General features: G+C 71.5%; 51 protein-coding genes and 1 pseudogene (1 of these 52 running past the window's edge). 22 read left to right on the top strand and 30 right to left on the bottom strand.

From position 1 onward, the window contains the following. From FRCN3DRAFT_RS43480 to FRCN3DRAFT_RS0208875, 5 genes are all read right to left on the bottom strand, one after another. Positions 1–978 carry the 5' portion of an ABC transporter substrate-binding protein gene (locus tag FRCN3DRAFT_RS43480; RefSeq protein ID WP_007512686.1) on the bottom strand. It extends 276 nt beyond the left edge of the window, so the window shows 978 of its 1,254 coding nt (coding positions 1–978); the start codon lies at positions 976–978; the stop codon falls past the left edge of the window. 67 nt (positions 979–1,045) lie between these two features. Further along, positions 1,046–1,681, bottom strand: coding sequence for a TetR/AcrR family transcriptional regulator (locus FRCN3DRAFT_RS0208860; protein WP_007512685.1), 636 nt, complete (start codon positions 1,679–1,681; stop codon positions 1,046–1,048). 114 nt (positions 1,682–1,795) lie between these two features. Then, positions 1,796–2,368 carry a carboxymuconolactone decarboxylase family protein gene (locus tag FRCN3DRAFT_RS0208865; protein ID WP_007512684.1) on the bottom strand — a complete coding sequence of 191 codons (573 nt, stop codon included), beginning with the start codon at positions 2,366–2,368 and terminating at the stop codon, positions 1,796–1,798. 205 nt (positions 2,369–2,573) lie between these two features. After that, the gene (locus FRCN3DRAFT_RS0208870) at positions 2,574–3,050 is read right to left on the bottom strand and encodes a hypothetical protein (RefSeq protein ID WP_007512683.1); all 477 of its coding nucleotides are present in this window, start codon (positions 3,048–3,050) and stop codon (positions 2,574–2,576) included. A gap of 99 nt (positions 3,051–3,149) precedes the next feature. After that, positions 3,150–4,529: an aromatic ring-hydroxylating oxygenase subunit alpha gene (locus FRCN3DRAFT_RS0208875; protein WP_007512682.1), complete on the bottom strand. Its 1,380-nt coding sequence runs from the start codon at positions 4,527–4,529 to the stop codon at positions 3,150–3,152. Positions 4,530–4,837: 308 nt separating this feature from the next. Between FRCN3DRAFT_RS0208875 and FRCN3DRAFT_RS0208880 the strand changes: the two genes are divergently transcribed. The 4 genes from FRCN3DRAFT_RS0208880 (at position 4,838) to FRCN3DRAFT_RS0208895 (ending at position 7,459) form a co-directional block, all read left to right on the top strand. Then, positions 4,838–5,170 carry an SDR family NAD(P)-dependent oxidoreductase gene (locus tag FRCN3DRAFT_RS0208880; protein WP_007512681.1) on the top strand — a complete coding sequence of 111 codons (333 nt, stop codon included), beginning with the start codon at positions 4,838–4,840 and terminating at the stop codon, positions 5,168–5,170. Next, the gene (locus tag FRCN3DRAFT_RS0208885; RefSeq protein WP_007512680.1) at positions 5,160–5,513 is read left to right on the top strand and encodes a S1 domain-containing protein; all 354 of its coding nucleotides are present in this window, start codon (positions 5,160–5,162) and stop codon (positions 5,511–5,513) included. The genes FRCN3DRAFT_RS0208880 and FRCN3DRAFT_RS0208885 overlap by 11 nt, the downstream gene beginning before the upstream one ends. Before the next feature lie 134 nt (positions 5,514–5,647). Further along, the gene (locus FRCN3DRAFT_RS43485) at positions 5,648–6,319 is read left to right on the top strand and encodes an SMI1/KNR4 family protein (protein WP_007512679.1); all 672 of its coding nucleotides are present in this window, start codon (positions 5,648–5,650) and stop codon (positions 6,317–6,319) included. A 258-nt stretch (positions 6,320–6,577) separates the two neighbouring features. Beyond that, positions 6,578–7,459, top strand: a complete 882-nt coding sequence (locus FRCN3DRAFT_RS0208895; RefSeq protein WP_007512678.1) for a DUF4232 domain-containing protein — start codon at positions 6,578–6,580, stop codon at positions 7,457–7,459. A 174-nt stretch (positions 7,460–7,633) separates the two neighbouring features. Here FRCN3DRAFT_RS0208895 and FRCN3DRAFT_RS51205 read toward each other — a convergent pair. Further along, positions 7,634–7,888, bottom strand: a pseudogene (locus FRCN3DRAFT_RS51205) (DDE-type integrase/transposase/recombinase); the annotation flags it as partial. A gap of 212 nt (positions 7,889–8,100) precedes the next feature. Here FRCN3DRAFT_RS51205 and FRCN3DRAFT_RS0208905 point away from each other — a divergent pair. After that, the gene (locus FRCN3DRAFT_RS0208905; protein ID WP_007512676.1) at positions 8,101–8,724 is read left to right on the top strand and encodes an HD domain-containing protein; all 624 of its coding nucleotides are present in this window, start codon (positions 8,101–8,103) and stop codon (positions 8,722–8,724) included. A 280-nt stretch (positions 8,725–9,004) separates the two neighbouring features. On the opposite strand, the gene FRCN3DRAFT_RS0208910 is transcribed toward FRCN3DRAFT_RS0208905, so the two are convergent. Both FRCN3DRAFT_RS0208910 and FRCN3DRAFT_RS43490 read right to left on the bottom strand, forming a co-directional pair. Beyond that, positions 9,005–9,433 carry a hypothetical protein gene (locus tag FRCN3DRAFT_RS0208910; protein WP_007512674.1) on the bottom strand — a complete coding sequence of 143 codons (429 nt, stop codon included), beginning with the start codon at positions 9,431–9,433 and terminating at the stop codon, positions 9,005–9,007. A gap of 109 nt (positions 9,434–9,542) precedes the next feature. Further along, positions 9,543–10,472, bottom strand: a complete 930-nt coding sequence (locus tag FRCN3DRAFT_RS43490; RefSeq protein WP_131803367.1) for an alpha/beta fold hydrolase — start codon at positions 10,470–10,472, stop codon at positions 9,543–9,545. Between the two features lie 611 nt (positions 10,473–11,083). Here FRCN3DRAFT_RS43490 and FRCN3DRAFT_RS0208920 point away from each other — a divergent pair. After that, a complete protein-coding gene (locus FRCN3DRAFT_RS0208920) occupies positions 11,084–12,412 on the top strand; it encodes an FAD-dependent oxidoreductase (protein ID WP_035924535.1) in 1,329 nt (442 codons plus the stop codon). Positions 12,413–12,522: 110 nt separating this feature from the next. On the opposite strand, the gene FRCN3DRAFT_RS0208925 is transcribed toward FRCN3DRAFT_RS0208920, so the two are convergent. Next, positions 12,523–13,104, bottom strand: coding sequence for a TetR/AcrR family transcriptional regulator (locus FRCN3DRAFT_RS0208925; RefSeq protein WP_007512671.1), 582 nt, complete (start codon positions 13,102–13,104; stop codon positions 12,523–12,525). A gap of 66 nt (positions 13,105–13,170) precedes the next feature. Here FRCN3DRAFT_RS0208925 and FRCN3DRAFT_RS0208930 point away from each other — a divergent pair, with 66 nt between their 5' ends. The 3 genes from FRCN3DRAFT_RS0208930 to FRCN3DRAFT_RS0208940 all read left to right on the top strand — a co-directional run bounded on the left by FRCN3DRAFT_RS0208930 (position 13,171) and on the right by FRCN3DRAFT_RS0208940 (position 16,116). Beyond that, on the top strand, positions 13,171–14,184 hold the full coding sequence (locus FRCN3DRAFT_RS0208930; RefSeq protein WP_007512670.1) for a glycoside hydrolase family 113 protein: 1,014 nt from the start codon (positions 13,171–13,173) through the stop codon (positions 14,182–14,184). 353 nt (positions 14,185–14,537) lie between these two features. Continuing rightward, positions 14,538–14,945 carry a YciI family protein gene (locus tag FRCN3DRAFT_RS0208935; protein WP_007512669.1) on the top strand — a complete coding sequence of 136 codons (408 nt, stop codon included), beginning with the start codon at positions 14,538–14,540 and terminating at the stop codon, positions 14,943–14,945. Positions 14,946–14,958: 13 nt separating this feature from the next. After that, a complete protein-coding gene (locus tag FRCN3DRAFT_RS0208940; protein ID WP_007512668.1) occupies positions 14,959–16,116 on the top strand; it encodes an RNA polymerase sigma factor in 1,158 nt (385 codons plus the stop codon). An 8-nt stretch (positions 16,117–16,124) separates the two neighbouring features. On the opposite strand, the gene FRCN3DRAFT_RS0208945 is transcribed toward FRCN3DRAFT_RS0208940, so the two are convergent. Beyond that, positions 16,125–17,147: a hypothetical protein gene (locus FRCN3DRAFT_RS0208945; RefSeq protein ID WP_007512667.1), complete on the bottom strand. Its 1,023-nt coding sequence runs from the start codon at positions 17,145–17,147 to the stop codon at positions 16,125–16,127. 1,104 nt (positions 17,148–18,251) lie between these two features. On the opposite strand from FRCN3DRAFT_RS0208945, the gene FRCN3DRAFT_RS0208950 reads away from it, so the two are divergent. From FRCN3DRAFT_RS0208950 to FRCN3DRAFT_RS0208960, 3 genes are all read left to right on the top strand, one after another. Continuing rightward, complete coding sequence (locus FRCN3DRAFT_RS0208950; RefSeq protein ID WP_007512666.1) at positions 18,252–19,196, top strand: oxidoreductase; 945 nt, start codon at positions 18,252–18,254, stop codon at positions 19,194–19,196. Positions 19,197–19,467: 271 nt separating this feature from the next. Next, a complete protein-coding gene (locus FRCN3DRAFT_RS0208955; protein ID WP_007512665.1) occupies positions 19,468–19,743 on the top strand; it encodes a GlsB/YeaQ/YmgE family stress response membrane protein in 276 nt (91 codons plus the stop codon). A gap of 355 nt (positions 19,744–20,098) precedes the next feature. Continuing rightward, complete coding sequence (locus tag FRCN3DRAFT_RS0208960; RefSeq protein WP_007512664.1) at positions 20,099–20,635, top strand: flavin reductase family protein; 537 nt, start codon at positions 20,099–20,101, stop codon at positions 20,633–20,635. A 79-nt stretch (positions 20,636–20,714) separates the two neighbouring features. Here the strand turns inward: FRCN3DRAFT_RS0208960 and FRCN3DRAFT_RS0208965 are convergent, their stop codons facing one another. From FRCN3DRAFT_RS0208965 to FRCN3DRAFT_RS0208980, 4 genes are all read right to left on the bottom strand, one after another. Continuing rightward, entirely contained in the window at positions 20,715–21,167 is a 453-nt protein-coding gene (locus tag FRCN3DRAFT_RS0208965; protein ID WP_007512663.1) for a response regulator, read from the bottom strand. Beyond that, positions 21,164–22,864 carry a sensor histidine kinase gene (locus FRCN3DRAFT_RS0208970; RefSeq protein ID WP_007512662.1) on the bottom strand — a complete coding sequence of 567 codons (1,701 nt, stop codon included), beginning with the start codon at positions 22,862–22,864 and terminating at the stop codon, positions 21,164–21,166. The genes FRCN3DRAFT_RS0208965 and FRCN3DRAFT_RS0208970 overlap by 4 nt, the downstream gene beginning before the upstream one ends. Then, a complete protein-coding gene (locus FRCN3DRAFT_RS0208975) occupies positions 22,861–24,054 on the bottom strand; it encodes a PP2C family protein-serine/threonine phosphatase (RefSeq protein WP_007512661.1) in 1,194 nt (397 codons plus the stop codon). The genes FRCN3DRAFT_RS0208970 and FRCN3DRAFT_RS0208975 overlap by 4 nt, the downstream gene beginning before the upstream one ends. A gap of 189 nt (positions 24,055–24,243) precedes the next feature. Then, complete coding sequence (locus FRCN3DRAFT_RS0208980) at positions 24,244–24,918, bottom strand: TetR/AcrR family transcriptional regulator (protein WP_007512660.1); 675 nt, start codon at positions 24,916–24,918, stop codon at positions 24,244–24,246. Between the two features lie 256 nt (positions 24,919–25,174). On the opposite strand from FRCN3DRAFT_RS0208980, the gene FRCN3DRAFT_RS0208985 reads away from it, so the two are divergent. Continuing rightward, complete coding sequence (locus FRCN3DRAFT_RS0208985; protein ID WP_007512658.1) at positions 25,175–26,365, top strand: cytochrome P450; 1,191 nt, start codon at positions 25,175–25,177, stop codon at positions 26,363–26,365. 121 nt (positions 26,366–26,486) lie between these two features. Here FRCN3DRAFT_RS0208985 and FRCN3DRAFT_RS0208990 read toward each other — a convergent pair whose 3' ends face one another. The 3 genes from FRCN3DRAFT_RS0208990 to FRCN3DRAFT_RS0209000 all read right to left on the bottom strand — a co-directional run bounded on the left by FRCN3DRAFT_RS0208990 (position 26,487) and on the right by FRCN3DRAFT_RS0209000 (position 30,391). Further along, positions 26,487–27,074, bottom strand: a complete 588-nt coding sequence (locus FRCN3DRAFT_RS0208990) for a ClpP family protease (RefSeq protein ID WP_007512657.1) — start codon at positions 27,072–27,074, stop codon at positions 26,487–26,489. Then, entirely contained in the window at positions 27,071–27,724 is a 654-nt protein-coding gene (locus tag FRCN3DRAFT_RS0208995; RefSeq protein ID WP_007512656.1) for a ClpP family protease, read from the bottom strand. Before FRCN3DRAFT_RS0208995 ends, FRCN3DRAFT_RS0208990 begins: the two co-directional genes overlap by 4 nt. A gap of 111 nt (positions 27,725–27,835) precedes the next feature. Continuing rightward, complete coding sequence (locus FRCN3DRAFT_RS0209000) at positions 27,836–30,391, bottom strand: WD40 repeat domain-containing serine/threonine protein kinase (RefSeq protein WP_232793978.1); 2,556 nt, start codon at positions 30,389–30,391, stop codon at positions 27,836–27,838. On the opposite strand from FRCN3DRAFT_RS0209000, the gene FRCN3DRAFT_RS43495 reads away from it, so the two are divergent. Next, entirely contained in the window at positions 30,381–30,752 is a 372-nt protein-coding gene (locus FRCN3DRAFT_RS43495; protein ID WP_232793979.1) for a PNPOx family protein, read from the top strand. The two genes, FRCN3DRAFT_RS0209000 and FRCN3DRAFT_RS43495, sit on opposite strands and share 11 nt — an antisense overlap. 159 nt (positions 30,753–30,911) lie before the next feature. Next, complete coding sequence (locus FRCN3DRAFT_RS0209010) at positions 30,912–32,159, top strand: NAD(P)/FAD-dependent oxidoreductase (RefSeq protein WP_007512653.1); 1,248 nt, start codon at positions 30,912–30,914, stop codon at positions 32,157–32,159. 45 nt (positions 32,160–32,204) lie between these two features. On the opposite strand, the gene sigJ is transcribed toward FRCN3DRAFT_RS0209010, so the two are convergent. The 3 genes from sigJ to FRCN3DRAFT_RS0209025 all read right to left on the bottom strand — a co-directional run bounded on the left by sigJ (position 32,205) and on the right by FRCN3DRAFT_RS0209025 (position 35,343). Next, positions 32,205–33,146: an RNA polymerase sigma factor SigJ gene (gene sigJ / locus FRCN3DRAFT_RS0209015; RefSeq protein WP_007512652.1), complete on the bottom strand. Its 942-nt coding sequence runs from the start codon at positions 33,144–33,146 to the stop codon at positions 32,205–32,207. Between the two features lie 194 nt (positions 33,147–33,340). Beyond that, a complete protein-coding gene (locus FRCN3DRAFT_RS56035; protein WP_232793980.1) occupies positions 33,341–34,177 on the bottom strand; it encodes a serine/threonine protein kinase in 837 nt (278 codons plus the stop codon). A gap of 464 nt (positions 34,178–34,641) precedes the next feature. Further along, on the bottom strand, positions 34,642–35,343 hold the full coding sequence (locus tag FRCN3DRAFT_RS0209025) for an SDR family oxidoreductase (RefSeq protein ID WP_007512650.1): 702 nt from the start codon (positions 35,341–35,343) through the stop codon (positions 34,642–34,644). A gap of 244 nt (positions 35,344–35,587) precedes the next feature. On the opposite strand from FRCN3DRAFT_RS0209025, the gene FRCN3DRAFT_RS0209030 reads away from it, so the two are divergent. Then, on the top strand, positions 35,588–36,142 hold the full coding sequence (locus tag FRCN3DRAFT_RS0209030) for a TetR/AcrR family transcriptional regulator (protein WP_007512649.1): 555 nt from the start codon (positions 35,588–35,590) through the stop codon (positions 36,140–36,142). 134 nt (positions 36,143–36,276) lie between these two features. On the opposite strand, the gene FRCN3DRAFT_RS43505 is transcribed toward FRCN3DRAFT_RS0209030, so the two are convergent. Then, a complete protein-coding gene (locus FRCN3DRAFT_RS43505) occupies positions 36,277–37,164 on the bottom strand; it encodes a TIGR03557 family F420-dependent LLM class oxidoreductase (protein ID WP_232793981.1) in 888 nt (295 codons plus the stop codon). Positions 37,165–37,326: 162 nt separating this feature from the next. On the opposite strand from FRCN3DRAFT_RS43505, the gene FRCN3DRAFT_RS0209040 reads away from it, so the two are divergent. Further along, the gene (locus FRCN3DRAFT_RS0209040; protein ID WP_007512647.1) at positions 37,327–37,947 is read left to right on the top strand and encodes a hemerythrin domain-containing protein; all 621 of its coding nucleotides are present in this window, start codon (positions 37,327–37,329) and stop codon (positions 37,945–37,947) included. A 131-nt stretch (positions 37,948–38,078) separates the two neighbouring features. Here FRCN3DRAFT_RS0209040 and FRCN3DRAFT_RS0209045 read toward each other — a convergent pair whose 3' ends face one another. From FRCN3DRAFT_RS0209045 to FRCN3DRAFT_RS50615, 5 genes are all read right to left on the bottom strand, one after another. After that, the gene (locus FRCN3DRAFT_RS0209045; protein ID WP_007512646.1) at positions 38,079–39,053 is read right to left on the bottom strand and encodes an SIS domain-containing protein; all 975 of its coding nucleotides are present in this window, start codon (positions 39,051–39,053) and stop codon (positions 38,079–38,081) included. After that, the gene (locus FRCN3DRAFT_RS0209050; protein WP_007512643.1) at positions 39,050–40,165 is read right to left on the bottom strand and encodes a phosphotransferase; all 1,116 of its coding nucleotides are present in this window, start codon (positions 40,163–40,165) and stop codon (positions 39,050–39,052) included. The genes FRCN3DRAFT_RS0209045 and FRCN3DRAFT_RS0209050 overlap by 4 nt, the downstream gene beginning before the upstream one ends. Further along, the gene (locus FRCN3DRAFT_RS0209055) at positions 40,158–41,459 is read right to left on the bottom strand and encodes a nucleotide disphospho-sugar-binding domain-containing protein (RefSeq protein ID WP_007512641.1); all 1,302 of its coding nucleotides are present in this window, start codon (positions 41,457–41,459) and stop codon (positions 40,158–40,160) included. The genes FRCN3DRAFT_RS0209050 and FRCN3DRAFT_RS0209055 overlap by 8 nt, the downstream gene beginning before the upstream one ends. Positions 41,460–41,761: 302 nt before the next feature. Then, complete coding sequence (locus tag FRCN3DRAFT_RS0209060) at positions 41,762–42,604, bottom strand: Fpg/Nei family DNA glycosylase (RefSeq protein WP_035924541.1); 843 nt, start codon at positions 42,602–42,604, stop codon at positions 41,762–41,764. Between the two features lie 84 nt (positions 42,605–42,688). Beyond that, positions 42,689–44,068, bottom strand: a complete 1,380-nt coding sequence (locus FRCN3DRAFT_RS50615; RefSeq protein WP_007512637.1) for a bifunctional DedA family/phosphatase PAP2 family protein — start codon at positions 44,066–44,068, stop codon at positions 42,689–42,691. Positions 44,069–44,262: 194 nt separating this feature from the next. Here FRCN3DRAFT_RS50615 and FRCN3DRAFT_RS0209070 point away from each other — a divergent pair, with 194 nt between their 5' ends. After that, entirely contained in the window at positions 44,263–45,798 is a 1,536-nt protein-coding gene (locus FRCN3DRAFT_RS0209070; RefSeq protein WP_007512635.1) for an MFS transporter, read from the top strand. A 102-nt stretch (positions 45,799–45,900) separates the two neighbouring features. Continuing rightward, positions 45,901–46,614 (top strand): HAD family hydrolase, encoded by a 714-nt coding sequence (locus FRCN3DRAFT_RS0209075; RefSeq protein ID WP_007512632.1) that lies wholly within the window; start codon positions 45,901–45,903, stop codon positions 46,612–46,614. 6 nt (positions 46,615–46,620) lie between these two features. Here FRCN3DRAFT_RS0209075 and FRCN3DRAFT_RS0209080 read toward each other — a convergent pair whose 3' ends face one another. Both FRCN3DRAFT_RS0209080 and FRCN3DRAFT_RS0209085 read right to left on the bottom strand, forming a co-directional pair. Continuing rightward, positions 46,621–46,986, bottom strand: a complete 366-nt coding sequence (locus tag FRCN3DRAFT_RS0209080; protein ID WP_007512631.1) for a roadblock/LC7 domain-containing protein — start codon at positions 46,984–46,986, stop codon at positions 46,621–46,623. Positions 46,987–47,229: 243 nt separating this feature from the next. Continuing rightward, positions 47,230–47,595, bottom strand: a complete 366-nt coding sequence (locus tag FRCN3DRAFT_RS0209085; RefSeq protein ID WP_007512629.1) for a hypothetical protein — start codon at positions 47,593–47,595, stop codon at positions 47,230–47,232. 190 nt (positions 47,596–47,785) lie between these two features. On the opposite strand from FRCN3DRAFT_RS0209085, the gene FRCN3DRAFT_RS0209090 reads away from it, so the two are divergent. The 3 genes from FRCN3DRAFT_RS0209090 to FRCN3DRAFT_RS57390 all read left to right on the top strand — a co-directional run bounded on the left by FRCN3DRAFT_RS0209090 (position 47,786) and on the right by FRCN3DRAFT_RS57390 (position 50,482). Then, positions 47,786–48,673, top strand: coding sequence for a hypothetical protein (locus FRCN3DRAFT_RS0209090; RefSeq protein ID WP_007512627.1), 888 nt, complete (start codon positions 47,786–47,788; stop codon positions 48,671–48,673). Positions 48,674–48,935: 262 nt separating this feature from the next. Beyond that, positions 48,936–49,619: a hemerythrin domain-containing protein gene (locus FRCN3DRAFT_RS0209095; RefSeq protein WP_007512625.1), complete on the top strand. Its 684-nt coding sequence runs from the start codon at positions 48,936–48,938 to the stop codon at positions 49,617–49,619. Positions 49,620–49,906: 287 nt separating this feature from the next. Further along, positions 49,907–50,482: a helix-turn-helix domain-containing protein gene (locus tag FRCN3DRAFT_RS57390; protein ID WP_007512623.1), complete on the top strand. Its 576-nt coding sequence runs from the start codon at positions 49,907–49,909 to the stop codon at positions 50,480–50,482. A gap of 16 nt (positions 50,483–50,498) precedes the next feature. Here FRCN3DRAFT_RS57390 and FRCN3DRAFT_RS0209105 read toward each other — a convergent pair whose 3' ends face one another. Beyond that, positions 50,499–54,410, bottom strand: a complete 3,912-nt coding sequence (locus FRCN3DRAFT_RS0209105) for a hypothetical protein (protein WP_007512621.1) — start codon at positions 54,408–54,410, stop codon at positions 50,499–50,501. Next, positions 54,403–55,398, bottom strand: a complete 996-nt coding sequence (locus FRCN3DRAFT_RS0209110; RefSeq protein ID WP_007512619.1) for a DUF3293 domain-containing protein — start codon at positions 55,396–55,398, stop codon at positions 54,403–54,405. The genes FRCN3DRAFT_RS0209105 and FRCN3DRAFT_RS0209110 overlap by 8 nt, the downstream gene beginning before the upstream one ends. Between the last annotated feature and the right edge of the window lies 1 nt (position 55,399).

The following is a 55,399-nucleotide window of genomic DNA, read 5'->3' on the forward strand; positions in this document are numbered from 1 at the left end:
GCCGATGGCGAGCTCCTCGGTCGGGTCGACCGCCTCCGGTGCGTAGGTGCTCATCGCCTCCACGTAGGCGGCCCTGGCCGGGGAGTCCGGGGCGGCGATCGTGGACAGCACAGTCATGCCGGCCATGTCACCGCCGCGCTGGGCGAGCAGGTCGGGGCTGATGCCACTGGACGCCAGCGCCACGCGCAGCCGGACGCCGGCTGCCTTGGCCGCCGCGTAGACGTCGATGAACGACTCGGTCTGGGCGGCGCCGATCAGTGTGTCCGCGCCCGAGTTCTTGATGCGCGCGACGAGGCTCGCCGGGTTCGTGATGCCTTGCGTGTAGGAAAGCGTGTCGACGACGGTGACTCCACGGCTCTGCAGACTCGGCGCAAACTTCGCCGCGAGATTCTGCGTGGCCGAGAGGTCTCGGTCGGTGACGAGGATCGCCTTGGTGCCGCCCCTCGCCTTGACGAAGTCGCCGATCACCGAGGTGTCGCCCGGGTTGTACCGGTTCCCGAAGTGGAAAAGGTTGGGGTACTCGCTCCAGACCACGCTGCTGGCGGTGCCGGTGACCGGAACGTCTTCCTGCGCGAGCCAGCCGACCGCCTTGTCCACGACCACGGAGTTCAGGACCAGGCCGAAGACCTTCTCGGAGTCGACCAGGCGGTGCGCGGTCAGCAGGAACGCGTCCGGGTTGGACTGGTCGTCACCCCAGACCAGATCGATACGACGACCGTTGACGCCGCCCTGGTCGTTCTGCTGGTCGATGCGGGCGGAGGCGCCGGCACGAGCGCCTCTGAAGACGGTCGTGAGCGCCGCGGGCCCGGTGTCGGGATAGATGTATCCGATCTTGACCGATGTGGCGGTTACGCCGGGAATATTTGTCGAACAGGTTTGGCCTGGCCCCGAGTTCGTATCCGGCGACGCCGCGCACCCAGCGATGGCGGCAGGTAACGCCAGGAGCACGGCCATCACCGACCGGATCCAGGCAGCCACGACGCCTGTCCACGCTCGGCACGCCGACATACCGGTCGGCTGCCGAAGGCCCCGTGCGCCGCTCCGGCTATGCCAGGCGGGTGCGGTCGAAGAACATCCCCTGGATGAGCAGTTTCAGGGCGCGGACGGTGTCGTGGTACTCGTCGGCTGGCGTGGTCAGCGCATGCTCGTAGAGGCCCATGAGCAGGACGTGGATCGCGTTCGTGGCGGCGTGGACGTCGATGTTGTCCGTGAGGGCGCCCTGGTCGCTGGCCTGGTGCAGGACGTCAGCGACCACGCCGTGGATGGAGGCGACGATGGTGTCGCTGTCTTCGGCCAGGTGCAGGTCCGAGGCGCTCTGCACCCGGATCGCGCGGTCGAAGGGGACCGCGTAGGGGTTGTCGCGCACCATCCGGTCGGCCTCGTCCAGGATGGCCATGAGCTTGTTGAGGACACCGTCGGTGGCCGCAACGGCGACGGTGAACCGGGGGACCGTGTGCTGGGCGAGGTCGCGGAAGGTCTCCTTGACCAGTTCGGCCTTGTTCGGGAAGTAGTGGTAGAGGCTGCCGCTGGTCATGCCCGCTGCCCGGGCGATCTCGCGGATGGTGGCGCGCGCGTAGCCGACGTCGGCGACACAGCGCAGGGTCGCCTCGAGAATGCGCTGCCTTGACTGGTCGCCGTGGGAGCCGACCGGCCGGCCCAGCAGCGACGGGGTGCCCGCCACGGTTTCTCCTGGTTGTCGTCGTCCCCGAGTTTCGCACGCACCCGTCCGGCGAACGGCGTGGTGCCTCGCCGGGCGGCGTGGGCCGTACCGGCGCGGCAGGGTGCTGGCCGGGGGTCACGACGGGTCCATGGAGTCGTCGGGCTCGATCCCGAACGAGCGCAGCATGGCCGACACCGTCTCGTAGGCGCCGATGGTGAAGATGACGTCGAGCATCTGCTGGGTGTCTAGCGCGGAGGCGAGTGCCGACCAGGTGCCGTCGGTCAACACCCCGTCGGTGACGATTTCGTCGACGGCGCGTAACAGCGCCGTGTCTATCGGGTTGAAGAACGGCGCTCCCGGGTCCGACGTGATCCGGGCTACCTCCTCGGCGGTGAGCCCTGCCTCCTTGGCAAGGTGGGCGTGCTCGGCCCACAAATAGCCACAGGCGCGTCGCGCGGCGACCCGCAGAACAAGGATCTCGCGCTGTCGGGGTGACAGGGTCGTCGCGAGCAGCACCTGACCGTTGAAGGTGAAGAACGCTCGCGCGAGCTGGGGGTGGTGCGCGAAGGTTCCGAGCATGCCCAGCGCCTTGGGTCGCCCTTCGGCATTCGGCATGGGATAACGCGGCTCCGGTGGGACCATGGCCGCCAGCGCCGCGCGCATCCGCGGCGGGAACTGGTGGGGTCGCAGCGGTTCGACTCGCGCCATGCAGGCGTTCCCTTCTCGCGGTTTGGCTTCCGAGCTGCGCACCCGCGCCAGTCCGCAGGGCGCGGGTGGCGAGAAGGTGCGGTCCGCGCACGTGGCCGGCTGGCCGGACCGGCCGCCGACGATCCGGTCGCACCGACGGCCGGCCCAGGACCCGGACCCGGACATCCTTGCGGTCCGCGCCGAGCCTGCTGACCGGTCCGGCGGCTCACTCGGTGATCTGGATGCCGTCGTAGCTCGTGAGCAGGTCGGGGTCCGGTAACGGCATCTGCAGGTAGACAGCCAGGTGCACGACCTTGCCGGCGGCGTCGAACTCGTAGGTGGTCGCCGAGTTCACCGCGTTGCTGTAGCCGGCAACCGTGCTGCGCTCCTCCAGCTCGAGTAGCACCAGGGTGTCCACCTCGGTGACCCGCTTGAACGAGCACTCCCACTCGGAGGTCTGCGCCCACTGGGTGAGGAACGCCGCGTACTCCGGCCAGTTCATGACCTCCTTGAACGGGCCGACCCGCTCGAAGGAGTCGACGGCGACCAGCTCGGCTACCGGCGCCCAGCTTTCCGCCGAGAAACCGGGCTGTTTGCCCGCGCTGACCAGCTTCTTCATCAGCTGGGTGTACTCCAGTGCGACCCGTGAGAGGCCCGTGTAATCGCCGATGACCTCGTCGAGGTCGCGCAGCGCGAGCGCCATAAGCCTGCTCCCATAGGTGAGATGGTGGATTCGAAGACACGCTCGCCCAGGCCGCGGCAGATCCCGCGTGGCGGACCGGTCACGGGCCGCGGGAAAGCGTCAGGACCGGGCGCCGGCCAGGTAGCGGTCGAGGACGCGGTGGAAGTTCGCGACGACGATCTCCTCACGGGTGATCGTCTCGTGCTCCAGGCGGCTGTTGCGAAGCCCGGCCTGCTGGCGCTGCATCTGCTCCCAGTCCTGCTGGAGCGCCTCGAAGTAGGTGTGGCTGCCCGGCTCGTCGACGACGGTCAGGTCCACCTTTGCCGCCGCTGCCAGTTCGTCCGGCAGGTACATGTAGCTGGCGACGTGCCAGACGCACTTGTTCGGGTCACCAGACGGGTGCGGAGTGGGCATGGTGATGTGGCATTCGCCCGCGCGGACCGTCATGAAGAAGTTCGGGAAGAGCACCCAGCCCTGGTTGTCCGTCATCTGATCGTCCGTCAGCCTGCTCACGTCCAGGCCCATGCCGGTGAGCGTGTCGCGGGTGGCCTGCTGTAGCAGCGTGCGGGCGGTGACGCCTTCCGGGAATTCCAGCATCCCGTTCTCGTCGCGGTAGGTCGCGACGAGCTCCTCGAAACGGGGCAGCATCAGCGGGACCGCGGGGAAGGTTTCCGGGAGCTTGCGGATCCCGGCGACCTGCTCCTCCGGGCCGAAGTGCTCACCCCTGGGCACGTCGAACGGCGTGGTCGCGACGCTGTGGTCGCCGAGGAACCAGTAGCGGCCCTTCTCCGGGTCCGGGTAGATCACGTTCAGCAGCTGCGGATGCACACCCCAAAGGTGGTAACCCTCCTGGAAAGCGTCCATGACGACCTTCCAGTTGCACTCGAGGGCCTCCTGGACGTCCATGACGGTAACGAACCGGTCCATCTCGTACGGCCTGAGCAGCTCGATCACCTCGGATCCGAGGTACTCGGCCAGCGGTTTCGCGTCCGGGTCCGGGTTGAGGAAGATGAACCCGCCGGACGTCTCCACGGGCACGGACAGCAGCGAGACGTCGCTCTTGTCGATACCCGAGAGGTTCTCGCGCAGGATGCCGCGGCAGTTGCCCTCCAGGTCGTAGGACCACAGGTGGTATTGGCAGAGGAACTGCCGTGAGGTGCCCGTGCGCTCGGCGCACAGCAGGTTGCCACGGTGACGGCACGCGTTGACGAAGCCGCGGATGACGCCGTCCCGGCCGCGCACCACGATGAAGGACTGGTCGAACAGCTGGTAGGTCTTCCAGTCGCCAGTCTTCGCCAGCTCGCTGACCCGGCCGACGACCTGCCAGGTCCTCTTCCAGATCAGCTCGCGTTCCTGCGCGGCGGTCTGGGGGGAGGTATACCGCGCTGTTGGGATCTTCCATCGGAACCCGTCCGGGTCGCAGTCCAGGCCCGACAAGCCGATCTTGGCGTCGTCGAGCCATTCTCCGGGCAGTGCGGCCCGTGTCGCTTCGATCGTCATCAGTCCAGTTCTCCTTGAGCAGGGCGAAACAGTGGGTCGGAGGCCTCCGCGCGCACGGGACGCGCAGGGGGCCGGTGGCATGCCGTCGGAGGCACTGAGGAGGGTCTGTCCACCGTGACGCGAACGCGCCGAGGTGGCGGGCGTCCGACGGTGGGCGATCGCGGGAGCCCCGTCCGTGCCACGCCAGCACCGGACGCCAGGCGGTCAGCACCCTCACTCGAGTAAATCAATCGATTGATTAATAGCATGATGCGCGCCACACTCGGGCACTGTCAAGGCACCCTCCACCGACGGAAGGACGGACACGCATGCCCTTCGAGGGGACCACCGCGATCGTGACCGGCGGGGCGTCAGGCCTGGGACTCGCGATCACCGAGGCACTCGCGGCCCGGGGAACCAAGGTCGCGGTCTTCGACGTCCAGGCCGAGCTGCTCGACACCGAAGTCGCGCGCATGCAGAAGCATGGCGACGCCGTCCACGGCTACGTCGTCGACGTCTCCAACCGTGCCCAGGTCACCGCGGCCCGTCGCGCAGGTCCGCGCGGACTTGGGGCCCGCCACTCCCTTGAGCGCTATCCCCGAGCCTGGGTTCCAGAACTCGGCCGCCTGCGTCAAGCCAGGCGGCACGACGGTGCTTGTTGACGGACTGGCCCGACGTGGAGGCACGAGCGACGCCACATCTCGCGGCACTGTTCGGGAGTGGTCGAACGAGGACGGCTGGGGAGTCATCGACTCGCTGGAGACTCCCGGTGGTTGCTGGATCCACTTCAGCCACCTGTTGATCGCTGGCTACCGCGGCCTGCGGGCCGGAGAGCAGGTCGAGCTGGACTGGGAGACGCCTGGCCAGGACGGGTATCCCTACCGCGCCGTGCGTACCTGGCCGGCGGGACAGCAACCCGTCGAACCACTGATCACCAGCCGGGGTGAGGGCGGCTTCAGGAGCACCCTCACAATCAGCTGGGATGACGACTCGGGTTCGACCTGACATCACAGCGCTCCGGCGAGACCGATCGCATGCCGGGAAAGCCGGCAAACTAGCCGCCGCCTACCAGGCGCGCTGAGCCTGTCGAGCCGACGGCCGCCGCGTTTGCGGCTCGGCGAACGATCGACAATGTCGTCGTGGATGACGCTTCCCTGGTAGCCCGCTCCTGGTCACGGATCGAGCGCTGGCTCGCCGAGCACGCGCCCGTCAGCCACGGGCAGCTGAACCCGCCGGCGGAGAGGTCGGCGATCGCTGAGGCGGAGCGTGCGCTTGGTGTGGCGTTTCCTCCGAGCCTTGTCACGCTGCTCGGCCTGCACGACGGCGTCGACGACTGGAAGAAGGACGGCGCATACGTGCTGCGGGCGAAGTTCCTGCCCGGCAACTATCGGCTGCTACCCCTTGCCGACATCGTGCGCCACGGCCAGATGCTGACCGAGATTGTCCTGAGCAGCGAGGAGAAGACGGGCACCGACCAGGTCGGCTGGTGGTGGCACCCGTCCTGGGTGCCGTTCGCGGACGCGGTCTGGGCCGGCTGTCTGTTCACCGACCAGCGGGACGGCGGCGAAGGGCCGGTCGGCGTACATGACAAGGAGGGTGCGTCCAGCATGGCCCGGTGGCCGTCGCTGGCCGCGATGCTGACCCAGTTCGCGGACGCGGTAGAGGCCGGCGGTGACGTGGGCGACTACCGCCCTCGGGTCGTCGACGGCGGGCTGGAGTGGGAAAACACGTTCACATGGCCTGACTCGCCGCCGCATAACGCCCGGTTGGACGCGTTCGGGGCACCGAGGTCGGATCCGTATCGAGAATGACGGAGGGGTCGCAGACCTCCATGGATCGCGGGTCGCAGGCGTCGTCAGCCGGCGGCACTGGCAGGTTCCTCGGCGTTGTCGCCGCGGCGGCCGTCGCACTCGGGAGGCTGGCGGAGTCGTGTATTCAACTGTCGTGTATTCGTGGGTGGAACCCGATTGATCGTCTCTGTGTATGGTCGCTGCCGTCGAAACCTGGCGCGGACCTGCGTACCGGGCGTCGGTGGTAGCTGGCGCTCCTACCCCTGATGGGATGATCGGATGCGCAGAGCTGCCGCCCTTCTTCCGGCCCTCTCCGTACTTCTGCTGCTCACGGCATGCGGATCCGTGTTCGGGGGCCCGACCGTGGCCCGGACCTCCGTCACCGTCCCGCCCGTGGATGGCGTCCGGATCACCTCGAAGACCGTCTTCTCGGGCAGGCTCCCCCCGTGCCCCGACGCCTACCCCGCCCCCCTTCCCACCAACGGCCCCCCGATCTCGGCCACCTACGAGGTCACCAACGACGGCGCCGAGGCGTTCACATACACGATCCTGTTCGACTTCCTCACGAAGACCGGCGAGGGCGGGGGCAGCAGATACGTGACCGTGCGATCGGTCGGTCCCGGCGCGACCGTGCGCGGCACGGTCCAACTGGGGGCGCTGGACCCCAGAGCGTGCCCGGTGACCCGCGTCAGGGTCGGCGAGGTGACCAAGGTGCCTGCCGCCGAGGCGCCGCCCGAGCCCGGCGAGTGCCCGCCCTCCGGCCTCCGCCTCACTCTCGAGGGCGGCACATCCGCGACCGGGCTGCACATACGGGGTCTACGCCTGGAGAACTGCGGGACGCGCGACTACTCACTCGACGGCTACCCGCTCCTGGAACCGCTGGACACCGACCGGTCACTCGTCGAAGGTGTCCAGATCCTGCACGGGAGCGGCGGCATCATCCTCCCGGGCGGGGAATTCGACGAGCCAGCCCATCCGCTAGTCCTGAAACCCGGCGAGAGCGCCTTCTCGAGCCTCCTGTGGCGCAGCGCCGCCGGCAGAGTCACCTACGTCAGGGTGCGAGCCCAGCCCGGTGCCGATCCGGTGACCCTGACGCTCCACCTCGACATCGGCACCACCGGGAAACTCGCCGTCCGCGCCTGGACGCGCACGCCGACGTAGGGCCCCGGCTTCGGCATTGCCACCTGGATTTCCTCCTCGGCTACAAACCCGTTTCCAATCGACGAGCTGTGGTCGTTCGTGATGAACGGCAGCCGCGCGGTGACCAGGGTCCTGGGAATGGCGCTGTTGCGTTCGGCCGAGGTGAAGCATGGCGAATGCTGGTTGCTGCCCTGGTCAGAGGGTCCGAGCGAGCTCGGTGAACGCTTGCGCGAGCCGGCGATGGGGTTCGGCGTCGGTGGCACGTTCGTAGTGGCCGCGGCGGACGTTTTGGACGAAGGTGTGCCCGGATCCGATGACCTGGGCGCAGCGGAGGCGTTTGAGCCCGCGCATCGGCCGCAGCCGGGCTTTCAGCCGGCCGTGATCAGCTTCGACCTTGTTGTTCGCATACCGGACGTCGACATGGGGCGCGGCGGGCAGCTGCTCCAATTCGGCGGCCGGTAGCCTGCGGGATCTCGTGTGAGCCGCGAGTTCCGGTCGCAGCAGTCGGACCCCAGCCGTACGCCGCCGTCCGGCTTGCCCTGATCAGACCCAGCTTTCAAAAGGCACGGGCATGTCGTGAATCACTAGTAGTGTCCTGATGTGATCGTGTGCGAGGGCGCCCTGCTTGTCGGTCGCTGTGGCACGTGAAGGGAGATCGGGGCATGTTGCAGGTGTTCGAGGCGGCGGCCGGTTGGCCGTCCGTGCGTGGGCGATTGGCCAGGCGCGTCGCGGAACAGGATCTAGCCTCGCTGGATGATGCGGTCGCCTTCGCTGTTCGGTGGCACGCGGACCAGACTCGGCCGGCGGGTGAGCCTTATGTCGAGCATCTGCTTGAGGTCGTGTGTGTGTTGGTGGAGGCGATCGGAACGACTGACATCGACGTGTTGCGCGCGGCCGTGCTCCACGACGTGGTCGAGGACACGGAGTGCTCGCTGGAGGCTGTGCGCGCGGGCTTCGGTGACCGCGTCGCGGGCTTGGTCGACTGGGTGACCAAGCCCGCACCGTCGGAGGGCCAGACACGTGAGGAGGTGCGGGCGGCATATCTGACGCGGTTGCTTAGCGCTCCGGATGATGCACTGTTGGTGAAGCTGGCGGACCGGCTGAGCAACGTGCAGCGGCTGGACACACATCCTCGGCCGGAGAAACGTCGTTCGTACTACCAGGAGACGGTGCGCTCTGTCGTCCCGCTCGCGCAGTCCCATCCGTGGTTCCGCCAGTGGTATGCGGCCTGGAGCGACGCTTTCGGTCATTTGGCTGTCGACGGCCTGGACGCGGGTACCCAGTGACACGCGCGGTGGGAGTTTCTGGACACGGCTCTTGCCTCATGACCTGACCTCCTGGGCTTCACCACAGAGCTGGCGAACGGTCGAGTCTTGGCGAACCGGACCGCAGACGGGTGATCATGGATGGCGCCCGCGTAGGGCTGGCCCGCGAACGACGGCGGACGTTCATGGACCCCGGCGGGCGTCAGCCGGCCCGTGACCTACACCAGTGGACGTGAGCAGACGTCGGCGGACAATGTGCCGCACAGCCGTCCATGGATGTCGATGGAAGATCCAAATTAAACTACGGATTGAGTGCTTGCTTGTCGCGTTGTATAGCGCGCCGTACGAGCGGCACGTCGATGGTCGGTACGCCTAGGTCGACGCGACCTGGCCCGGTGTAGCAGACGATGATGCGGAATAGTTCTTCCTTGATGTGGAGCCGTTCGGTGCCGGTGACGGCGCGCACCTGCTCGACGTCCAGCCCCGACGGAAGTCGTGTCCTGTCTCGTCGTACTGCGAAGTAGCGGGTCCAGCTGAGCGTGTGGCCGTCGAGCGTCAGAATGCCCTGTTGCCAACGTCGCGGGAGGGAGCCGACCGTGCCGCGCAGGAAACAAACGACCGCGATGGGCCGCGTGACGAGCCCGCCCGCCTCCATTTCGTCGATGAGCTTGTTCACGGCGTCTGGGGCGGGCGGGCGGAGCAGGTGGCGAAGGACGTCCAGGAAGGTCACCGTTCCCGGTGACCGTCGTACGCGCGGCATAGCGGCCATGATGTCCGACACGGTGAAGGCACGTGCCAACGGTCGCCCTTGCGCGACCGTGCCGCGAGGCAAGATCCTTTCACCTGGCGGCGCTGCCGGGCCAGTTGGCGTTGCCGACGAGTTCGGGACGGGTGCCGTCGAACGCGGCGACTGCCACCGGGTCGCCGCGCAGCTCGGCGCACAGCCACGCGGTGACATAACCGAGGAAGCCACGGGACCCGTCGCGGTCCTGGACCGAGTTGTGGTCGGCCACCTTCCCGCCGGAGCTCTCGATGAGGCCGAGTACGGCGCGGCCCGGCACCTGGTTGTAGAAGGTCCGCTCGGTCGCGGCGCTGGCGATGACCGAGTCGAAGGCCCCGTGCGTTCCGACGAGGAATGCCGGCTGGCGGAGCTGGGTCAGGTCGAACATGCAGTCGCTCTTCGTCGGGCAGTCCGCGTTGGCCGCGGCCCAGGTCTTGCTGGGCAGTGAGAAGGTCACGACTGTGTCGATCAACGTCGGGTTGTTGATGGCCGCCCGGACCGCGCCGCCGGCGCCCTGAGAATGGCCGGCCGCGGCCACCCTGCCCACGTCCAGGCGGTCATGGAAGACGCTTCCGGCGGTCCCGGCCTGGGCGATCAGGTAACGCACCGCCGCCGCCATCTCGTCGCCGCTGCCGGTGTTGCGCTGGCCCGGGACGATCACCGTGAACCCGTACGACGCGAGATGGTCGAGCAGCTCCGAGTACTGGGCGGGGTTCCCGCCAGTCCCGACTCCCCAGGTGACGATCGGGCTCAGGAACCCGAGCCTCGAGTAGTCGGCCGGACGGAAGAGCTGGTAGCGCGCGGTGCCAGCGGGGTTCTCCACGGCCTGGGTCGTCGTGGCGTAGCGGCCATCCGACGAGTAGTCCGCCTCCACGGGACCCGCCGGCGCGTCCTGCTCAGGGGCGACGAACAACGATCGCACGGCCGGCCGCGTGGCCGCCCAGGCCAGCAGGACGATCACGGACAGGGCGAACCATATTCGAAACATGCCCACGAGCGGGTGCGCGGGAGCACCGTCATCGCGGCCAGCCGATTTCACCGGGAGCACTCGCATCGCGCCGCCTCTTCCGTGTCCCGTGATCCGCGGGCAACCTGTTGTCAACGCGCTGTCCAGCGACCGGTCAGGAACCTGGGGTGATGGCAGGTCAGCGTCTGGACGCATACCCCCGTTGGGGGGAATATCACCGTCCGGGCAGGCGAGCAGATCTGTTGCGTCGTGAGCAGCCGGCGCATGCGGGGCTGCCGCCGGCCCGGTGATCAGATCGCGCGAGCGAGGCCGATCATGGTCGGTTGAAGGCCTGGCCGCACGGTCTGAAACGGCTGTGCTCCGCCCAGATGATCAGTTTCGGCCATGCCCTCTTCGCGCCGTCGTGGACGTTGTGGCTGCCCGCGGCCAAGGGCCTGTTCGGCCCGGATGCCCCGGCGGTGCCTGTGTGCCGTGCGCCACCGTCGCGAATTTCGTTGTTTCCCCTGCCCAGGCCCGGGCGATTCGTTACCGTAACCGGTGAATCGCCAGTACCTGCCGCGTCGTCAAGTCTACCCCCGTAATCACGATGTTTCTTCACCGTGTTGAGGACAGGTAAAAGCGACGTGAATCAGATGCGTGCCCACGCGGTCGTCCTCGGCGCGAGCATTGCCGGCCTGCTTGGCGCCCGGGCTTTGTCCGACGCATACGAAACTGTGACGCTCGTCGAGCGCGACGAACTTCCGCACGGCCCGGCCCACCGGCGCGGCGTGCCGCAGGGCCGGCACGCCCACGCCCTGCTGGCCCGGGGCGGCCAGGTCATGGACGCGCTGTTCCCCGGCCTGAGCGCCGAGCTCGTCGCGGCCGGCGCGCCGACCGGGGACCTGTCCGCGGACGCGCGCTGGATCCTGTCCGGCCACCGGCTCAAGCAGGCCGGCACCGGCCAGCGGATCCTGTTCGCCAGCCGTCCCATGCTGGAAAGCCATGTCCGGGAACGGGTGCGGGCGCTGCCGAACGTCGTGTTCGCCGACCGGCTGGACGTCGTCGCGCCGGTGACCAGCGCCGACCGGCGGACCGTCGTCGGCGTCTCGGTCCGCGAATCCGGCGGCCAGGTCCGGACGCTGCCCGCGGACCTGGTCCTCGACGCCACCGGCCGGGGCTCGCGCACGCCGCGCTGGCTGTCCGACCTCGGCTACGACCGACCACCTGTTGACGAGGTCCAGATGAAAATCGGCTACGCCTCGCGCTCCTACCGCCTGCGGGCTGGTGCTCTGGGTACCGACCAGCTCATTCTGCAGAGCTGGACGCCGGAATACCCACGCGCCGCCACGGTCGTCGCGCAGGAGGACGGGCGCCATCTCGTGACGCTCGTCGGAATGCTGGGCGACGCGCCGCCGACCGACGCCGATGCTTTTCTCGAGTTCGTCGCCGGGCTGCCGCTCGATGACATTCACCGGGCCATTCGGGACGGCGAACCGTTGGAGGACCCGGTCGCCTTCCGCTACCCGGCGAGCGTCCGGCACCGTTACGAACGGCTGCGCCGTTTTCCGGACGGGCTGCTGCTGATCGGGGACGCGATCTGCTCGTTCAATCCGTTCTACGGGCAGGGGATGACGGTGGCCGGGCTCGAGGCGGTCGCCCTGGGCAGGCTGGTAGCGCAGCCGAAGCGGCCGTCCTGGCGCCAGTACTTCAAGACCATCGCCGGCATCGTCGACGTGCCCTGGGACATCGCCACCGGCGGCGACCTGGCGTTTCCCGCCGTCGACGGCGACCGCACCCCGAAGGTGCGGCTCATCAACGCCTACCTCCCCCGATTCCACGCCGCCGCCGAGCGCGACCCCGGCCTGGCGACCGCGTTCCTACGCGTCGCCGGGCTCCTGGACTGGCCGGAGGCGCTGCTGCGCCCGGACCGCGTCGCCCGCGTCCTGACCCAGCCGCGCCGGCGGCCGAGCCAGGTCCACTGAGGCGGCAGGGCGCACCCACCTCGATCGCACGGGCAGTGCGGTAGTGAGGCTGATCGCCCGTCAAGTCCGCCGAATCTCTCCCGTAGCGGCCGTCCTGGCCGGTGCCTCCTTCAGCCGCGGCCTCGCACGAGTGGCAGGAAGACCTCGTCCACGATCTCGACCAGCACCTCGTCGGGGACCAAGGGGATTCCGCGCATCACGTACTCGGCGCGCAGCAGCATCATGGGCGTGGCCGCGACCCGGGGGTGCGCGGCCGCCGCCGGCGCCTCGCCCCGGCGCGCGGCCCGTTCCAGCATTGCCAGCCACGCCCGGTCCATGGCGTCCGCGCCGGACCGCTCGCGCATGAGGGCGAGCAGCTCCGGGTCGTCGGCCGCGGCGGCGAGCAGGCCGCGCAGGACCACTCCGTATGGCGAGGACCAGGTCTCGTTCGCCCGCCGCATCATCTCCAGCGCGTCGCCGCGCAGGGTGCCCGTGTCCGGGTTCGGCATCACGGCTTCGGACAGGTGGCGGTACGCCGCGATGCCCAGCGCCGCCCGATGCGGCCACCGGCGGTAGATCGCGTTCTTGTTGGTCCCGGCCCGGGCGGCGACCCGGTCCATGGTCATCCCCGCGTAGCCGGACTCTCGCAGTTCCTCCGCCGCCGCGTGCAGGATCGCCCGTTCGAGCTCCTCGCCCCGGCGCCTCGTGCTCATGCCGTGCAGGGTACTGGAAGTACCTTATAGGGTACGTGAAGTGCCTTATGAGCGAGGGAGCCCCCGATGCGCGTCTTCGGCATGAACTACGACACCGGCTTCGTGAGCGCCGGGTCGACGACCCACGAGCCGTTCGATCCCGAGACCGTGCGGCGCGACCTGCGCGTCATCCGTGACGAGCTGCACTGCGACGCGGTGCGCATCACCGGCGGGATCCAGGATCGACTCGAGCTGGCCGCGCGGTTCGCCGCCGAGGCCGGGCTCGAGGTGTGGTACTGCCCGTTCACCAACGGCCTCGACAGCGCCGGGCTCATGGCGTTCGTGCTCGACGGTGCCGAGCGGGCCGAACGGCTACGGCGCAGCGGGGCCTCGGTCGTGTACCTCACAGGCTCCGAGATCGCCATGTTCACCGAAGGCCTCCTGCCCGGCCGCGACCTGGCCGAGCGCATGGCGCTGCTGACCGATCCGATGCGGATGCGGGCGGCGGTCCCGACCGCGCGCGCCGCGGTGCGCGACTTCCTCGCGGCGGCGGTGCCCGCGGTGCGGGAACGGTTCGGCGGCCCCGTCGCGTACGCCTCGATCCCGCTGGAGGCGGTGGACTGGACGGCGTTCGACATCATCGCCAGCGACGCCGGCTACCGCGACGCGACCAACGCCGCGACGTTCCCACAGACCCTGGCGGCGGCGGTGGGGCAGGGCAAGCCGTACGCCGCGACCGAGTTCGGCTGCTGCACGTTCCGCGGCGCGGCCGACGTCGCGGGCGCGCCGGAGCCGGTGACCTACGACGAGCACGGCTACGCCGCGACGCTCGCCGCGGGGCTGGTGCGTGACGAGGAAGGTCAGGCCCGCTACCTCATGGACCTGCTGCGTGACTATGAGGCCGGCGGCGTGGAGGCGGCGTTCGTGTACACCTTCGCGAACCGGCACCTGCCAACCACCGAGGACTCGGAGCGCGACTACGACCTGGCCGCACGCGGAATCGTGCGGGTGCTGCCGGACGGCTCGTGGACGCCGAAGGCCGCCTTCCACGCCCTCGCCGCGTACGGCCGTTCGCGCGCGCAGAGCCGGTCGGCCGCCTAGGCCGTGTCCCAGGATTCGACGGTCCCAGGATTCGTCGCGACCGCTCGTCTTTACTACCGCGACACCATTGCGACCGCCAAGGTCAGCGGTCCGCATGATCGCCGACTGCGCCCTCTGGTGGTCGTGGCTCGGCAGCGGCTACGCCCACCAGGCCGCGCGTAGACCACACGTACAGTCACGAAGGCGAAGCCTCCCCTGGTTCAGTCGCCTGCTCGCCTGCTCGCCTGCTCGCCTGCTCGCCGGTCGTCTGGTCGGGACAGATTCTCGGACGGCGATGTCGAGAACCGGTGACTGGCTCCGTCCCCGCGGTGAACGTGACCGGAACCGGTCGCACCAGCACCAAGGAGAACATGATGGCCAAGTACCTGCTGCTCAAGCACTACCGGGGCGCTCCGGCCGCGGTCAACGACGTGCCCATGGAGCGGTGGACGCCGGCGGAGATCTCGGCGCACGTGCAGTACATGAACGACTTCGCGGCGCGGCTCGAGGGGACCGGCGAGTTCGTCGACGGTCAGGCGCTTGCCCCCGAGGGGACGTTCGTCCGGTACGACGGTGAGGGGCGGCCGCCGGTCACCGACGGCCCGTTCGCGGAGACCAAGGATCTCATCGCCGGCTGGATGGTGATCGACGTCGACAGCTACGAGCGCGCCGTCGAGCTGGCCGGTGAGCTGTCGGCCGCGCCCGGGGCGGATGGGAAGCCGATCCACGAGTGGCTGGAGCTGCGGCCGTTCCTGACCGCCCCGCCCACCATCACAGAGTGACCTCGGGCGCACGGTGACCTCTCAGCTGCACGAGGCCCTGCTCCGGAGTCTCACGCCGAGTGTGCTCGCGATCCTCGTCCGCCGCGGAGCCGACTTCGCGGCGGCCGAGGACGCCGTGCAGGACGCGCTGGTCCAGGCGGTCCGGGTCTGGCCGGCCGACCCGCCGCGGGACCCGAAGGGCTGGCTGGTCACCGTGGCCTGGCACCGGTTCCTCGACGCGACGCGGGCGGACGCCGCCCGCCGCCGGCGTGAGGACCTCGTCGACGAGGAACCGGCGCCCGGGCCCGCGCCCGCGGTGGACGACACGCTCCAGCTCTACTTCCTGTGCGCCCACCCCTCGTTGACGCCGTCGTCCGCGGTCGCGCTCACGCTGCGCGCCGTCGGCGGGCTGACCACCCGCCAGATAGCCCAGGCCTACCTGGTACCCGAGGCGACCATGGCGCAGCGCATCAGCCGCGCCAAGCGCACCGTCGCCGGCGTGCGGTTCGACCAGCCCGGCGACGTCGCGACCGTGCTGCGCGTCCTCTACCTGGTCTTCAACGAGGGCTACTCCGGTGACGTCGACCTCGCCGCCGAGTCCATCCGGCTCACCCGGCAGCTCGCGGCGGCGATCGACCACCCCGAGGTGGCGGGGCTGCTCGCCCTCATGCTGCTCCACCATGCCCGGCGCGCCTCCCGGACCGCGCCCGACGGCAGCCTGGTGCCACTCGCCGAGCAGGACCGCGGCCGGTGGGACACCGCGATGATCGCCGATGGCGTCGTGATCCTGCAGGCGGCCCTCGCCCGGGACCGGCTGGGCGAGTTCCAGGCCCAGGCCGCCATCGCGGCACTGCACGCCGACGCGCGCGCCGCCGAGGAGACCGACTGGGTGCAGATCGTCGAGTGGTACGACGAGCTCGCCCGCCTGACCGACAGCCCGGTCGTCCGGCTCAACCGCGCGGTGGCCGTCGGGGAGGCCGACGGACCGCGCGCCGGGCTGGCGGCGCTCGCGACGCTGAACGACTCACTGCCCCGGCACGCCGCGGTGGCGGCCTACCTCCACGAGCGCGACGGCGACCTGGCGACGGCCGCACGGCTGTACGCCGAGGCTGCGCAAAAGGCCCCCAACCTGGCCGAACGCGATCACCTGACGCGTCAGGCCGCCCGGCTCAACACCCGCCGGCGTCGCTGACGGTCGCGCTAGGAGTTCTTGCCGCGGCGGCGTTTTTCGCGGCTGACCAGGACATCCAGACCCGGGTCGTCGGTGATCGGGTCCGGGGGCGCCGGGGCGCGGCGCAGGGAGCTCGACGCCGAGCGGCTTCGGGCAAGGGCGGCCACCGTCGACGGGGGGGCTGGCGGCGTGGCGGCGGGGGCGGGGTAGGTCGGCGTGCGGGCGCCAGGCGGGAAGGCGTCGGCCAGGGCCGACCTGCCCGTACCAGGGCGGCGGCGCTGCCCGGCGCGGTAGCCCTGGCGCCGGATGGGCGTGGTGGCCGGGTCGATGGGCCGGGGGGCGTCGGTGTCGGACCGGGTGTCCGCGGTACGGCCGCCGGCGGGACGTCCGGTGGCTGGGTCGGCCGCGGTGGCCGCCGCGGCCGGCTTCGCGGCGGCCCGCCTGCCGGTGCGCGAGCGGGAACCAGCCTCCGAAGCCGAACCCGAAGCCGAGGCGGGGGTTGAGGTCCCGGCGCCGCCCAGGCGGGACGGCTGGTTGAACCAGTCGAAGGACGAGCCGCGGCCGCGCAGCTCCGTGTTCTCCGCCTGCACGATCACGAGCAGCGCGGTGGCGAAGGAAGCGCGGGTTCGGGCCTCCGCCAACTGGCGTTCCAGGTCGGCCACGTAGGCCGGGTCGATGGGCTCGGGCTCGGGCTCAGGGGAGGGAGCGCCGTCGGGGTCGACGGTCGTCTCGAACGCCTGCGCGTGCAGGTCGCGCAGAAGCGCGGACTCGGTGGCCAGCGCCGGGTCGGTCTCGGCGAACAGCAGGTTGACGAAGATCTCGACGACCCGCCATTCGATGGCCTTCTCGCCGCGGAACTGACGGCTCAGATCCCGCGTCCGGGAACGGTGGATCTTGGGTGGCCCCTGGTCCGGCCAGAGCTGCCGGGCGACCATTTCGTAGCTGACCCGATATGGATTGTTGAGTTCGTTCAGGCGGGTCAGGAGGGTCTTCTGGGGCCCATCCTTCAGATCCGGGCGTGGCCCTTTGGGGCGTGCTCCCACGAGGCTCACCCACACACCGTCCGGGCTGGGACCGGGATGCTTGCGGAAGGATGGGTTCGCGGCACTACGCGGGTCCTCTCTCCGGTCCCCTCGCGTGCGCGCCGCCAGCGCGTCGGGCGGGGGGATGGGCCTACCGGCGGGTTCCCCGACCCCCCGCCCCGGTAGCTGCGAATGATACGACCCAAGTGCCGCAGATGCGGGGATGTCGGGCGCCTGACCGCCGGCTTCGTTGCGCTGGCAATGATCAGAAGCCATGGCGATGACGTTCGGCGTACTCGGACCGACTGGTCCGGTTCGGATCGGTCCACCCCGGACGATGTGGATCGGGTCTCGCAAGCCCATAGCTCCCCGCGCGTTCTCTCGTCATCTTTCCCCTGCTTGCCTGGCTGGCGTCCCCCGGACGGCCGGGGAACGCTGCATCGCCAGGTAACTAGGCGGTCTGATGCGCGGCAAGGTCGCACAACCAGGACTCCGGGACAACGTTGTGGCGCCCTGTGCGCAGGTTCCCCGGGGCGACGGTCGTAGGGTGCCGTCGCATCCGCTCCAAATATCGAACCGGTCGGTCGGATTTCGTCGCCACGGTCCGGAGCGGGTTCTCGAATCCGACATTGGGTCAGGCGGTTGCGCCGATCCGCTGCGGTGCGCCGATCCGCGGCGGTACGCCGGCGGTGGGTGACGGCTCCCGTCGACGGCGAAGGGCGACCACCCGCTACCGCGACCTGGGCTGCCTTGACCGCCTGGCGGGCAGCCGGGCCGGGCGGCGCCTCACGTCACCTTCTGGTCGAGACGCCCGGCTGTCGCATCGGCCGACGTCGCCAGCGCCGTCTGGGCAGCACGCCCGCGGGCCCCTGCCCGCCTTCACTTCTCTCCCGCGACGGTCTCGACTCCGGCGCGGCCGCCGGGCAGTTTGCGGCCCGGCGGCCGCGCCCTATAGTTGTGTCGAATGTCCGCATCGTCATGGAAGCGGCCGACTGTTCCACTGGCCCGGGCCTGCGCCAACTGTCCGAGGTCGCCCGGTGGAGCAGCGCGGCGCTTGGGTGAGGCCGCGGGCGTCGGTTGGCAAGCGCGGCGGACAGCCCGCGGACCTTGTGCTCATGGATCGTGGAGGCCGTCATGGTGGCTGCGTCAGGGCGGCGACGCTGGAACGCGGACGATGTTCCTGACCTGAGTGGGCGAACGGTCGTCATCACCGGCGCAAACTCGGGGATCGGTTTCGAGGCCGCCAAGACGTTCGCCGAGCGGGGCGCGACGGTCGTGATGGCGTGTCGCAACCCGTCCAAGGCGCGGGACGCCCTGGACCGCATTCGCGCCGTCACCCCCGAGGCGGACGTCTCCACGCTGGAGATGGACCTCAACTCGCTCGCCTCGGTCCGCAAGGCCGCCGACGCGCTGGTGGCCGAGCGTCCCGTCATCGACCTGCTCATCAACAACGCCGGCGTGATCATGCTGCCCCACGGGCAGACGGAGGACGGCTTCGAGCAGCACTTCGGGATCAACCACCTCGGCCATTTCGCCTTCACCGGCCTGCTGCTGAACTCCGTCCTGGCCGCCGAGGCGGGCCGGGTCGTGACGGTCGGCAGCAACGGGCACCGGATGGGGAAGCTCGACTTCGACGACCTCGCCTTCACCCGGGGCTACAAGCCGCTGCGGGGCTACGGCCGGTCGAAGCTCGCGAACCTGCTCTTCTCCTACGAGCTGCAGCGCCGGCTGGAGAAGGCGGGCGTGGCGGCCCGGTCCCTCGCGGCGCATCCCGGCGGCGCGAACACCGACGCCGGGGGCTTCGGCGGCGACAGCCCGATGCGGCGGAAGTTCAAGCGGGTGGTGGACCACGTCCCCAACCCGATCGTGCACTCCGCGCACAAGGGCGCTCTGCCCATCATGCGCGCGGCGACGGATCCGGCCTCGGAGGGCGGCCAGTACTACGGCCCGTCCGGGCTGCTGAAGATGACCGGACGCCCGGTCCTCGTCTCGTCCAACGCCGCGTCGCGCGACCCCGAGACCGCCGCGCGGCTGTGGGAGCTCTCGGAACAGCTGACAGCGGTGACCTACCCGCTCTGATCCGTCCGGCTCTGATCGGTCCGTTCATCCGCACGGTCGCGCCATGACGGCGCCCGCCGCGTCGGATGACGCCTCGAAATGACTACAATAAGTAACGCTACGATTCCTCTTGGTGACGACGAGGGCGCGCGCCCACATCGGGAGAGGCTTCTGACCAGCCCCGATAGACGCATCCGAAAACTGCTTTGTTTGGGACGCGTGGTGGGTGGGGTAAAGCTCTCGATACACGACGGGTGATCGTCGAAAAGGCTCCGTCTCCCTGGAGGAAACCGTGCTCTGGACCATCGTCACTTGGATCGTTCTCGGTCTCATCGCCGGCGCGGTCGCGCGAGTTCTCCTGCCTGGCCGCGACCCGATGGGTATCGGCGCGACCATTCTCCTCGGAATCGTCGGTTCGTTTATCGGCGGATTCCTGGGATACCTCATCTTCGGCAAGGACCTAAGCGAGGGCGCGCTGCAGCCGTCCGGCATCATTGGGTCGATCATCGGTGCGATCGTCGCCCTGATGGTCTACCGGGCCGCTACCCACCGTCGCGTTCTGCGCTAATGGCGCTCGCGCGATGACCTGCCACCGTCGGCCCGAGAACGATTCGGATCGGCGAGTGAGCTGGCCGAGCTAGGCCACCGTTCATGACGGTGTCCGCCCGACACGGGCGGCCGGAGCAGCCTCCACGGTGCCCCGGCCGCCCGTCGCCATGTTCAGCTCCCGGCAAGCCTTCGCGACGTCAGGCAAGCCTTCGTGAAGTCAGTGTTGCCAGCGTCAGATGGCCCGAGGAAGGGTCGAACGTGGACGGCGCTCGCGACGGATCGGCCGGCCACGGAAAGGCGCGTCGGACGGCGGATCTGGTAGGACTGGAATGGCGCGACAGAATCCGGCGCCGTCAGGGAGGGAAGTGTTGGCGATGGCCGACGACGAGCTGAGCGTCCTGGTGAAAAGCGCGAACTCGGCGATGATCCTCGTGACCGCCGCCTCCGATGGAGAACGTGCAGGCTGTCTGGTCGGCTTCCACGCCCAGTCGAGCATCACGCCACCCCGGTATTGTGTGTGGCTGTCGAAGGCGAACCACACCTACCGGGTCGCACTGCGCTCGACGCATTTTGGGCTGCATTTCCTCGCCGCGGACGACCATGCGACGGCGGAAGCTTTCGGATCGGTCAGCGGCGACGACACCGACAAGTTCGCCGGCCGGTCGGTGCTTGCTGGCCCCGGCGGTGTTCCCCTGCTGACCGACCTTCCCAACCGGCTGGTGGGCCGGCGGCTGTGCGCCCTGGACGACGGCGGGGACCACGTGTGCTTCACCCTCGAGCCTGTCGCCGCTTCCGCGCCCGAGCCGTTCACCCCGTTGCGCCTGTCCCAGGCGCTGGACATCGCGCCCGGCCATGACAACACCGAGCGCCCCGCCCCGCCGACCGAGCGGGCCGGCCGCGCGGCTGGCTGACCGCCAGCCAGCACGCCACCCGGTGTCCGCCGGCCCCGTTGCCCGCCAGCCGGGCCCGGGCGGCCGGCCCCGTCGGTGGTCAGTGGCCGGGGAGACGGACCACGCTGACGAAGAAGTCGTCGATGTGCCGGACGACGTCGACGAACCGCTCGAAGTCGACGGGCTTGGTGATGTAGGCGTTGGCGTGCAGGTCGTAGCTGCGCAGCACGTCCTCCTCGGCCTCGGACGTGGTCAGCACGACCACCGGAATGCGCCGCAGCTTGTCGTCCGACTTGACCTCGGCCAGCACCTGGCGGCCGTCCTTGAGCGGAAGGTTCAGGTCGAGCAGGATCAGGTCGGGCCGGGGGCTGCCGGTGTACTCACCCTCACCACGCAGGAAGTGCAGCGCCTCCACGCCGTCGCCGACGACGTGCAGGTTGTTCTTGACCTTGTAGTCCGCGAATGCCTCCCGGGTCATCAGCACGTCGCCTGGGTCGTCTTCGACGAGGAGAACCTCGATCGGTACGACGGGTTCGGGAAGCGGGTTCGTCACGCTGCTCCTTCGTGTGCGGCGATCGGAGGCGCCATGGTGCCGGCGATCTGCGGGGTGGACACACCCGCCTCGCTCCTGGGAAGAGTCCAGCGGAAGGTCGTGCCGGAGTCCCTACCCGTATCCAACCAGATCGTCCCACCGTGAAACTCGATGATCTTCCGCACGAGCGCCAGGCCGATGCCGGTTCCCTCGTAGGTTTCCCGCCGGTGCAGCCGCTGAAAGATGACGAAGATTTTTTCGGCGTAGTCGGCCTCGATGCCGATGCCGTTGTCGGAACAGGACAGCTCCCAGGTGTCGCCCTGTTCGGTGACGCCGATGTGGATCTGGGGCGTGTCCGGCCCCTGGAACTTGATCGCGTTGCCGATCAGGTTCTGGAACACGGCCGCGAGCAGCGTCGGGTCTCCGGTGACGGTCGGCAGCTCGTCGGAGGTGATCTCGGCCTCGGACGCCTCGATCGACGTGCCCAGCGACAGCTTGGCCCTGGCCAGCACCTCGCCGAGGTCGACCGGCACGAACGCGTCGGTGGTCCGCCCGACCCGGGAGAACGCCAGCAGGTCGTTGATGAGCTTCTGCATCCGCTTGGCGCCGTCGACCGCGAAGTCGATGTACTGCTGGCCGCGCTCGTCGAGCTGGTCGCCGTACCGCCGCTCCAGCAGCTGGCAGAAGCTGGCCACCTTGCGCAGCGGTTCCTGCAGGTCATGGGAGGCGACGTAGGCGAACTGCTCGAGGTCTCGGTTGGAGCGGCGTAGCGCGTCGGCCTGCTCCTCCAGCTTGGCCGCGGCCTCCCAGACCGTGCCCAGTTCGTGGACGAGCTGTAGCCGCATGTTCTCGACGTGATCGGCCAGCTCGGCGATGTCCGGCGGGCCGACCGGGGCCACCGCGTGGTCGAGCTTCCCGCCGGCGACGGTGCGAGCGTCCTGGCCGATCCGCCCGAGCGGCCCGGTCACCCAGACCCGCAGCGCGCGGCCGATGCCCGCCATCAGGGCCGCGAAGGCGACCCCGACGATGATCAGGATCACGACGAGCTGGCGCAACGTGGCCGACACCCGGTCGCGGGCGGCCACCGCCTGGGCCGTCAGGTCGGCGTCGAGGCGGTCGTCGGCGACTCGGATCTTGTCGAACACCGGCCTGCCGGCGGTCTCCGGGTCGACGGAACGAGCGGTGGCCACGTCGCCGCGCCGGGCCGCCGCCACCACCGGGTCGGCGTACAGCCGGTGCCAGTCGGCGATCCGGGCCCGCAGCGCGCCGAGGTCGTCGGCGAGGCCGGGCCGGCCGCCGACGACCTGGTCGAGCCGGGTGAGGTGGGTGTCCAGGTCTCGGCCGCCGTCGTCATACGGCTTGAGTGAGGCGGCCTTGCCGGTGAGGATGAAGCCGCGCAGGCCGGTCTCCTGGTTGACCAGGCTGGTCATGACCTGGGCGGCCCGGGTCCGTGCCGGCGAGAGGATGTCGGTCCGCTCGTGGATCGACCGCTCCAGCTGGACCAGGCTGGCCGTGATCAGGCCGACGCCGGTAAGCAGGACGATCGATGCCACGGTGAGCGCCGCCGTCAGCCGGCGTCGCAGCGGCCACGATCGGGCCCTCGCCCGGAGCCGCTCGCCCCGGCCGGGTCCGACCAGGTCCGGCGTGCCAGCCTGGTCCGGCGTGGGAGCGTTCTCCGGGGGAGGACTCGCCGTCGCGGTACTAGCCACCTCCGTCATGGGGTCGGGCCTCTCAGGAGGAGTAGCGCGACGTCGTCGGTGAGTGGTCCGCCGTTGCGTCGTTCGATGTGGTCGATGAGGACGTCGGGGAGGCTGTCGTCGCCGGGTGGTGGGTTGACGGTGGTGATCTCGGCGAGGACGCCGTCCCAGCCGAGTCGTTCGCCGGTGGGGCCGTCGCGTCCCTCCAGCAGGCCGTCGGTGACCAGGAGCAGTTCCCAACCGGCCGGCAGCGGGACGGTGACCAGTTCGCTGGCCACGTCGTCGAGCACCCCGAGAGCCGGGCCGACCTCGTGGTCGGGCAGCGCGGCGAGGTGTGGGTGGATGAGGGCGGGTGGTGGGTGGCCGGCGAGGCGCATGCCGAGGGAGGTGCGGTCTGGTGCGACGGCGAGGGTGCAGACGGTGGCGAACAGTTCGTCGTTGGTGCGTTCGCTGACGAGGACGTCCTGCAGGTAGGCGAGTCGGTCGGGTTCGGGGATGCCGGCCAGGACGAGGGTGCGCCAGGCGATGCGGAGGCTGACGCCGAGGGCGGCTTCGTCGGGGCCGTGGCCGCAGACGTCGCCGAGCAGGACGTGGACGACGTGGTCGGGGGTCTCGACGACGTCGTAGAAGTCGCCGCCGAGTAGCGCCTGGCGGCGTCCTGGCCGGTAGCGGGCGAGATGGCCGAGGCGGGTGTCGCGAAGGAGTGGGGTCGGCAGGAGGCCGCGTTCGAGGCGGGAGTTCTCCTCGGCGCGTAGTTCGGATTCGTGCAGGGCGCGGGCGGCCTGCTCGGCGTCGCGTCGTTCGATGGCGTAGCGCAGGGCGCGGACGAGGGTCTTGCCGTCGATCTCGCCTTTGACGAGGTAGTCCTGGGCGCCGGCGGCGAGTGCTTCGACGCCGCGGTGTTCGTCGGCGAGGCCGGTCAGGACGACGATCGCGGCCCGTGGGGCGACGCGGCGCATGGTTTCGAGCGCGGACAGGCCGTGGCTGTCGGGTAGGCCCAGGTCGAGCAGGACGCAGCGGGCTCCGGCGGCCATCGCGCGGGCCTCGGCGATGCTGCTGGCCCGTAGCAGCTGGACCGGGGCCGACGTCTCGTCGAGGAGCTCCTCGACGAGGAAGGCGTCACCGTCGTCATCCTCGACGAGCAGGACCGGCCAACTGGTCTCGTCTGGCTCGGCCGCGGCCTGTACCGGCAGCTCTGCCACGCTCTGCATGGCGGTTCGGGGATCCTTTCGGTCTCGGTGTTCCATCCGGATCTGTCCGGATACCGGAACGATCGGAGCTTTCGACCCAGTATTCCTACCGGCCCGGGCTGGTAGGCCAGCATGGCACGCGGCGGAGCTGGTGTGTTCGTGCCTTCGCAGAAGGGTACGTCCCTCGGCCGGTCCACCGGGCACGGACGATCACGAGTCGGTGTCGGGCCGCCGTGGGCTGTGTCCTTCTCGTACCGCGGTGGTTATGAGGCCGATGACCCAGGTGGCGGCGCGGGTCGCCTCGTCGGGATCAAGATTCCAGGTCGTGATCATACGTTCGAACGTCGACACGCTCCAGTAGGCGTCCAGTGCCGCGGCGGCCATCTCGCGCTCGCTGTCGGTCCAGTCGGCCGCCGCCTGGGTCAGCGCGGCCCGGAGCGCGTCGCGGCGGCGCTGGTCGAGCGCGGCGAACGTCGGGTCGTCGAGGGTCGGCCGGTCGATGGGAAACGTCGCCAGGTAGGTGAAGGTCTGCGCGATGGTCTGACCGAAGTTGTCGAGGCGGAGGTGCTCCAGCTCGACCCCGGCCTCCGTCTCGAGCCGGCGTAGGACGGTGTCGCGAAGGTTCCGCTCGGTCGCGAAATGCCGGTAGACCGTGCTTTCGTTCACGCCGGCCCGCTGGGCCACGGCTCGGATCGTGAGGCTTCGCCAGTCCCAGTTCGGCAGGTCGTGGACGATGTCGGTGGCCGCGGTGACGATCCGTTCCCGGGTCGCCGCGGCCTGCCTGGACCGTTGCGAGTTCTCGTAGGAGTGGGGCCGCGGCGAGTGGCCGCCGACGTCTCCAGGCCCGCCGGAGGCCTGACCGCCGCCGGAGCCGCCGACCACCACCGGATCTCCCGTCTGCGCACGTCGTGTGGCTCGAACCTAGTCGCCGCGCCACGGCGACCACCACGTCGACCCTGCCTCACCTCGCCACGCCGGCATCCGGCATTTCACCCGTAGCCCATCCCGTACCCCACCTCGCACCCCGCCTCGCCGTGGCGGCCGCCCTGGCCATCTCGTGCAAGACTTCTTGCACGAGATGGCTTACGCTGTGCCCGTCGTTGGCTGACAACCACCGGTTCAACCCTGTCTGGAGGCCGCTGTGACGGCTACGGAGCTCCCCGCGCGTCCGATGGACCCGACCCGCGACGACCGCAAGTCGGCAGCACTGGCGGCGCAGCGGGTGCACGCCGACGCCGGGGCGCGGGTCGTCGGCGACTTTCAGTTAGGCCGCGCGATCCTGCGCAGCGCGCGGATGCGCCAGGCGGGCGCGAGCTCCGACCAGATGAACCCGGATGACGAGTTCTGCCCGGTCTTCTTCCTCGACGGCGACACCCATCGCAGCCGGCGGACGGCGATCGCCCGCTTCTTCACCCCGAAGGCCATCAGCTCCCGCCACCGCCTGGTCATGGAGCGCACCACCGACGAGCTGCTCGCCCAGCTGCGGGCCGACGGAAGAGGGCGGCTCGACGAGCTCAGCTACAAGCTGGCCGTCGCCGTGGCCGCGGAGATCGTCGGCCTGACGGACAGCGACCAGGCCGGGATGGCCAAACGCATCCAGGCCACCTTGCTCGGCACCCGGCTGCGCGGCATGCACCCCGCCATCCGCTTCGGCGCCAAGGCGGTGACCGCCGTGCACGCGATGCGGTTCTTCGGCCGCGACGTGCGTCCCGCGATCAGGTCCCGCCGCGAGGAACGGCGCGAGGACGTCATCTCGCATCTGATCGACGAGGGCTATCCGGACAAGGCGATCCTCATCGAGTGCATGACCTACGCCGTCGCCGGCATGGTCACCACCCGTGAGTTCATCGTGATGGCCGCCTGGCACCTGTTCGACGACGACGCCCTGCGGGCCCGCTTCACCGCCGGCGACGAGGCCGACCAGATCGTGATCCTCGAGGAGATCCTCCGCCTCGAGCCCGTGGCCGCCATGCTGCACCGGCGCGCCACCGAGGACGCCGACCTCGGGCAGGACACCGTCCGGGCGGGAGACCTGCTCGCGGTCAACATCCGGGCCGCCAACGTCGACGAGGCGACCGTGGGCGCCTGCCCGCACGCGCTCGACCCCGACCGGGCCAGCCGGCAGAGGGGGGTCGGCTCCTACATGAGCTTCGGCGACGGCAGCCACCGGTGCCCCGGTGCCCAGGTCGCGATCGCCGAGACCCGGGTGTTCCTGGACGCGCTCCTGCGCCTGCCCGACGTCCGCCTCGAACGCACCCCGGACATGACCTGGTGCGACGGCCTCATGAGCTACGAACTGCGCGGCGCCGTCGTCACCTGCTCGCGGGCCTGACCGGCGGGACCCGCGTCGGCCGCGTCGGCCGGGCCGGCCGACGCGGCCGGGCCTGACGGGTGCGGGCCCGGCCGCGTCGGGACGTGGGGCCCGGCCCGCGGTCGTCTCGGGGTTCTGAGGCCTACCGTTGCTCGATCACCTGGTCGATGAGGCCGTACTCCTTGGCCGCGGTCGCGGTGAAGACCCGGTCGTGGTCCGTGTCGGCGCGCAGCGTCGCGGTGCTCTGCCCGGTGTGCCGGGCGAGGATGTGCTCGATGTCGGCCCGGACGCGGACGACCTCGTCGGCCTGGAGGATGAGGTCGGGGATCGCGCCGCGGCCCTGCGCCGCCGGTTGGTGCAGGATGACGCGCGCGTGCGGGAGCGCGGCGCGTTTGCCCTCGGCGCCCGCGGCCAGCAGGACGGCGCCGACCGCGACGGCCTGTCCCACGCAGGTCGTCGCCACCTTGGGCCGGATGAAGCGCAGGGTGTCGTAGATGCCGAGCATCGCGCTCGGGTCGCCGCCCTCGCAGTTGATGTAGAGCTGGATGTCCCGGTCGGGGGCGTCCGCCTCCAGGTAGAGCAGCTGCGCGACCAGCGCGTTCGCGACGCCGGAGTCGATGGCCGTCCCGAGGTAGATGATCCGCTCGGTGAGCAGGTGCGAGTAGACGTCCATGATCCGATCGCCGCGCGGGCTCTGCGCGATGACGTTCGGGATCGTGTAGGTGCTCATCGGGCGGCCCGGTCGGCGGCCCGGTCGGTGGTCCGGTCGGCGGACAGGCCGATCCCGAAGGGCCGGCGGCCGCGCGGCGCGACCTCGTCGAAGGCCTGCACGATCGCGTCGACGAAGCCGTAGTCGAGGGCCTCCTGGGCGGTGTACCAGCGGTCGTGCAGCGAGTCCTCGAAGATCCGGTCGATGTCCTGGCCGGTGTCCTCGGCGATGAGCCGAAGCACCGTGTCCCGGGTATGGCGCAGGTCGTTCGCCTGCAGCTCGATGTCGACCGCCGTGCCGGCGATCCCGGCCGAGCCCTGGTGCATCAGCACGCGGGCGTGCGGCATGGCGCGCCGCTTTCCCCTGGCGCCGGACGACAGCAGGAACTGGCCGGCGCTGTAGGCGATGCCGAGCGCCAGGGTGGACACGTCGCAGGGGATGAGCCGCATGACGTCGCGGATGGCCAGCATCGACGGCACCGACCCGCCGGGGGAGTGGATCCACAGCGCGATGTCGGCCGCGGCGTCCTCGGTCGCCAGCGCGATCAGCTGCGTGGCCAGCAGGGTGCCGTTGTCATCATCCAACGGCCCATCGAGCACGAGGACGCGTTGCGCGTAGAGGTCCTGTCGCATCCGGTCGTTAAACAGCGGGGGCTTCGCTTCACCACTCATGTCTCAACTCTGCGAGATCGTCGCGCCGATCAGCCCGCGGTCTGCCCGCGGCAGATTTGCTGACGGCAGACGACCCGTCGAGGCGCACGGCCAAGGTCCCGCGTTGAGCGCTCAGCGCAGACGCCACAGGCGGACGGTGGCGTCGTCCCCGGCGGTGGCCAGGATCGTCCCGTCCGGAGAGATGGCCACCGCCAGGACGTTGCCGGTGCCCGCCCGGATTGGCGCGCCCAGGGGCTTCGGGTCCCGGGCGTCCGTGACATCCCAGAGCCGGAGGTTGCCGTCCGGGCCGACCGTGGCGAGCACCGAGCCGTCTGGCGTGAAGGCGATGGACTTCACCTCCGAGTAGGCCCCTCGATCCGGGGCGTCGGACACCTGGTGCAGCAGGGGACGGCCGACTCGAAAGGGTCTGTCACGGTCGGTCACGTCCCAGAGGTACACGTTGCCTTCGAGGCCCCCGGTGGCGAGAAGAGACCCGTCGGGCGAGAAGACGACCGGAAGGGATCCGAGGTGTACCGCCGTCAGGGGCTTTCCCAGTTCCCTCGGCTGACTCCGGTCGGTGATATCCCACAGGTATACCAGCCTGGCGCCTCCGCCACCGGTCGCGAGTGTTTTCCCGTCTGGGGAGAAGGCGACCGAAAGAATGTTCGTCTGGATGGCCAGGTCTGGTCCTAGCTGTTTCGGTTCTGCTGGGTCCATGACGTTCCAGAGACTCGATCCTCCGTTGGTGTTTCCCTTGCCGCGTCCGCTGGCGAGCAGGGTGCCATCGGGGCTGAAGGCCAGAGAGATTGTCTGCTGGTCGCCGCTCGTTATCGGTGTTCCCAGGAACGCGGGACGGGCGGGATCGGTGACGTTCCAGAAGTGAACGCCGCGGTCGCGATAGTAAGAGTAGCCGTCGGGGTCGGGGTTGGGTTCGATGGTCGCGGTCGTGGCGGCAAGAGTCTTTCCGTCGGGCGACAGTGCCATGGATACAGAAGAGTCCGTGCTGTTCGTCAGGGGCCCACTGAGAAGCCGTGGCTTTCTCGGGTCGCCGATGTCCCAGATCCGGATGGCGCCGCCCGTGCTCGCGGTCGCGAGTTTCTTGCTGTCGGGAAAGAAAGCCACCGACCACACGAAGCCGGTGTGGCCGGTCAGGGGTCCTCCGAGCGGCTGCGGAGGCGTGACCGTAAGAATGCTGGCGGTTGTCTTCTTCTCGGGACCGTCCTTGCCGAGTGAATAGGTCACCACGACGGTGGTCGCGGCGGCAAGCGCCAGGGCGACAGCCGTGGCGATCCATCCGCGGGCCGTCAGCCCGCGTCGGCGGCCCCGGGTCGGGACGGTTGGCGCCGGGGCGGGTACCGGCGTCCGTGCGTCGCCGTTCGCGAGGCGGGTGAGTGCCGTGGCCGTCGGCGTGGAGTCGTCCACGTCGACAGCGCGCGTCGCCCCGAGCTCGTCGCGCGGCGGGCCCGGGCGCCTGTCGGTCGACGCGGAGTGGCGGGCGTCGCCACCTGCCGGAACGTTCCGTGGCTCCGTGGGCCCTGCCTCGACGAGAGCGAGGAGCAGGTCGCGGGCGGAGGGACGCTCGGCCGGGTCCTTGGCCATCGCGCGGGTGACCATCGGACGCAGCGACCCAGGGAGCGCGGTCAGATCCGGCGCGGCGGTGGCGACCCGCTGGAGGAGCACCGGGATCGACCCGTCCCCGAAAGGGCTGCGCCCGGTCGCGGCGAACAACACGACCGCGCCCCAGGCGTGGACGTCGGCCGGCTCCGCCACAGGCTCGCCCAGGGCCTGCTCGGGTGCCATGAACGCTGGCGTGCCTATCACGGACTGTGTGAACGCCGTCGTTGCGTCGAGCGCCCGGGCGATACCGAAGTCGATGACTCGGGCTCCGCTGGACGAAAGAATGATGTTGCCCGGCTTGAGGTCCCGGTGAACGACGCCCGCCGCATGGATCGCGGTCAGCGCGTTGGCGACGGCGACGGCGAGACGTTCAATGGCGGCCGGCCGCAGCGGGCCACGCTCCCGGACCGCCGCCGACAGCGTCGGTCCATCGACGTATTCGGTGACCAGGTAGGGACGGCGGCCGTCCGCGTTGACGTCGATCACCTCGGCGGTGCAGAACCGGGCGACCCGTTGAGCCGCGCGCGCCTCCCGCTCGAAACGAGCCCGGAACTCGTCGATGCGCGCCAGGTCCGCTCGGATCACCTTGATGGCGACCAGGGACTGCTCGCCAGACCAGTCGGTGCCGGACGGGTCAGCCGCGAGACGGCCGAGATAGACGCTGCCCATGCCGCCGTCGCCCAGTCGGCCGAGCAGAACGTACGGGCCGAGTGTGGTCGGGTCGTCCTCGTCCAGCGGCGACAGCCCAGGCACCGCAACCACGCCTTGCCTCCCCCGACTGACGATCCCCGACACGTCGCAACCCCCCAATGACCTGCGACGGATTCGGGGCGTCAGGACCGTACCGCAGTTGGAAGTTCCCCCACGGAAACTGTCCGGGGTAGCCCAGAGACCGGATCGCGGGGCACCGCGACCGGCGCGGTCGGCGCGGTCGGCGCGGTCGGCGAGTGGACGCAACGTGTCGACTGGATGCGCGCGCGGAGTTCTACACTCTGCGGGCATGGCGCTCAGTGACGAAAAGTACGTGGCGGTCACGACCTTTCGCAGGAACGGCTCCGGCGTGCCCACCACGACCTGGATCGTGCCGCTGGAGGATGGCCGGGTCGGCTTCTGGACGTCGTCCGCGTCTGGCAAGTACAAGCGGCTGCGCAACAGCCCAAGGGTGACCGTCCAGCCGTCGGACGCCCGTGGCCGCGTCAAGGCCGGTTCGCCCCTCGCGGCGGGGACGGCCCAGATAGCGGCGGCCGGTGCCGAATTCGACGAGATCCAGCGCAAGGTGCGGGCGAAGTACGGCGTCATGGTGGGGATCTCGAAGTTCTTCAACACGCTTGGCCACCTCGGCAAGGGGCCCTTCCCCTACGGCGACGTCGCGATCGCCATCACCCTTGGCGACGCGGAGCCCGGGGCGGGGATCACGTCCGGCGAGGCGTAGCCGTCAGAGGCGAGCCGTCAACGCGGCGACGGCCGAACCGCGGCCTGACGGTCGCCGTGACGGGGGTCACTGCCAGTCCGTTTCACGGCTCGGCGGTTCGTCTCGTCCTCGGGGTGAGTGGCGCCCGACAGGGGTGCCAACCACCACGAAGGACTCTCCATGTCTCAGTCACACGAGATGTCCCAGTCACCTGAGAACCGCACCGTGGGCGGCGAGCCGGGCGGAACCCGCATCCTGGTGCTGGGCGGCGGCTACGCCGGCGTGCTGGCCGCTGTGCGGGTGGCCCGGCGGACTCGACGCCGTGGCGGCCGGGTAACCCTGGTGAACCCGTCCGACCGGTTCGTAGAGCGGCTACGGCTGCACCAGTTGTCCACCGGCCAACAGCTCGCCGACCACCGGCTGCCGGATCTGCTCGCCGGTTCGGGCGTCGCGTTCGTCCAGGGCGTGGCCGTCGGGCTGGACCGGACCGCGCGCACCGTGGACGTCGACACCGAGGACGGCCGCCGGCAGCTTGGTTACGACATCCTCGTGTACGCGCTGGGAAGCGTCACCGACACCGGCGCCGTGCCGGGCGCGGCCGACCACGCCTACACACTGGCGGGCCCGGCGGCGGCCCGGCTGGCGGACCGGCTCACCGAGGTCGACGCGGCGGCCGGCCGGGTCGCCGTGGTCGGCGCCGGCCTCACCGGGGTCGAGGCGGCCACCGAGATCGCCGAGACGTTCCCCGGCCTGCGCGTCACCCTGCTCAGCAGAGACGAGCCCGGCCCGATGATGGGCGACGCCGCGCGGGCGTACCTGAACCGGGGGCTCGACCGGCTCGGCGTCGAGGTGCGTTCCGGAGTGGACGTCACGAAGGTCCTGCCCACGGGGATCGAGGTCGCTGGTGACCTGGAACCGGTGCCGGCGGACGCCGTGGTGTGGACCGTCGGCGTCCGGGCGCTGCCGCTGGCCGAGCAGGCCGGCCTCGCGGTCGACGGCCAGGGCAGGATCCTCGTCGACGAGACGCTGCGGTCCGAGTCGGATCCGGCGATCTACGCCGTCGGCGACGCGGCCGCGGTGCGCCAGCCCTGGGGAATGATCCACGGCACCTGCCAGAGCGGGATGCCGACGGGCGCGCGCGCCGCCGACAACATTGGGCGCCGGCTGCGGGGCCGCCGGCCGAAGCCGTTCCGGTTCGGCTACATCCACCAGCCGGTGAGCCTGGGCCGCCGGGACGCGGTCATCCAGTTCACCCACGCCGACGACAGCCCTGGCCGCTGGTACCTCAAGGGCCGCGCGGCCGTTCGGTACAAGGAGCTGGTCAGCGGCAGCCCGCCCGCGCTCTTCCGGCTCTCCCGCTGGCTCAACGTGCCGGTGCTGATGCTGGCGCCGGGCGGCGCCCCGCTGCGCCGCCGCCGCGCTCGATGAGGTCGGTCGATGAGGGCGGTCGGTGAGCAGCGCCGGTGGCGGTCGTCACCCCTGCCGCAGCCCGGTCAGCTTCTCCGGATTGCTGACCAGATGGATGGTCTTCACCAGACCATCCACGAGGTGCAGGGCGATGGCCGCCACCGGCGTCTGCCCGGACCGGACCACGATGCCGGGGCCGCCGTTGAGCGTCACGAGCTCGACGCTCGGCTCGGGCGGCATCCGGCCGGCGAAGGTGGCCAGCGCCCGAGCCACCAGCTCCAGGCCATGGATCGCCTTGCGCGGCGCCGGCGCGAGCCCGCCACCGTCGCTGACCAGCTCGACGTCGGGCGCCAGCACGGCCATGAGCGCCTGGAGGTCACCGCCGGTGGCCGCGTCCAGGAACCGCTCGGTCACGACCGTTCGGGTGGCTCGGTCGGCGTCGTAGCGGGTATGCCGAGCCTCGACGTGTTCGCGGGCGTGCCGCGCGGTCTGGCGGGCCGTCGCCTCGGTTCGGCCGACGATCTCGGCGATCTCGCCGTACGGGTAGCCGAACGCCTCCCGCAGGACGAAGACCGCCCGCTCGATCGGTGACAGCGCCTCCAACACGAGCAGCAGCGCGGTCGACACCGAGTCAGCCAGCGCGACGTCCTCGGCAACGTCCGGGCTGGTGAGCATCGGTTCGGGCAGCCACGGGCCGACGTAGGACTCGTGGCGTGCCTGGGCGCTGCGCAGCCTGTCGATCGCCAGCCGGGTCGCGATCCGCACCAGGTAGGCCTCGGGGTCCGCGACCTTCGCGACGTCGGTCATGCTCCACCGCAGCCAGGCGTCCTGCACCACGTCCTCGGCGTCGCCGGTCCGGCCGAGCACCCGGTACGCGACGGCAAGCAGACGGCCCCGGTGCCGCTCGAACAACCGGACCGGGTCCGGCCCCTCCGGCCCCTCCGGCCCCTCCGGCGACTCGGGCCCGGAGGTCTCGGCGGAGTCCGCGACGCCGGCGCTGTCGGCCATTCAGCCTCCTCGCCCGCTCGTCCTCCGGCTGGCCTCTCCAGTCTGCTTGAGCCGGTCTCGACAGACCAGGTTCCGTGCCCACGCTGACGAGATGCGGGAAGAGAACCGGGCGGCAGCTCGCCGCCATGGTGGGCGAACGGATCCCCATGATCGGGACGCGGGATCTCGGGCCGACCTGGCGGCCGGCGCTCGGGTCAGCCGCAGTGGGACCAGTCGCTGCTCCAGGAGACGCTGCCGAGGCTGCCGCCCCACTTCACGCAGATCGCCTTCGCGGACACCTTGGTCGGACCGGCGTAGTACTGGTAGGAACCCGAGTCGGTCACCTTCGACGAACCGTTCTGTGCCTGCACCCAGGCCGCCATCGACTGGGCCGCGCCGACGCCGGCGCCGGACTTCAGCGTGACCACGCAGTTGGTGCCACCGTTGTACATCAACACGATCTTCGCCGTCGTGGAGCCGCTGGTCAGGGTGTGGCTGTCGATCTCGGAGTAGCCGGAGCCGCACACTTGGGCGGCGGTGTAAGGGTTCTTCTTCGCGGTGCTGGATCCGGAGGCGGCCGGCGCGGTGGTGCGGGCCGCGGTGGTGCCGGCGCTGGAGCCGGTCGAGCCGGAACCGGTTCCGGTGCTCGTGCCCGACGTGGCTCCGGACGAGCCAGCACCCGAGCCTGACCCTGAACCCGACCCGGGTTTCGTGCCGACATCCGCGCTCGTACCTCCGGCTCCGGAGACCCCGCCTGTACCGGCGTCACCACCGGCGACGGGGTCCGCCGCCCCGATGCCCTGCCCGGCGGGCCCCCGCTCGCCCGCCCCCTGGGCGGCCCCGTCGTCGGCCGAGCGCGCGCGGTCGTCCGACTTCCCGGATTTCGGTATCGAGGACCCGTCGGGGCCGGTTGCCGCGCCGTCCTTGCCGCGACCGGGCTGGCCGCCGCCGGCCGGGCCGGCCTGTGCCTCGCGGCCCGAGCCCCAGGGCGCCCACGCCAGCACCGAGATCCCAACGATCAGCACCACCACGCAGGCGGCGCCGGCGAGCACGTTGCGGCGCAGGTTCCTGCCAGGCGCGCGGCGCCTCGACCTCGCGGGCCCCGTCGGCCCTGCCGTCTCCGCCGGCCGTACCGTCTCTGGCGGTCGTATCGGTTCGGGCGGGACAATCGACGCCGGCAGTGGCCCGGTCGGCGCGTCGTGAATCGGGTCCAGAACGCCGGCCGCTCCAGTGCCCGGATCCGTCACCGCCATTGCCACAGAAGCGGCTGGTCCCGTCACACCCGGATCTGCTGGGGCTGGCGCGGCGCCACCTGGGATGTCCGTCTCATCGCCTCCGCTCCGCGAGTGGGTGGAGGTGCGGGCTACCCGCGCCAAGGCTCAGCGCGCGGCCGGTCGACCACCACTTTTCCCACCTTATCTTCCGGTTACGGTCGATATACGACCATCCGGAGCTGGCACTCTCGCTCTTGGAGATCGGCCTACTACCGAAAGCCATGGACTCCGGGTGGGGATGTCTAGGCGGCCAGCTCTGGGTAGAGGGCGGCCAGGTCGCCGGCGAGGGCGGCCTTGACCTGGCGGGTGGTGTCGTCCGCGAGGACCTCGAACGCGCCCGCCTCGACGCCGTCGAGGGCCAGGTCGGCGACCTCGCGCGGGTCGGCCTTCGAGGCGGTGACGGCGGCCGCCATGTCGGTGTCGATGTATCCGACGTGCAGGCTGGTCACGCCGACACCGCGCGGGTGCAGCTCGAGGCGCAGCGAGTTCGTCAGCGACCACAGCGCCGCCTTGGACGCCGCGTACGAGCCGCCGAGCGCGAACCAGGACAGGACCGAGGCGACGTTGAGGATGTGGCCGCCCCCGTTCGCCTCGATGGCGGGCGCGAACGCCTGGGTCATCCGCAGCGGCCCGTAGAAGTTGGTCTCGAACTCCCGCCGGATGGCGTCGACGTCACCGTCGAAGAAGGGCGCGGCCACGTAGCCGGCCGCGTTGTTGATCAGGATCGTCACGTCGCCCGCGGCCTCGGCGACGGCCGCCACCGCCGCCGGGTCGGTGACCTCGAGTGCCAGCGGGACGGCACCGGGGTGGGTGACATCGCGGGGGTTTCGGGCGGTGGCGTAGATCTTCTTCGCGCCGCGGGCATAGGCGGCGTCGACGAACGCCCGCCCGAGCCCGCGGCTGCCCCCGGTGACCAGCACGACGGCACCCTCGATAGCGGTCATGGCCCGCTCCCTCGCCTCGATGGAAACCGATCGGTTTCCGACTCCTCGGTCACCGTAAACCGATCGGTTTCCATCGGCAAGCCCGACGTTCTACCCTGGGGTGGTGAGCAGCACCACGTCCTCCGAGCCTCGTCCGCCCGCCGTGGGGGCCGCGCCACCCGCGCCACCCGCGCCACCCGCGACGGCCGCGTCGCAACCGGCCCCCCTGGCGCAACCGTCGCAACCGTCGCGACCGGCGTCACTGGTGCCAGCGACCCGGGAGCGGCTACTGGACGCGGCGGCGGAGCTGTTCTACCGGGAGGGCGTGGGGGTGGGCGTCGAGGTGCTGTGCCGGGCGGCCGGCGTCTCCAAGCGGTCGATGTACCAGCTCTTCGACAGCAAGGACGCGATGATCGCCGCGAGTCTCGACCGGTGGGCGCGGACGCTGCGAGCGCAGATGTTCCCGGTCGCCGATGACGCCCACCCACCGCGGGAACGGATCCTGGGAGTCTTCGCGTGGCTCGAGGCCGCCAGCGCCGATCCCGACTTCCGCGGCTGCCCGCTCGTCGGTACCGCGGTCGAGGTCAAGAACCCCGAGCACCCGGCCGCCACCGTCGCCCGCCGGCACAAGCAGGCGCTCACGGACTTCTTCGCGGCCGAGGCGCGTCGCGCGGGCGCTCCTGATCCGGTGCTCCTGGCCGAGCGGCTCACCATGATCTACGACGGTGCCAGCGCCCGCGCCGTGGTCCGGGCACAGCCCATCGGCGACCTCGCGGTCACGACCGCGGCGCTCCTGCTCGAGAACGCCGGCATCCACTGACCGGCATCCAGCACGAGGAGGGAGGAGCGGAGGGAGGAGGGCAGGCGTCCTTGGAGGACGGGGCGGGTGTCCTCAGCGGAGCAGCGGCATGACCTCCTCGGCCAGGAAGCGGATCCCGCCCTCCTGGTCGGGCCCTATCTGCGAGATGTAGACCTCGTCGAACCCGGCCTCGATGTACGGGCGATCACCTCCGCCGCGCGCTTGGGGTCCGGTCCGCAGGCGACGGCCTGCGCGGTCTCCTCGGGGCTCGTGCGTGAGCCGAGCGCCTCGTATCCCTTCCACGTCGGCACGTCCTGCGAGAGCTGGCCGCCGCTGCCCTCGTGACCCCACAGCCGGTGGGCGGTGTCGGCGGCCTTCTCCTCCGTCGGCGCCCAGCAGATCTTCAGCCCGGCCTGGGTGCCGCCCGTCCCACCGTCGCGGCGGTAGGTCTTCAGTCCATCCGTGTCCGGCCGGGTGGTGATCCAACCGTCGCCCACCTGGGCGGCCAGCCGGGTGGCCTTCGGCCCGAACCCGCTGATGTAGATCGGCGGTGGCTCGTCCGGCCGGCTCCAGACCTTCGCGTCGTGGACGGTGAAGTGCCGGCCCTGATGGGTCACGGTCTGGCCGGTCCACAGTTGGCGGATGAGCTCCAGCGCCTCCTGGAGACGCTCGTGGCGGACGCTGACCGGCGGCCAGGCCTCGCCCAGGATGTGTTCGTTGAGGGCCTCGCCCGACCCGACGCCGAAGGTGAACCGGCCGGGGGCGAGCGAGGCGACGGTGGCTGTCGCCTGAGCCAGGATCGCCGGGTGGATCCGGAACGTCGGGCAGGTCACGGCGGTCGTCAGGCGCAGGTTCGTCGTGGCGGCGAGCGCGCCGAGCACCGTCCAGACGAACGGGCTCTCACCCTGGCTCGACTGCCACGGGTGGTAGTGGTCCGAGACCCACACCCGGTCGAAGCCCGCCTGCTCGGCGGCCTGCCCCACCTGCACGGTCCGGGGCGCGCTCAACTCCTCGCTCGACAGGAAGTAGCCCAACTCTGTCACGGGCGCCGCGTACCCGTCGTCGAGGACACAACACCCGTCAGTCACCGGTCGGGCCGAACGGTCCCGGCTCGTCCGATTGCCGGCGGGGAGGCGGGGCAGGCCAGCGGGGGACAGGTGCGGCCCGCTGCCAGCGGGCCCGTCGACCCGACGGAGGTGACGAACATGGCTGCTGCGGCCGCGGAGCGCGAGCGTCAGGAAGCCGCCCGGCTCCCGGAGGGCGACGTGGTGCGCACGCTCCTCGAACAGCACGCCAGGATCCGGGACCTGTTCGTCGACGTGCGGAACGCGCGCGACGAGCACCGGCGCCAGGCCTTCGACGAACTGCGGGCGCTGCTCGCGGTACATGAGACGGCCGAGGAGCTGGTGTTTCGTCCCATCAGCAGGCGGGTCCTCGGCGAGCCGGTCGCGGACGCCCGCGACAAGGAGGAGGTCGAGGCCACGCGCATCCTGCGCGACCTGGAGAAGACGGACATCTTCTCCAAGGGGTTCGACGAGCGTCTGGGCAGGCTCGAACGTGCCGTCAGCGAGCACGCCGAGCGCGAGGAGGTCGAGGAGTTCCCGGCCGTGCGCGCGGGATGCGACGCCGCGAAGCTGCACGCGATGGGCAACACCCTGCGCGCCGTGGAGCGCTTCGCCCCGACCCACCCGCACCCTGGCACCGCCGGTTCGACGCTGCGGCAGTGGACCGTCGGCCCGTTCGCCTCGGTCGTCGACCGGGTGAAGGACACCATCCAGAAGGCGGGCCACTCCGGTCACGGCGGGGCGAGCGGCGCACCGGTCTGACGCGTGGTCGGCCGGCACGTCCGTAGCGTCGCCGGCACGTCGGTAGCGTCGCCGTCGTGGCGGAGACGGAGCTGGCGCGACTGCTCGCGTCGGCGGTCTCGGGCCGGCCCGGTCTCAGGGGTGGCTTGGTCTCAGAGCCGCCGACGCCAGGCCTCGGCGGCGACGAGCTCGGCGACGAGGGTCTCGGTGAGCAGGCGGACGTCGTCGATGTCGTCGTGGCGGTAACGCAGGGTGTACGCGGCACCGGCGGTGTCGGCGCCGACGGCCACCACGGTGCTGGCGCGTTCGGCCGTCCAGCGCAGCAGCTCCGGCTCCCAGCGGGATCCGGCGAGCAGCAGCAGGCGGTAGTCGGTGGTCTTCGTGAGGTAGACGTCGACGTGGCTCCAGTCGCCGGTCTCGCAGCCGACCGCGGGCAGGCGCGGCCCCTCGCGCAGCATGAGCGCCGACTGCTGCGCGGACGAGAGCCGGCGCGCCGGCGCCACGACGTGCGTGCCGTCCGGACCGAGCAGCAGCTCGCTCACCCGGGGCAGCCAGGCGTCGCGGCGGGCGAGCAGGTCCTCGGTGGCCTCGGCCGCGCGGGTGACGGTCGCCGGGTCGAGCCCGGCACCGGGCAGGCTCAGCAGGACGGCCAGGGTGTGCTGGAAGGAGCGGCAGGCGACGCCGCCGCGCTCGTCGCCCGCGAGCATCGGCACCGTGACGTCGCACAGCGACGCGAGCTCGCCGTCGGCCCGGTTGGTCAGCGCCACGAAGGTCGCCGGCGTTTCCTGAGTGCGGGCGCCCTGGGATCGGGCGAACTGAGCCCGGCTGGTCCGGACCGCGTCGAGCGTCTCCGCCGAGCCGCCCGACGCCGAGACGGCCACCACCAGCGCGCCCGGCGGAACCCGCGGGAGCAGGTCGGTGCTCGCCAGCTCGGCGACCGCCGGGCGGCCCCCGGCCCGCAGCCGCGCGGCCGCGACCCCGTTCGCGTAGTGCGAGGAGCCCATCCCGAACAGCAGGATCGGCCGGTCCGTATCTGTCGCGGCCCAGGAACCGGTGACCGCAGCGGCGAGCGCGCGCAGCCGGGCTGGCTTGTCCTCGAGATCGGCGAGGAAGAGGTCGGCGTTCACGCCGCCTCGCCCCGGCCGAAGCGGCGCCGCAGCGCGCCCTCGGGCACGTACCGCCAGTGCGGCAGGTGGGACTCGGCGTACGCGAGCTCGCGGCACAGCTGCTGGGCGCCGTAGGCCGCCAGCAGCGACTCGTCGAGCAGCTCGCCGCGGCCGGCCGCCCCGAGCCCGGCGCGGTACGCGTCGAGGAACTCGGCCTGGACGGTGGCGGTCCACGCGGCCGCGGCGTCGTCGCGCACCTCGGGAGCGTAGCGGCGGACCACGTGCCCGACGTTCTCCAGCGACATCAGCATGCCCGCGACGTCGAGCGCGGCCGGCTGCCGGGCGGTCCGTTGCGACGGGGTCAGGGTGGGGTTGCCGTCGAAGTCGATGACGAACAGCCCTGCACCCGCCGGCCCGCGCAGCAGCTGGCCGACGTGGAAGTCGCCGTGGACGGCGACGAGCGGCGTCCCGGCCGCGTCGCCGAGCGGGGCCAGTGCCTCGGCCATCGCCGCGCGGTGGGTGTCCAGCAGCGGCGAGCTCACGCGGGCCAGCAGTCGCAGGGCGTCGGCAAGCGTGTCGGCCGCCGCCGTCGCCGAGGCGCGTTCGGCGGGGGAGTCGGCCAGCACCAGATGCATCGCCGCCGTGAGGCCGCCGAGCTCGGCCGCGAACGGGCGGGTCGGTTGGTCGGTGACGCCGAGGGCGGCGCGGGCCTCCTCGACGCACCAGGTCCAGCCGTCCTGCGCGCCGGGCACGACGTCGACGGCGGTCGCGACCGGCACCCAGTGGCCCTCGGGCGTGCGCCACTCGAGGAGGCCCCACAGTGCCGGCATCCGGTCGAAGCCGGCGGCGGCGAGCCGGCGCAGCCGGTCGGGATGGGGGCCGACCAGCGGTTCGGTCGTCCACTTGACCACCGCGGCCTCGCCGACCACCCAGGACTCGTTGGTCTGGTCGACCGCGATCCGCCGCTCACCCGCCGCGACGGGTCCGCGCACGCCCCGGGTCAGCCGGAATCCGTCCGGCGGATCGGCGGGCGCGGCCAACAGCTCCAGCAGCGCGACTCCCGCGCCGGGGCCGGCTGGCCTCGACCGCCAGACCCCGTCCACCTCCTCGACGAGGACTGGGAGATCAGGCACGGGCGTGGGCGAGCCCGACCCGCTCGATGAGGTCGGCGCCCTTGCGCAGGCCGTCCCGCCCCCGGATCGCCTCGCCGGCCGCGGCCGCCCGCGCGCGCAGCTCGGTGTCGGCGAACAGCTTCTCGACCGCGGCCAGCAGCTCGCCGTCGGCGAATCCGTAGGTCGACAGGCGGAGGCCGTAGCCCCGCTCGTGGACGCGCTGGGCGTTGTCGTACTGGTCCCAGAACAGCGGCAGCAGGATCATCGGCTTGCCGAAGTGCATGCACTCGGTCGTCGTGTTGTTGCCGCCGTGCGTGATGACCAGGTCGACCTGGGGGATGATCTTCGTCTGGGGCAGCATCGCCGCGCCCACCATGTTCGGCGCGAGCGTAAGCTCCTCGGCCCGCGGTCCCAGGCTGACGATCACCTTGTGCCGGGTCGTGCCCAGCACGTCGATGAGCCGCTGCATCAGGCCGGTGTCGGCGCTGCCGAGCGAGCCCAGCGAGAGGTAGACGAGCGCCGCGTCGGCGTCGCGGGCGGCGAACCCGGCCGGCAGCTCGTACTGGTCGTCGGTCTCCCGGACGCTGGAGTCCAGCCGGTGCCAGGTCTCGTCGAGCGGCCGGGCATCCGTGTAGTCGAGCTCCTCCGGGTACACGTACAGGTTCGCGTGCGCCGAGGTGTGGATGAAGTCGCCGGGGGGCAGCGGGGCAGCGCCCTGGGCCCGCACCCACGCGTCGAAGTCGGCCCGCATTTCCCGGTGCGTCCGGTCGAACTCGGCGAGGTACTCCGCCCACCCCGACCGGTCGTTCTCGGGATATCCCGAGAAGAGCGGCGCCACGCCCGGGCCGCGGACCTCGAGCGGGTTGCAGGAGACGACGCGGACGAACGCGCCGGCCGCGGTGGTCAACGCCGGGAAGGCGACGACGTTGTCCTCGACCAGCACGTCCGGCCGGTGCTCGGCGATGATCGCCGCCAGCTGTGCCTTGCAGTACCTGGCCCCGTCGATGAGCGCCTGGTAGGTGGGCTGGATGAAGGTGGCCAGCTGCTCGATCGTCGGCCGGCGGAACTCGGGCGCGGTCTCGTTGATGAAGTCGATCCAGAACTGCCCGGCCGCGGCGTCCGTCGCGTCCGGGTCCGGCGGCGCGAGGTCGACGAGCGCCTCGACGAACCCGAACGGCGCGAGCCGGCCCTCCCAGGACCGCTCGGCGGCGAACACGACCGTGTGCCCGCGCTCCAGCAGCACCTTTCCCAGCCCGACGCACTGGTTGGTCGGCCCGTACGCCGACTCGGGCATGAACAACACCGTGAGGGTCACCGTGGCTCCCACCGCGATCTGAGCCGGCCAGGGCCGGCCCGCGCCTGTCAACCGGGGCGACGACGCTGTCGCGAGGTATCCGGACAACCCAACCACGCCATCCCATCCAGACCGTGCCAGGGCCGCCCACAAGGCCGTGACCACGCCGGCCTGGCAATCAAACGGCCTGGTGACCAACACGCACAGATCAGCCACAGAAGCGACGGCGCCTCTAGCGCAGTGCCAACCCGGTCACGTCCTTGACCCAGCACCGCGCCAGCCACCGCTATACGCCTGTATCCGGCACCACGCTGGGAGGACGCTTAGCGTCCGATGGCAAGCGGCGCGTTCAGCGCCCGCGGCCGCTGGCAGGTGGGGCACCAGAAGAGGTTGCGGGCGGCGAGCCGCGCGGTCATGACCTCGGTGGAGCAGACGAGGCAGGGCTGGCCGACGCGGCGGTAGACGTAGACCTCGCCGCCGTGGTCGTCGACGCGGGGCGGCCGGCCCATCGCCTCGGGGGTGTGCTCGGGGCGCACCGTGTCGATCTGGCCGGTCCGGACGCCGTCGGCCATGAGCGCGACCAGGTCGGCCCAGATGGCGTCCCACTCGTCGTGGGCCAGTTCCCTGCCGGGCAGCCACGGGTCGACGCGGGCCCGGAAGAGCACCTCGGCCCGGTAGATGTTGCCCGGCCCGGCGACCACGGTCTGGTCCATGAGCAGGACGGCCATCGACGTGCGGCTGCCGCTGATCCTGCGCCAGGCGGTCTCCGGGTCGGCGTCGGCGCGCAGCGGGTCGGGCCCGAGCCGGTCGTGCAGCGCCTTCACGCCGCCCGGCTCCAGCAGCTCGCACGCGTTCGGGCCGCGCAGGTCGGCGTAGCCAGCGGTGGAGGCGAGCCGCAGCCGGACGGCTCCGGTCGGTACCGGGGCCGGCGGCGGGCCGACGGCGTACTTGCCGTAGATGCCCAGGTGCACGTGCAGGACCTGGTCGTCGTCGAACCGCAGCAACAGGTGCTTGCCGTGCGCCTCGGCGTCGTCGAGGACCCGCCCGTCGACCCGGCCGGCCCCGTCGGCGAACCGCCCCTGCGGGCTCGTCGCCGCGACCGGCCGGCCGCGGAACATGTCCCGGTGGACCGCGGCGAGCCTGTGGGTGGTGTGACCTTCCGGCATGGCCGGCCGAGCATACCGATCCGCTGGCGAACCGGCCCGAGCGGCGGCGGCCGGCGTCACTGGGACCTCGCTACTCGAACCTCGCTACTCGGGCGCCGCTGTCGTGGTGGGCGCGTCGGGGTCGGCCGGTTCGAGGTCGGCGGGTTCTGAGCCGGCCGGTTCTGGGCCGATCGGTTCGGGCGGCTTCGGCGACCATCGCCGGTAGACGCACACGAGGCTCGCGGCCAGCGCCAGCCAGGCGACCCCGAAGGACCAGCCGCCGGCGACGTCGCTGGGCCAGTGGACGCCCAGGTAGACGCGGGACAGCCCGACCGCGACGGCGAGCACCGTCGCCAGGGCGCCGACGGCCACGGCGGCCACCCGGCCGCGGGACAGGATCCGCAGCAGGAGGACGGCCGCCAGGCCGTAGCCGATCGTCGCCATCGCGGTGTGGCCGGACGGGAAGGCGTAACCACCAGGCTGGACGAGCCACAGCGCCCGCGGCGGCCGTGGGCGGGCGATCGCCTGGTTGATCGCCACCCGCACCGCCTGGCCCGCCCAGAGCACCGCGATCGCGCCGACGGGCAGCACCCACTGCCGGGTCCGCCACCACAGGGCCATACCGAGCGCGCCCACCACCGCGTAGACGAAGGGCCCGACGCCCAGGTTGGTGACGGTGCGTGCGACCGGCGTCAGCCAGCCGGTGCGCTCGTCGACGACGTCCCGCAGCAGACGGGGATCCGCGCCGATCGCGCCGTGGCTGTTCGTCACGTCCTCGACGAGGACACCGAAGATCGATCCGCTGGCGACGAGGACCAGCAGGGAGACGGCGAGTGCGCGGCCGGGCCGCGGCACCCAGCCGAGGTGGCGGTCCGCCCAGCCGCGCAGCCGCTCGGACCGGCGAGCGGCTCGGTAGAGCAGGGCGAGGACGATCACGGCGAGCAGGCCGAAGGAGATCAGGCTGAGCTGGTGCTCCGCCGCCTGGTAGCTCGCGCCGGCCGCGTAGCCGATCAGCGTCGCCATGGTCACCCAGGCCAGGCCGCCGACGACGTTGAACGGCAGGAACGTGCGGTAGGGCAGCTGGCTGGTGCCGGCCATGCCCGGCACCAGCGCGCGCAGCGCGGCGGTGAACCTGCCGATCAGCACCGCCCAGCCGCCGCGCCGGCGCAGCAGGGCGCGGGCCCGGTCGACGTGGTCGGGCTTGACCAGCCGGTGCGGGAGCCGCTTCAACAATCGGTCGCCGTAGCGCCGGCCGACCTCGTAGCCGACGCTGTCGCCGATGACCGCGCCCGCGGTGGCGACGACGATGACCGCCCACAGCGGCAGGCGGTGGGAGTGGGCCAGCACCCCGGCGACGATCACGGCGACCTCGCCGGGGACGATCACCCCGAGGAACAGCGAGGCCTCCGCCGCCGGCAGCGCGAACGCCAGCGTCAGCACCAGCCACGGTGGCAGGTTGATCAGCCCGTCGATGGCGTGGCTCACTCGCTGACCACCTCCTCCTTTCTTCCCTCCGTCGGGTTGACGCGGCGTCGCGTGCTGATGTCACCCCGGCCACATAACCGGAAGAAGCTCTTCCGTTTGTGTTACCGTGAAGGGAGCGATCTCCGGTGCTACCGGTCGGTGACTGGTGGGTCGGACAAACTCCTCCTTCCCGCATCCAGACTCCGGGACCACATATGACCGAGCTGTCGACGCAGTCCCCGCAGACCGAGGTCCAGCCGCCGGCCGAGATCCAGCCGCGGACCGAGGTCCAGTCGACGCCCCGACCGGTTCGACAGGGTCGCCCCGCCGCCACGATGATCGCGGTGGGTGACCACGTGCAGGCTGACCGTGCCACGCTGGTCCTGGTAGTCGTCGGCATTGGTGCGCTCATGGTGTCGCTGTCGCAGTCGATGCTGATCCCCGTGCTCTCGACGCTGCCCACCGAGCTGCACACCAGCGCCAGCACGGTGGAATGGCTGCTGACCTCGACCCTCCTGGTGGCCGCGGTGGCGGTGCCGGTGATGGGCCGGCTCGCCGACATGTTCGGCAAGCGCCTGTTGCTGCTGGTCGCGCTGGGCGCGCTGGTCGTCGGCTCGCTGATCGACGCCGTCACGGACAACATCCCGCTGCTGATCGTGGGCCGCTGCTTCCAGGGCGCCTCGGTCGCCGCCGTCCCGCTCGGGATCAGCCTGCTCGCCGTGCTGCTGCCACGGGAGCGGGTGGCGACGGGAATCGCCACGATCAGCGCGATGATGGGCGTCGGCGCGGCGGTCGCCCTGCCGCTCTCCGGCCTGATCGCCCAGCACCTCGGCTACCACGCCCTGTTCTGGCTCATCGGCGGCGGCGGCGTCCTCACCTTCGCCGGCGTGCTCGGCTTCGTGCCGGAGGCGGCGCAGCGCAGCGGCGGCCGCATCGACCTCGTCGGCACCCTGCTGCTCGCCGCGGGGCTGATGGCGATCATGCTGCCGCTCGCCGAGACCGCCAACTGGGGCTGGGGCTCGCCCCGGGTGATCGGCCTGCTCGCGGCCGGCGCCGTGCTGCTGGTGGTGCTCGGCTGGGCGGAGCACCGGATCCGCCAGCCGCTCGTCGACATGAACTCGCTGCGTCGTCGGCCGCTGATCCTGACGAACCTCGCCTCGCTGCTGTTCGGCTTCGCGCTGTTCGCCTCCCTGCTCGGCACCGCGTCCTACGTCCAGGCGCCGGCGGAAAGTGGCTACGGCTTCGGCTCGTCGATGCTCGTCGGCGGCCTGTGCGTGCTGCCGAGCGGCATCGGCATGCTGCTGCTCGCACCGGTCTCGGCGCGGATGGTCGCCTGGCGGGGGGCCGGGCAGACGCTGGCCGCCGGCGCCGTGATCGTCGCGGCCGGGTGGATCGTGCGGATCCTCGCCACCGGCGCGCTGTGGGAGATCATCGTCGGCACGACCATCGTCGGGATCGGGACCGGCGTCGGCTACGCCGCCATGCCCTCGCTCATCAACGCGTTCACGCCCCCGTCGGAGATCGCGGCGGCGAACGGCCTGAACTCCCTGTTCCGGGCGATCGGCAGCTCGCTGGCCAGCGCGATCGGTGGCAGCGTGCTGGCCGCCGAGACGGTGAGCCTGGGCGCGAGCACGCTGCCCTCGCTCACCGGCTACCGGGTGCTGTTCGGCATCTGCGCCGCCGCGGGCGTCCTGGCCGCGGTCGCCGCGCTCGCGGTCCCGAACCGCCGCGTCGAGCGCGTCGAGGCCTGAGAGTCGAGGCCTGAGGTCGGGGCGGCGCCCTCGGCGGGGCCGCCGGGCGGTAATGGGCGAAATCCGGTCGACGAGGGCGCCCGGGTCTGTTCAGATCGGGACGTGGAATCAGGGACGACGACGGCTGGCGCGCGGTTCACACTGGTTTTCGACGCGGATGACACGCTGTGGGAGAACAACCTGCACTTCGAGCGGGTGATCGACGACTATCTGGACTGGCTGGCCCATCCGACGCTGGAGCGGGCCGCGCTGCGCGCGATGCTCAACGACGTCGAGCGGGCGAACGCGGCGGCGCACGGCTACGGGAGCAAGGTCTTCCTGCGCAGCCTGCATGACCTGTTCGAGCGCCTGCGGGAGCGCCCGGTGGACTCCAGGGAACGCCTCGAGATCGCCGAGCTGGCGGCCGCGCTCCTGGACCATCGCGTCGAGCTGATGCCCGAGGTCGCCCAGACGCTACGTGAGCTTGGCGATCGACACGAGCTCGCGCTGCTCACCAAGGGCTCGCCGGAGGAACAGCAGGCCAAGATCGACGCCTCGGGCCTCGCGTCGTGTTTCGGGGTCGGCACCTACATCGTGGCCGAGAAGAACCTCGAGGCCTACGAGCTGCTGGCGCGCGAGCTGGCCCTGGACCCCGCGGCGACGTGGATGATCGGGAACTCGCCGAAGTCGGACATCCTGCCGGCCCGCGCCGCCGGGTGGGGAGCCGTCTTCATCCCGAACACGAACACCTGGGCGCTGGAACACGCGGAACTCGACTCCGCCGACCCGGGCGTGCTCCAGCTCCGGACGTTCGGCGAGCTGCTGCGCCACTTCTGAGCGGTCTCACGCGGCCAGCAGCTCGCCGAGCCGGTTGACGGCGGGCCGTGAGTGCAGGTGCAGCCGGTTCATGTCCAGCCCCTCGTCGCCCAGGACCACGAGCAGGTTGGTCTCGCGGACGGCATAGACCACGATGTGGCCACCCTCGCAGCGGGTGATCACCTCGCGCAGCTCGCCCATGCCGACCTCCGCGCCGGTGCTCTTGCCCAGGCCGAGGGCGACGGCGGCCATGGCGGCCAGTACCTCCGGACGCACGTCGCTCGCGTCGTGGGCGATCAGCAGGCCGTCTACCGACGCGACCGCGCTGTTCGTCACCCCGGTGACGTGCTCACGTAGCGTCGTGAGCTCCGCCAGAATGGTCTCGGTATTCATTCGACGTACTCATCGCATTCCTAGTAGGGCCGCCCGGCGAGCGCCAGGTAATCGCTCGCCAAAGGCTAGGCCGACGCCGAGGGTGTTTTGGCGCGGCTCGCCGTGCCCCTCTCGCGCCGCGCTGGCCGCGATATTCGGGCAGACAGGTGAACCGAATCACCGACGGCTGGTGGAAACTTCCGGTCAAGCGACGGGAAGTGGTGCCGCGGCCTCGCGGGCCGGCGGGCCCTTACCTGACGGCCGTCAGACGCTCAGCTCACGTTCGATCGACCGGAGGTTGTGGCGGGCGAGCGCGAGGTTCGAGCGGGAGCGGTCCAGCGCCAGGTAGAGGAACAACCGGTTCTCCCCGCGGCTGAGGAGGCGGATGAGGTGGTACTGCCGGTCTAGGGTGATCAGGATGTCCTCGATCGCCTCGCGTATACCCAGGGCCTCCAGGGTCCTGGCCTTGGCGCGGACCACGTCGGTGTTGCCCGCAGCGGCGATCTCGAGGTTCAGCGTGCGCCCGCCGCCCGCCGCGCCGAGCATCATCCCGCTCTCGTAGTCGACCAGGGCCGCTCCGAGTGCCCCGTCGATCGCCATCGCTTCCTTGAGGGCGGTCTCGATGTCCATTTCGCTACCTTCCGTCCCAGCGCAAGCCCGTGGTTGTGGTTAAATAGGGGCTGCTCTGAGGCAATTTTCCGGCGCTTGTGTGCTCGTTGGGTCAGTCGATAGCACTTGGTTACTGGTGACCATATCCTTTGCTTCGTCAACCTTGTTGTCGACCGACACGTTTGGGCAGGTGACATGACGGGGCTACTTCGTGACGGATAGTCGGCTGTTCCTCACCACTTTGTCTCGCCTCGGCGACGAAGAGTTCACGGGAACGCTTCGGGCCGAGGGCATCCGGGTCGGCGGCACGATCGTTCTTGATTCGGGTCTGGTCATCGCGGCCGAAACCGCCGCCGCGCCCGGCCTGGAACCGCTGCTGCTCCGCTCGGGTCGGATCTCCGGCGAGGACTGGACGGAGACCTTCGCCCAGGCCGCACCAGAGGGGCGCCTGCGCGCCGCGCTGGTGGAGCGTGGCCTGCTGGGAAGCGCCTCCGTGCAGGTGCTGACGCAGACCGCCGCCATGGACGCCGTGTTCGCGCTCGCGCTCGCCGAGGTCCACACCTGTCTGCCGGATCCGGCCGGGCCCAGCATGCCGCCACTCGTGCCCATCGTGCCCGGGATGGACGTCGGCCGAGTGGTGCGCGAGACGCGCCGCCGGCTGGACGTCGCGGCCGGCTGGCGCGAGCTGGGTCTGGACCCGTGGGTACGGCCGCACCCCACGGCCTCGGACCCGCCGATCGACGAGGGCCGGGCGGAGATCCTCACCCGTGTCAACGGCCGCCGGACGTGCCGGGACATCGCCTTCCTGCTCGGCCGAGGCCTGTACGCCGTCATGTCTGATCTCGGGCTGCTGCTCCAGGACGGCCAGATCGCCCTGCGACCGCCCGGGCCCGCCGCCGTCGCCAGCCCGCCTGGCCCAGCTCGGCCGGGCCGCGTGCCACCCCCGACCGCCGCGAGACGCTCGACCGCCGAGGACCGCCCTGGACTACCCCTCGAGTCCGCCGAATCCCTCGAGTCCGCCGAACCCACGGACGCCGTGGACGCGGGCGCGCCCCGGCGTCGTCTCCTGCCCCGGTGGAACGCGCGCGGCCTCCCGTAGCCACGGCGCCGTGGGGGAGCGTGACGGACGGTATCGGTCGTGGTCGTCGCCGCGTGATACTCGCTGGTCCCGCGTTCGAGGAGCCAGCTACCAGGGCAGGTGGTGCTAGCACGTCAATGGGCGCCTGAGCGTCGTCCGGCGGGCGACAGGCCGGCCGCGGCGGTGCCGCGCCCAGGTGATGCTCCGTCCGCTCCCGAACCGACCCGCCTCCCGCGGGCCGACACCTCGGGTGACGGAGTCGAACCACAGGAGGAGCGCCCCCATGTCCACGTCCGACCACCTGCAGTCCATCCGCCTGCTGCATGACGCGATGCGGGTCGAGTACGGCAGGCTCGCCGCCGTCGCCCCGCGGCCGCGCGACGCCGAGCATGCCGCGCTCATCGAGGACCAGATCGCCCTGACGCTGCGGACGCTGCACCACCACCACACGGCCGAGGACAGGCACTTCTGGCCGGTACTGCGCACTCGGGAGCCGGGCGCCGTCGCCGGGCTCGACCGGCTGGAGGCCCAGCACGCCGAGATCGACCCGCTGGTCACCATCGCCGGCGACACCACCATCCCGCTCGCCGAGCGCGCGGGCGCGCTCGCCGAGCTCCAGGTGCTGATCAACGCGCATCTCGACGAGGAGGAGGCGGTCGCCTTCCCGCTCATCCTCGAGCACCTCACGCTGGCCGAGTTCGAGGAGATCGACAAGGACGTCCAGGGGAGCTTCAACCGTCGCGACATCCCGGTCATCTACGGGTGGCTCGCGAGCGTGGCCGACGCCCCGACGCGTGCCGCCGTGCTGGCCACGGTTCCGTTCGTGCCACGGCTGCTGTTCAAGCTCATCTGGGCGCCTGCCTACCAGCGTCGGTCCAACCGCCTCTACGCCGGAGCCGCGGCCGCGACCGCGACCGCGACCGCCGACGGGTCTCGCGAGCGGGCGGCCACGAGCCGGATCGCGTGACCTGCCCGAAGCCCGAGGAGACCCCGCCTGGCCGCGTGGTGGACGAGCACGCCGACATTGTTCGTCGTCATTAACGACGACCCGCCTCTTTCGTACGTTTCTCCCCTCATGTCGGGAGACCGGCCGTCACGACAATGAAGGCATAGCTATCCACGCGTCGACGGCGCGCCGACCCCGGTCCACCGCGAGGCCTGGGGTTTCCGACCAGGGCGTCTCGGTGGTAACACCGTGGTCCCGCGTGTTCCCGATTGATCGGTTCGGGCGGTCCGGGCGGTATTGTTTGCTGTATGACAAAGAGCGGGGAACGTCACCTTCGCGCGGTCCACGAGGACTGGCGCTCCGTCGCCACCGCGCTGGGGGCGCGAATGTCGACCCGGCGGGTCAGCCAGCAGGAACTGGCACTCGCGGCCGGAGTGTCGGTCGCGACGCTGCGGGTGCTCCAGCGCGGCAACAGCGGCCGGCGCGTACAGAACTCGACGTTGTCCGCGGTCTCGCGGGCGCTCGGGTGGCCCGACGATCACCTTGTCCGCATACTGCTCGGCGATCAGTACCCGGGACCGGCCACCAGCGAGGGGACCCACCCCGGTGATCCGTCGGCGCCACCCGGCCCGGCGGCCCCGACCGCCGGGCCGGCCGATGAGACGTACGCGGATCGCCCGGCGGGCGAGCCTCCCTCGAGCGTTCCCGAAACCGGCCCCGCCGCGGCGGAACCATCGGTCGGCGAACGCACGACTCCCCGGGTCGTGGTGACCCGGCAGCCGGCCGGCACCGCCCCGGCCGACCTTCCCGAACAGATCCTGCTGACCCTGCGCCGCATCGAGCGGCGGGTCGAGGACATAGCCCGGCACCTCGTGCGGGCCTGAGATCGGCCGGCCCGAGCTATCGGGCCGGCCGAGCCAGCGGGGTGGTGAGTAGGCGGGCGGCGGCGTGGGCCTGAGTGATGGCGATGCGCCAGGCGGCGCCGACGACCGAGCCGACCGACTCCGGCGACGGCCACAGCAGGCAGGCGGGCGGAAGGCAGATCCGGTAGGTGAGCGTTCCCGTCTTCTCGTGCGCGATCCAGGCGCCGCAGGTCGCCATCGGGGGGAGGCCACCCACCGCGGTGAGCTCGGCGTCGCCCGCCTGCCGCTCGGCGGCGTCCGGGTCGCCGAGGCCACCGGGACGGCCGGACTGGGCCAGCCGGGCCAGGCCAGCGGTCGACGTGACGCCGGGGTCGAGGTGGACGTCGAGAACCATCACGCCCGAGCCGTAGAACGGGTGGTCGCTGGGGTAGGGCGGGGCGAGGCGGGCGACGGCGCCGCGCGCCCGCCGTCCAAGCCCCAGCTCCCCGGCGAGCGCCAGCCCGACGTCGGTCTCGGTCTCCGTCTCGGAGCCGAACCCGAGGCTCGCGTCGGGACCTGTGCCCGACCCGCCCTCCTGGATCGACCAGGTCGAGGGGTCGGCGTCACCGCCCGGTCCGGAAAGCTGCCGCGCCCCGGGGGCGCTGGGCTCCGTCAGCACGTTCGGTTCGGCGAGCACGAGAAAACCGGCGCCCTCCCCGTCGTCCGCGATCAGGCCGTCGAACAGCAGCCGGTCGAGGGCGTCGCGGACGTGACCGTCCCCGAACGCGTTCCCCAGATGGCCGGGCACCGTCAGCGGCGGGGCGCCCGACGGGCTCAGCTCGAAGGCGACGGTCAGGTCGGGCAGCCAGGTCCGGCTGCCGGACGTCAGCGCGGTGAGCAGCAGCGCCAGCGACCCGCGCAGGTCATCGAGCCCGGCGTCGATCCGGGTGAGCATCCGAGGCCGGTCCGGCGCGCTGGTCGGCTGCGCGAGCCGCGGCCAGCTCATCAGCTCCTCGTGCACCGGTGGCGTGTACGGCCGCGCCAGCTCGACGATGACCACCTCCCCCGCCTCCTCGCCCGCTTCGGCGGAGGCGGAGACGGAGATGCCGCCTGAGGACAGAGCCCCCTCGGCCGGCAGAGCCCCTTCGGTAGGCAGAGCGCCTTCGGCCGACAGATCGCCTTCCGAAGACGGAGCGCCTTCAGAGAACGGAGCGCCCTCCGAGGACGGAGCGCCTTCCGAGGACAGCGCCCCTCGCGTGGACGGATCGGCGGCGCGGTCGGCGACGCGGGCCGTGAGCGTGAGCCCGGACGGGTAGTCGAGCACGGCGCGAAACGCGCCGAACAGCGACGGCAGCCCGGCGGCCAGCTCGACCGCGGATCGCCCGTCCGTCAACGGCGCCACGGGCGAGTCGGCGAGGCCGACGAAGACGATCCACTGCTGGAGACGCAGCAGCTTCCCCAGCGCCGCGGCCAGCTCGTCGGGATGCTCGCCGAGCAGCGTCTCCGGGAAGAACCAGGTGGTCAGGCACGGGGTGTCGGCCGCGTCCAGGCCCCAGCCACCGACCACGGTGAGATCGTCGACCGCCGCCTCGGTGAGCAGGGACCGGTTGCGGTCGTTGCACCAGGCGGCCCGGTCGTCGACGTCGCCGGGCAGATAGTCGAGGTAGGTCCGCGCCCGCACCCCGGGCCCGAGCTCGGGGTGCTCGGTCACGAGCAGCTCGCCGCGGCCGCGCGCCGCGGGGCCGGACGGGTCGAACGTGCGGGTCCACCACTCGACGGTGAGCGCGCGGCCGGGCTGGTGGCTGATGACGCGGTGCGGCGGAGCCATCAGCCCCGTCAGCGCGACCGGAAGCACCAGCGGGCGTACCTGGGCGGCCGGGATGGTCTCGCGGGCCCGGTCCCGGATGTCGGGCAGCACGTCGAACAGCACGTCGCGGCTGGGGCGGGGACCACTCGTCGGGTGCGCCGAGGCGGCCGCGACGGTGCCGTGCCCCGGGCCGCCGAGCCGGGTGAGCTCGACGGCCGCCTCGGCGGCGCGGACCAGTTGGTCGATCGCCACGAGCCGCGCCCAGATCCGGTCGGGCGTCCAGGCCATCGGCCCGACGTGGATCCTGGCGACGGCCTCGACGATGCCGGTCGCCGGGTCGAGTACCAGCGCCGAGCGGCCGTCCTCGGCGTTGCGGCGGGCGAGCAGCCGCAGCAGGTCGGGGGTCGCCCGCACGCCGCTGGCCACCTCGGTCGAGATGCGCAGCGAGCCGGCGCGCCGGCCGTCGGGCACGGGCCGCGGCGTCACCCGGACGCGTTGGCGCCCGCGGTGCGGCCACCAGTCGAAACCGGCGTCGTCCAGCACCGACCATTCGATGTCCGGGCCGACCAGCCCGGAGTAGAGCGTGTCCAGCACGAGCGCCGGCTCGTCGCCGCCGACGATGCTCGCCGCGAACGCGAGCCCGGCCGGCTGCCGGGAGGCCGGGCCGACCGGGCGACGGTCGAACCGGACGAGCTCCTCGTCCGGGAGAAGCAGCCGGCGGGCGAGCAGCGAGGCGCCGGCGGCGGCCAGCAGGATCTCGCGCAGCAGCCCCTGGGCGGTCAGCTGGTCGGCGGCCGCGAGCGCGTTCGGCAGGAAGAGCTGCCAGGTGGGCTGGTCACCCTGCATGGCCCAGGCGCCGATGCCGTGCGCACCGCCCGGGTCGACCACGTCCTGGCGGTTGAGCGCGGCCAGCAGCCCCGTGAGGTCGTCGCCAGGGCGCAGGTGCACCGGTGTCCGCATGCTGATGACGAGGCCCTCGCCGGCCAGGGGATGCGGATCCTGCCGGCTGGCCCGCACGACGCTCGTCAGCGAGCCCGCCGTCTCCCGCGTGGTCACGACCTCCACGGGACGGTCGTCCGGGGCCTGGAACGGCCCCCAGCCGAACGGCACCTCGCAGCGGAAGCCGCGCCCGTCACCCGAGCCCCAGACCGGGCCGCCGTCCATCTCCTGGTCGTAGCGCAGCTCGTCGAAGGCGGTCAGCAGCCCGCGCCACAGCGCGGTGCTGTCGGCGTCGGCTTCGGCGTCGGCGGGCGGCACGTCGTGGTACTGGGCGATCGGGTGCCGGCCCGGGCGGGCCTGGCCTTCCGCGTCGCGATACACGAACGGGACTCCCGCGACCTCGTCGTGCAGCCCGGCGTCGAGGGCACCGACCGCGGTCGCGATCTGGTCGCTGACCGCGGCGACGGCGAGCTCGGCGAGCGCGGACCCGCCCTCCTCGCCGAGGACGTCGTCCGAGTCGGTGTCGTCGCCTTCTTCCTCATCCTCGTCGGGCTGTTCGCGCCGTCCGACGACGAACGAGCAGGACAGGTAGAGCACGTTGGCCTTGCTGCCCTCGTCGGCGCCGAGGTCAAGCTCGCCGGCGGCGGCGGGCGGCTCGTCGCCGGGGACCTCGGCCTCCCCGAGCGCGGGGGGCTGATCGTCGGCCGCCTCCGAGGCCTCGTCCGAGCCGGCCGTGCCTACCGGCCACGCCGACTGCATCGACTGCGCCGGCTGCACCGGGCTCGGGTCGGGCGGCGGCTCCTGCTCGGCCGGTTCGTCACGGCCGAACACGGCCTGGAGCGGGATGCCGCCCTGGCCGTCGTCCTCGTCGTCGTCCAGGTCGTCGTCCGGCTCGTCCCGGTAGGGGATGGCGGGCCAGGGGCCGACCAGCCAGCGGTTGAGCATGCTCTCGTTGTTGCGTCGCCCGCACAGCGCGACCGCCCGCGCGAGATCGTCGACGGTCGCGACCGGCGTCGTGACCCGCAGCACGGCGACCGACGAGGCGCCCCCAGGCACGGGGAGCAGCTCGAGCAGGGTGCCGAGCTCGCTGTGGCGCCAGACCAGTCCCGTTCCGTCCGGGCCCTGGCCGATCCATTCGTGCTCGGCGTCCAGCTGGTTCAGGACGTGCTCGCGCAGCCGCGCGGCGAGGGGGAGCCCGGTGTTGAACGCCACCGGCTCACTCATTGCCACCCCCGTGCTCCCGCGGGGTGGTCGAGGCGTCTCCCTTCGCCGCGTTCGCGGGCCTCGGCGAGGTGGGCTCGTCCACCGGCGAGGTGGGTGCCGCGTCCGAGGGGGATCCCACGTTCGGCTGGGAGCCGGCGCCCGACGGCGCCGCCGAGCCCGCCGAGGGCGCGGTTGGCTGGCCCGGCACGGTCGGTTCGGTCACCGTCGACGGCGCGTCGCCGGCCTGGTCCCTGGCCCTGGCGATCGCCGCGGCCTCGGCGGCCTCAGCCTCGGCGGCGAGGATGGTCTCCAGTGCCGCGTCCGCCCCAGTCGTCGCGGCGCCGGCCGCCGGCCGGGAGGCCAGCGGGTCCGGCAGCGGTGTCGCGACGCGGGAGACGCGCCAGCCGAGCTCTCGCGGCGTGACCAGCTCGTCGCAGGGGACGAGCGACCAGGCCGCCGGCGTCCATTCGAAGATCGCGTCCTGCTCGAACTCGGCGCCGAGTTCCTGCGCCCGGGCCCTGGTGAGGCCGGCGACGGCGATGCCGAGCTCGGCGTGCTTCTCGCCGCGGACCGCCGGCCACGAGGGCAGCCCGGTCGCGGCGACCCTGCCGGCGAGCGCGCGCTGACGGCTGGCGTTCTCGTGCGGGCGCAGCGGCCGGGAGCGCGGGTTGAACGCGGTGAGGACGTGGACCCGCTCGACATCGGAGAACGGGAAGTCCCCGTCGGTGGTGCCGCGTGCGGCCGGGGCCACCACCACGGTCGCGCCGCCGACGCCGATGCGGACCGGGCTCGGCCGGTAGCCGGCGAGCCGCCGCTCCGCGTCCGCCGCGGCGCGCAGCCGGCCGAAGGCGTCGTCCAGGCGCGCGACCTCCGGCCGTCGCCAGTCCGGGTCGTGAGCCAGCAGGTCGTGGCGGCGGTCGAGGTACGAGCGGGAGGCGGCCGCCGCCGTGGCTTCGGGCTGAGCGCCGAGGAGCGCCAACAGCTCTGCACGGCCGCGATTCGGACGCATC

The organism is Pseudofrankia saprophytica (genome assembly GCF_000235425.2).
GTDB classification, from domain to species: Bacteria; Actinomycetota; Actinomycetes; order Frankiales; family Frankiaceae; genus Pseudofrankia; species Pseudofrankia saprophytica.

Excerpts from the sequence above, each read along its gene's own strand:
- FRCN3DRAFT_RS0208950 (WP_007512666.1), top strand. The coding sequence starts at position 18,252 with ATGGTGGCTGCGTCAGGGCGGCGACGCTGGAACGCGGACGATGTTCCT.
- FRCN3DRAFT_RS0208990 (WP_007512657.1), bottom strand. The coding sequence starts at position 27,074 with ATGAGCACCTACACGATCCCGAACGTCATCGCGCAGAGCCCGCGCGGC.
- FRCN3DRAFT_RS0209010 (WP_007512653.1), top strand. The coding sequence starts at position 30,912 with ATGTCTCAGTCACACGAGATGTCCCAGTCACCTGAGAACCGCACCGTG.
- FRCN3DRAFT_RS0208935 (WP_007512669.1), top strand. The coding sequence starts at position 14,538 with ATGGCCAAGTACCTGCTGCTCAAGCACTACCGGGGCGCTCCGGCCGCG.
- FRCN3DRAFT_RS0208930 (WP_007512670.1), top strand. The coding sequence starts at position 13,171 with ATGCGCGTCTTCGGCATGAACTACGACACCGGCTTCGTGAGCGCCGGG.
- FRCN3DRAFT_RS0208870 (WP_007512683.1), bottom strand. The coding sequence starts at position 3,050 with ATGGCGCTCGCGCTGCGCGACCTCGACGAGGTCATCGGCGATTACACG.
- FRCN3DRAFT_RS0209085 (WP_007512629.1), bottom strand. The coding sequence starts at position 47,595 with ATGGACATCGAGACCGCCCTCAAGGAAGCGATGGCGATCGACGGGGCA.
- FRCN3DRAFT_RS0208920 (WP_035924535.1), top strand. The coding sequence starts at position 11,084 with ATGCGTGCCCACGCGGTCGTCCTCGGCGCGAGCATTGCCGGCCTGCTT.
- sigJ (WP_007512652.1), bottom strand. The coding sequence starts at position 33,146 with ATGGCCGACAGCGCCGGCGTCGCGGACTCCGCCGAGACCTCCGGGCCC.
- FRCN3DRAFT_RS0209025 (WP_007512650.1), bottom strand. The coding sequence starts at position 35,343 with ATGACCGCTATCGAGGGTGCCGTCGTGCTGGTCACCGGGGGCAGCCGC.
- FRCN3DRAFT_RS43490 (WP_131803367.1), bottom strand. The coding sequence starts at position 10,472 with ATGTTTCGAATATGGTTCGCCCTGTCCGTGATCGTCCTGCTGGCCTGG.
- FRCN3DRAFT_RS0208865 (WP_007512684.1), bottom strand. The coding sequence starts at position 2,368 with ATGGCGCGAGTCGAACCGCTGCGACCCCACCAGTTCCCGCCGCGGATG.
- FRCN3DRAFT_RS0209070 (WP_007512635.1), top strand. The coding sequence starts at position 44,263 with ATGACCGAGCTGTCGACGCAGTCCCCGCAGACCGAGGTCCAGCCGCCG.
- FRCN3DRAFT_RS0208925 (WP_007512671.1), bottom strand. The coding sequence starts at position 13,104 with ATGAGCACGAGGCGCCGGGGCGAGGAGCTCGAACGGGCGATCCTGCAC.
- FRCN3DRAFT_RS0208880 (WP_007512681.1), top strand. The coding sequence starts at position 4,838 with ATGCCCTTCGAGGGGACCACCGCGATCGTGACCGGCGGGGCGTCAGGC.
- FRCN3DRAFT_RS0208895 (WP_007512678.1), top strand. The coding sequence starts at position 6,578 with ATGCGCAGAGCTGCCGCCCTTCTTCCGGCCCTCTCCGTACTTCTGCTG.
- FRCN3DRAFT_RS0208960 (WP_007512664.1), top strand. The coding sequence starts at position 20,099 with ATGGCCGACGACGAGCTGAGCGTCCTGGTGAAAAGCGCGAACTCGGCG.
- FRCN3DRAFT_RS0208975 (WP_007512661.1), bottom strand. The coding sequence starts at position 24,054 with ATGCAGAGCGTGGCAGAGCTGCCGGTACAGGCCGCGGCCGAGCCAGAC.
- FRCN3DRAFT_RS0209060 (WP_035924541.1), bottom strand. The coding sequence starts at position 42,604 with ATGCCGGAAGGTCACACCACCCACAGGCTCGCCGCGGTCCACCGGGAC.
- FRCN3DRAFT_RS0209095 (WP_007512625.1), top strand. The coding sequence starts at position 48,936 with ATGTCCACGTCCGACCACCTGCAGTCCATCCGCCTGCTGCATGACGCG.
- FRCN3DRAFT_RS0208995 (WP_007512656.1), bottom strand. The coding sequence starts at position 27,724 with ATGAGTGGTGAAGCGAAGCCCCCGCTGTTTAACGACCGGATGCGACAG.
- FRCN3DRAFT_RS0209110 (WP_007512619.1), bottom strand. The coding sequence starts at position 55,398 with ATGCGTCCGAATCGCGGCCGTGCAGAGCTGTTGGCGCTCCTCGGCGCT.
- FRCN3DRAFT_RS57390 (WP_007512623.1), top strand. The coding sequence starts at position 49,907 with ATGACAAAGAGCGGGGAACGTCACCTTCGCGCGGTCCACGAGGACTGG.
- FRCN3DRAFT_RS0209105 (WP_007512621.1), bottom strand. The coding sequence starts at position 54,410 with ATGAGTGAGCCGGTGGCGTTCAACACCGGGCTCCCCCTCGCCGCGCGG.
- FRCN3DRAFT_RS0208905 (WP_007512676.1), top strand. The coding sequence starts at position 8,101 with ATGTTGCAGGTGTTCGAGGCGGCGGCCGGTTGGCCGTCCGTGCGTGGG.
- FRCN3DRAFT_RS0208875 (WP_007512682.1), bottom strand. The coding sequence starts at position 4,529 with ATGACGATCGAAGCGACACGGGCCGCACTGCCCGGAGAATGGCTCGAC.
- FRCN3DRAFT_RS0209040 (WP_007512647.1), top strand. The coding sequence starts at position 37,327 with ATGGCTGCTGCGGCCGCGGAGCGCGAGCGTCAGGAAGCCGCCCGGCTC.
- FRCN3DRAFT_RS0208970 (WP_007512662.1), bottom strand. The coding sequence starts at position 22,864 with ATGACGGAGGTGGCTAGTACCGCGACGGCGAGTCCTCCCCCGGAGAAC.
- FRCN3DRAFT_RS0209080 (WP_007512631.1), bottom strand. The coding sequence starts at position 46,986 with ATGAATACCGAGACCATTCTGGCGGAGCTCACGACGCTACGTGAGCAC.